Origin of the sequence: Corynebacterium wankanglinii, from assembly GCF_013601005.1 — a bacterium.
GTDB lineage: Bacteria > Actinomycetota > Actinomycetes > Mycobacteriales > Mycobacteriaceae > Corynebacterium > Corynebacterium wankanglinii.
Map to the genome: position 1 here is coordinate 452671 of NZ_JABFED010000001.1, position 54372 is coordinate 507042.

Below are 54372 nucleotides of genomic sequence, written 5' to 3' on the forward strand. Positions count from 1 at the left end.
TCGGCGCCTGCGCGACCCCGGGTCGCGTGTTCAAGGGCACCCGCATGGCAGGCCGCATGGGCGGTAACCGCGTTACTACCCAGAACCTGAAGATCCAACGCATCGACGGCGACAACAACCTCATCCTGATCAAGGGCGCCATCCCGGGCGCAAAGGGTTCCGTTGTTACCGTCAAGACCGCAGTGAAGGGCGGTGCTCACGCATGACGAACCTGACGCTTGACGTCCACACCGCTGACGGGGCCACCAAGGGCTCTGTCGAACTCCCGGCTGAGTACTTCGACCGCGAGGCCTCCGTGGCGCTGATGCACCAGGTTGTGAACGCACAGCTTGCTGCAGCACGCCAGGGCACCCACGCGACGAAGACCCGTGGCATGGTATCCGGCGGCGGCAAGAAGCCGTTCCGTCAGAAGGGCACCGGTCGCGCACGCCAGGGTTCCATCCGTGCGCCGCACTACACCGGCGGTGGCACTGTGCACGGCCCGCAGCCGCGTTCCTACGCACAGCGCACCCCGAAGAAGATGATCAAGGCCGCCCTCGCAGGTGCCTTGACCAACCGCGTGCAGAACGAGCGCATCCACGTCGTGGAGGACCTGGTTCCGGGCCAGACCCCGTCGACCAAGTCTGCACGCGCTTTCATCGAGCGCCTCACGGACCGCAAGTCGGTTCTGCTGGTGATCGGCCGTGATGACCAGAACTCCCGCCTTTCCGCAAGGAACCTGCCGGGCGTCCACGTCATTGAGCCGGCTCAGCTGAACGCATACGACGTGCTGAACGCAGACGATGTCGTGTTCTCGGTCGAGGCGCTGCACACCTTCATCAACCGCGGCAACGCCGTGGCTGTAGCTGCCGGCGCGGTAGCGACGGCTGAGGAGGAGAAGTAAATGGCTAAGATCGCGAATCCGCGCGACATCATCATCGCGCCTGTGCTTTCCGAGAAGAGCTACGGCCTGATGGAGCAGAACACCTACACGTTCTTTGTGAATCCGTCGGCCAACAAGACCCAGATCAAGATTGCCGTGGAAGAGATCTTCGGCGTCGACGTCGCTTCGGTGAACACCGTCAACCGCGAGGGCAAGCGCAAGCGCTCCCGCACCGGTTACGGCCAGCGCAAGGACACCAAGCGCGCCTACGTCACTCTCCGCGAGGGCAGCGACTCCATCGACATCTTCGGAGGCGCGACGGCCTAACGGCTATCGCGCAGCGAAGAGGACGATAGAAAAGGAACAACTATGGCTATTCGTAAATACAAGCCGACAACTCCGGGTCGCCGTGCCAGCTCCGTTTCCGCGTTCGACGAGATCACTCGCTCGACCCCGGAAAAGGCGCTGCTGCGCCCGCTCCCGAAGAAGGGCGGCCGTAACACCCACGGCCACATCACCACCCGTCACCGCGGCGGTGGCCACAAGCGTCGTTACCGCGTGATTGACTTCCGCCGCTCCGACAAGGACGGCGTGCTGGCGAAGGTCGCGCACATCGAGTACGACCCGAACCGCACCGCCAACATTGCACTGCTGCACTACTACGACGGCGAGAAGCGATACATCATCGCGCCGAAGGGCCTGAAGCAGGGTGCCATCGTCGAGGCTGGCGCGAACGCGGACATCAAGGTTGGCAACAACCTGCCGCTGCGCAACATCCCGACTGGTACGACGATCCACGCTGTGGAGCTGAAGCCGGGCGCGGGTGCGAAGCTGGCCCGCTCCGCTGGTACGTCCATCCAGCTGCTGGGTAAGGAAGGCAACTACGCGGTGCTGCGTATGCCGTCTTCCGAAATCCGCCGCGTGGACATCCGTTGCCGCGCGACCGTTGGCGAGGTCGGCAACGCCGACCAGATCAACATCCGCTGGGGTAAGGCCGGCCGCATGCGCTGGAAGGGCTGGCGCCCGACCGTGCGTGGTGTGGTTATGAACCCGGTCGATCACCCGCACGGTGGTGGTGAAGGCAAGACCTCGGGTGGCCGTCACCCGGTGTCGCCGTGGGGCCAGAAGGAAGGCCGCACCCGCAACCCGAACCGTTATTCCAACAACATGATCGTGCGGCGCCGCCGCTCGAAGAAGCGCTAAGAGGAGGTAAACAGACATGCCACGTAGCCTGAAGAAAGGCCCGTTCGTCGACGAGCACCTCCTCAACAAGGTGGACGCTCAGAACGAGGCTGGCACCAAGCAGGTCATCAAGACCTGGTCGCGCCGTTCGACCATTCTCCCCGATTTCATCGGCCACACCTTCGCCGTCCATGACGGCCGGAAGCACGTCCCGGTGTTTGTCGACGAGTCCATGGTCGGTCACAAGCTCGGCGAGTTTGCACCCACCAAGACCTTTAAGGGTCACGTCAAGGCAGAGAAGGGACGTCGATAAGCAATGGCTGACACAATCACCACTGCATCCGCGACTGCCAAGTTCGTTCGCGTCTCCCCGATGAAGGCCCGCCGCGTGCTCGCCCTCATCCGCAACAAGTCTGTTGCTGAGGCACTCGCCATCCTGAAGTACGCCCCGCAGGGTGCGTCGAAGGACGTCGCGAAGGTTGTTGCATCCGCAGCAGCGAACGCCGAGAACAACTTCGGCCTGGACCCGCGCACACTCGTCATCTCCGAGTGCTACGCAAACGAGGGTCCGACCATGCGCCGTTACCAGCCGCGCGCCCAGGGCCGCGCCTTCCAGATCCGGAAGCGCACGTCCCACATCACCGTTGTTGTCGAGTCCACCAATGAGTCCAAGGAAGGGGCCAAGTAATGGGCCAGAAGATTCACCCGCACGGCTTGCGCCTGGGTATCACTTCCGACTGGAAGTCCCACTGGTACGCCGACAAGAACTACGCCGATTACGTCGCCGAGGACATCAAGGTCCGCGAGTACCTCGAGAAGAACCTCGAGCGTGCCGGTATCTCTGACGTCGTCATCGAGCGCACCCGGGACCGCGTACGCGTGGACATCCACACCGCACGCCCGGGCATCGTCATCGGCCGTCGTGGTGCCGAGGCTGACCGCATCCGCCGTGAGCTGGAGAAGCTCACCGGCAAGATGGTCGCGCTGAACATCATCGAGGTCAAGAACATCGATGCGGACGCAACGCTGGTCGCTCAGTCCATCGCCGAGCAGCTGGTCAACCGTGTCGCGTTCCGCCGCGCCATGCGCAAGGCCATCCAGTCCGCGATGCGCAACCCGCAGGTCAAGGGCATCAAGGTTATGACGTCCGGCCGTCTCGGCGGCGCGGAAATGTCCCGTGTCGAGCGCTACCACGAGGGTCGCGTCCCGCTGCACACGCTGCGCGCGGAGATTGACTACGGCACGGCAGAAGCACACACCACCTTCGGCGTCATCGGCGTCAAGGTGTGGATCTACAAGGGCGACGTCGTGGGCGGTGTCCGCGAGTCCGAGCTGAACGCTCCGAAGAACGATCGTGGTGGCCGTGGCGACCGCGACCGTCGCCCGCGCCGCGGCGGCCAGCGTCGCCAGCGTGCAGAGCAGAAGAAGGAGGGCTAATTCATGCTCATCCCTAAGCGCGTGAAGTACCGCCGCCAGCACCGCCCGCACCGCTCGGGTGTGTCCAAGGGTGGCAACAAGATCACCTTCGGCGACTACGGTCTGCAGGCGCTCGAGCCGGCGTACATCACCAACCGCCAGATCGAGTCCGCACGTATCGCCATCAACCGCCACGTCAAGCGTGGCGGCAAGGTGTGGATCAACATCTTCCCGGACCGTCCGTTGACTCAGAAGCCGCTCGGCGTGCGTATGGGTTCCGGTAAGGGCCCGGTGGAGAAGTGGGTGGCCAACGTCAAGCCTGGCCGCATCATGTTCGAAATGTCCTACCCGAACGAGGAAGTTGCACTTGAGGCTCTGCGCCGCGCTGGCGCGAAGCTGCCGTGCAAGGTCCGCGTGATCAAGAAGGAGGACCAGTTCTAATGGCAACCGGTACCCCCGCATCTGAGTTCCGTGAGCTGAGCGACGACGAGCTGCGCACCCGCCTGACCGAGGCGAAGGAAGAGCTGTTTAACCTGCGCTTCCAGCTTGCAACTGGCCAGCTGACCAACAACCGCCGCATCTCCACCGTGAAGCGCGACATCGCTCGCATCTACACGGTGCTGCGCGAGCGTGAGCTTGGCCTGTCCGTCGTCCCGGAGTCCACGGGAGCTGAGGCATAACCATGAGTGAGGCAAACGTGACTGAGAAGACCGCTGGTGAGAAGCACACCCCGGCTCAGCCGAAAGAGAAGGGCCTGCAGAAGCGCCGTCGTGGCTACGTCGTGTCCGACAAGATGGACAAGACGATCGTTGTAGAGGTCGAGGACCGCAAGTCCCACGCCCTCTACGGCAAGATCGTGCGTACCACCACGCGCGTGAAGGCACACGACGAGGAGAACAGCGCCGGAGTCGGCGACCTCGTGCGCATCGAGGAGACGCGTCCGCTGTCCAAGGACAAGCACTTCCGTCTCGTCGAGATCATTGAGAAGGCTCGCTAAAAGCGCGTAGCTTCTCGACGACGTACCCGCCCGACCTGTGTCGGGCGGGTACTTTTGTTTTCGGCTGGGATGTTCGGCCAGAGTTCACCTGGAATTGATGGGGACTTCGACGGCACCGGCAAGTGGATCCCGTTGCTCACCGCGCACCCTGACGGTACCGCCGAGTCCCACGTGGACGCTTCACCGGCGAAAAGCTTGCAATCTACACCAGGCGCGCCGCGGATGAGGCCGGCGCCACCGGCGAGGACGCGAAAAAGAACCAGGAGGACGTCACCGAGTACGCCCCGGTCCGCGAGAACAAGAACGGCCAGAAGATCGGTGTGGAGAAGGCGTAGGGCGCCGATGGCCTAAAACGTACCCCGCTCCCGGCCCGTGGATGGGTCGGCAGCGGGGGTTTCGTGTTTGCACTTTTTACAGTAGTGAAAGCGCGGGTACGATTTTCTCTCATGTGTGGAATCGTTGGATACGTCGGCGCCGGAGCAGCTGAGCGCGACGCCAAGAATGTCATTGTCGAGGGCCTTCGCCGTCTCGAATACCGCGGCTACGATTCGGCCGGTGTGGCCGTAGCCAACAACGGGGTGATCGAGTGCCGCAAGAAGGCGGGAAAGGTCGCTGACTTGGAGGCGGAGATCGCCGATAACCCCATCCCGGCCTCCAAGCTGGGTATCGGCCACACCCGCTGGGCCACGCACGGCGGCCCGACCGATGCGAACGCCCACCCGCACGTGGTCGGCGGCGGCCGCATGGCCGTGGTCCACAATGGCATCATCGAGAACTTTGCGGGGTTGAAAGCGGAGCTCGTCGATAAGGGCTACAGCTTCGTCTCCGAAACTGATACTGAGGTGGCCGGCACGTTGCTGCTGGACATCTACGATAATGAGGCAGACGGCGACCTCACCCGTGCGATGCAGCTGACCGCGCAGCGCCTCGAGGGCGCGTTTACGTTGCTGGCGATCCACGCGGATCACCCGGACCGCATTGTCGCGGCGCGTTGGAACTCGCCGTTGGTGATCGGTGTGGGCGAGGGCGAGAACTTCCTCAGCTCCGACGTCGCCGGCTTCATCGAGTTCACCCGCGACGCCGTGGAGATGGACAACGGCCAGATTGTCACGCTGACCGCCGACGGCTACGACGTCTGCGACTTCGGGGGCAACCCGGCCCACGCCAAGCCGTTTACCGTCGAGTGGGACGTCACCGCAGCAGAGAAGGGCGGCTACAACTCCTTCATGGAAAAGGAGATCCATGATCAGCCTTCCGCAGTGCGCGACACCCTCTATGGCCGCTTCGACGAAGACGGCAAGCTCACGTTAGACGAGCTGCGTATCGACGAGTCGGTGCTGCGCTCCATCAACAAGATCATCATCGTCGCTTGCGGTACCGCCTCCTACGCGGGGCAGGTCGCGCGCTACGCCATCGAGCACTGGTGCCGCATTCCGACGGAGGTGGAGCTCGCGCACGAGTTCCGCTACCGCGACCCGATTGTCAACGAGCGCACGCTTGTGGTGGCCGTGTCCCAGTCCGGAGAGACCATGGACACGTTGATGGCTGTGCGCCATGCCCGCGAGCAGGGCGCGAAGGTGATTGCCATCTGCAACACGGTCGGATCTTCCATCCCTCGCGAGGCGGACGCCTCCCTGTACACCTACGCCGGCCCCGAGATCGCAGTGGCGTCGACGAAGGCGTTTATCTCCCAGATTGTGGCCGCGTACCTGCTGGCCCTCTACCTGGCGCAGGTGCGGGGCGACAAGTACGCCGACGAAATCCGCCAGATTGTGGACGAGCTGCAGGAGATGCCGGACAAGATTCAGCGCGTGCTGGACAACGAGGACCAGGTGAAGCAGCTGGGCCAGGACATGGCCGACGCCAAATCCGTGTTGTTCCTGGGCCGGCACGTTGGCTTCCCGGTAGCCCTCGAAGGCGCGCTGAAGCTCAAGGAGGTCGCCTACCTGCACTCCGAGGGATTCGCCGCCGGCGAGCTCAAGCACGGCCCGATCGCGCTCGTGGAGGAGGGGCAGCCGGTGTTCATCATCGTGCCGTCCAAGCGCTCCCGCAACAACCTGCACGCCAAGGTCGTCTCCAACATCCAGGAAGTTCGCGCCCGCGGTGCGGTCACCATCGTCATCGCGGAGGAGGGCGATACCGACGTGGAGGCGTACGCGGACCACATCATCCGCATCCCGCAGTCCGCGGGGCTCATGCAGCCGCTGTTGTCCACCGTTCCGCTGCAGATCTTCGCCTGCGCGGTGGCGGAGGCTCGGGGCCTGAACGTGGACCAGCCGCGCAACTTGGCGAAGTCGGTGACGGTGGAGTAACACACACGGGGCTTACCCGGCGCCCAGCTCCCGCAGGTACGGGGGCTGGGCGCCGGTGCGGGCGACAGTGATGGCGGCAGCGCGGGCCGCGAAGTCGAGGATCTCGCGCCAGTCCTCTTCGCCCAGCGCGGCGACTCCGTTGCGGTCAAGCCCTCGTGCTGCCAGCTGGTACACCAGTGCGGCCATGACGGTGTCGCCGGCGCCGATGGTGTCAGCGACTTTTACGGCGGGCGCGGCCACTTCGACGGTGCCGAACGGGGCGCGCACGCCAATGCCGTTGCCGCCCAGCGTGGTCACTACCACCGGTACGTGCGAGGTGTCGCCGAGGAACTCTATTTCCTCGTCGGACAGCTTCAGCAGCGTCACAGATTCCAGCATTCCGCGGAGAAACAGACGGTGTTTCTCGGATGCGAAGGCGGGGCGGATGTTCGGGTCCAGGCACACCACCGCGCCGGCTTCTGCAGATCGGCGTGCCGCGGCGGCGTAGCGCAGCGACGCCGGTTCCAAGGCCAAGGACAAAGTGCCGAAGACGGCGAACCCTTCCGTGATCGGCTCGGGTTCGGCCAGCCTGTCGGCGGTGCCCTCGACGTAGAAGGTGTAGGCCGCAGCACCGTTCGGGTCGAGCGACGCGACTGCCAGCGTGGTCGGCTCCGGTCCTTGGCCGCAGTGGGAGAGGTCCACGCCGTCGGCGGCGAGGGATTCGCGGAGGGCGCGCCCGAAGGCGTCGTCAGACAGGCGTGATTGGAACGCGACGTCAGCGCCGAGGCGGCCGAGTGCACGCGCTACGTTGAACGGCCCGCCGCCGAGCGCGGGAGTCAGCGGCGCGAGCGGTTCGGCGGCGGCAGGGACCAGGTCGACGAGCGCCTCGCCGTACACGGTGATGCGAGCGGTGGGGGAGGTCATGCACCGTAGACTACGGAATTATGACGTACCGGCCGAAGCACCACCTCACTGCGCCGCAAGGGCGTTTGAATGACCCGAACGGGCTGACCCTTGTCGGGGATCAGCTACACGTGTTCTACCAGCACGATCCTTCGTTTCCGCTGCAGCCGAAGCGCACTGGCTGGGGCCACGCGGTGACAACGCTGGGCAGCGGCGAGTGGCGCCATTTCCCCATGGCGCTGTACCCGGACCATCCTTACGACCTCAACGGCTGCTACTCGGGGTCGGCGGTCCTCGACGGCGATTCGCTGCGCCTGTTTTACACCGGCAACCTCAAGCGCGACGGGCAGCGTTTGACCAGCCAGAACATCGTGGATGTTCATGACATTGCGGGGCCGATGGGCGGTACGTACCGACGCCGCGCAAACAATCCTGTCATCGACGGCGCGCCGGAGGGGTTCACCGCGCACTTCCGCGACCCTCACGTCTCCAGGAGCGCCGACGGCACATGGCGCATGGTCATAGGCGCGCAGCGCACCAACCATACGGGCGCGGTGGTGCTTTACACTTCCGCGGATCTGGATCAATGGGAGCTGGCCGGGGCGCTGGAATTTTCGGGCTTGAATTACAACACCGCCTCGGCCTACATGTGGGAGTGTCCGAACCTGCTGCGCATGACAGACCAGGCGACTGGCGAGGAGCTCGAGGTACTCGTGTTCTGCCCGCAGTATCCGGATTCGGACGAGTGCGGTTATGTCGTCGGCACGCTGGATGGCACCCGCTTTAACGTCCGCACCGACTTCACCCCGCTGGATTACGGCCATCAGTTCTATGCCCCGCAGCTGCTCCCCCATGGTGCGGGTGCGCTGGCGCTCGGTTGGATGGGGCTGCCGGCGCGCGATGACACCCCGTCGCTCGCGGAGGAGGGGTGGGTGCACTCGCTGACGCTGGTGCGCGAGCTTGTGCTTATCGACGGCTACCTTCGGACCTCCCTCGCCATCCCGAAGCAACCGGACATGCTTGTCGCCACACACGAACTTGCAGGAGCGCCGTGGTCTGCGGAGCTCGTGAACGTTGACGGCGCGGTGGGCGCGGAGTTGGCGTGGCAGCCGCAGGTGGGCGGGCGGGGTGTGATCACTTTGACGGTCGACGGGATCGCGCGGTGGGCGGAGTGCGCTGCGGGCCAGCTCGTGGTGTGCGCGGACGGGGCTGCGGTGGAGTGCACAGCTGGCGGGGGAGAGGTGGCCTTTTCCTCCGCCGTGTTCTCCCCGGGCGCGGCACCGTGGGGTGAGCTGCGGGTGCGTTAAAGGTCACAGTAAACGCTTTGGGCGAGCGCGCGGGCGCAGCAGGTTCGACCGCGGTCTAAGGCCGCCCCTACACCCCGCCCGCCAGCCGGTACAGGCGGTGGAAGTGGTGCACGGGCCCGTGGCCCCGGCCCACGTTGAGCTCGTCTGCGTGCGCGATCGCCTCATGGAGCCACTGAGAGGCCCAGGTGACGGCGACGGGGGCGCTGTCTACAACCATGCGGGTGGCCAGCGCCGAGGACAGCGAGCACCCGGTGCCGTGGGTGTTTCTCGTGTCCACGCGCGCGACCTCGACGGTGTGGACCGCGCCGTTGGGGGCGACGAGCGCGTTGGATGCGTGCCCGCCTTCGAGGTGGCCGCCCTTGACTAGCACCTGCACGCCCGCCTCGGCCGCGTATGCCCGCCCGGCATCGATCGCGGCGTCGAAGGTATCAGGCACCGGCTGGCCGGTCAGCACCGCGAGCTCCGGAATATTGGGCGTGACCACGTCGGCGTGGTCACGGATAAGTTGGCGCAACGCTTCCTCGGCGTCCTCGGTGAGGAGGCGATCGCCGGAGGTGGCGACCATCACCGGGTCCACTACCACAACCGGCACGGGGTGGGCGGCCAGATAGTCGGAGACGGTGCGGGTCGTCGCCACGTCCCCCAACATGCCGATCTTCACCGAGTCGACCTGCACGTCGTCGAAGACCGCGTCGAGCTGCGCGTGCAAGAACGCCTGCGGGGGCGTGTGGATTTCGCGCACACCCTGGGTGTTCTGCGCCACCAAGGCCGTGATCACGTTCATGCCGAAGCCGCCGGCGGCTGCAATGGCCTTCAGGTCGGCCTGCGCGCCGGCGCCGCCTGTGGGGTCGGTGCCGGCGATGGATAGGACTCTCGGGATGCGTGTCATGACCGCCGACCGTACCGGGAAACTACCCCGCGGCGACGGCGATGCGCTCCGCGAAGCGGGAGTAGTCCTCCCGGATGGCCAGGAGCGGATCCACTACCGCGGTCTGGGAGACCTCGGCGACTTGCTTCTGCACCGCCGCACGCGTCCTGCGTTTCACTCCGGAGCCCAGCATGCCGCCGAAGACTGCGCTGGTCAGGCCGATGATTAGGCCGGTGAGCAGGCCCGCCATGATCAGCAGCGTCGGGATCGGCCACCCCTCTACATCGGGCACGAGATCCCCGCCCAGCAGCGGAGTGAGCACGCCGGGAACGAACGCGACCAAGAGATACCACAGCACGCCCACCAGCGCGGCGAGCAGCGCGAGCCACTGAAACACGGTCAGTACCGACCAGCCTTTCGACGGCTCCGCAGGCAGAGAGGCACGCGCGACCGCACGGTCTAGCTCCGCGGGCAGGCCGGCGGAGACCTCCTCGGCGTGGTCCGCAACGGCGGCGGACCACTCCTGAGGCAGCCCATCCGCCACCTTGGTGGCGTAGTCGCGCACACCCCGGTTGGCCACGGCCTTGGACGCCGCGTCGAGTTCCGGCATGGATGTACGGTGCACGCCGAGTTCGTCGGGCGTCTCCCGCAGGCCCAACCGGCGCAGCGGGTCGGGTTTGAAGCGGGTGATCCAGGAGGTCATAAGCCAGCCGGTGCGCTCCCGCAGCCGCTTGCGGTAGGCGGCTGCGGTGGTCTCCGCGATGCGGTCCGCACCGGCTGCTTGCGCCAGCACGGCGTCCATGTCGCGCTTTGCATGCTTATCGACGCCTCCGGCACCCCTCACCCCGGCATACCCCTGGGCTACGGAGCGGATGTCCGCCTCGATGCGGGCGGTCTGCGCCGTGTGGGCTTTCGCCACCCGGGCAATGGCCCCGCGCAGGTCGTCGATTCCCGCGCCGGTGATCGTGGAGGTGGGCACGACCTGGACGTTGGACAGGCCGTCGTTACGCAAAAGCCCCGCGTACGAGTCCGCGACCGTGCCCACGTCGCCTGCGGCAAGCAGGTCGGCTTTGTTGAGCACGGCGAGTGTGACCGCGGAGTGGTTGGCGTGGGGGCGGATGAACTGGTCGTGGATGACGCTGTCGGCGTACTTCTCCGGATCGGAGACCCACACCAGCACGTCCACCTGCCCGGCCAGACGCTCCGCGATCGCGCGGTTGGAGGCCTCCACGGAATCAAAGTCCGGCAGATCCAGCAGGATCAACGGACCCGCACCCCGCGCGAACTCGCCTTGGCGCACGCGGCGGTCCTCCACACCCAGCCAATCCAACAACTCCTCGGAGCCGTCCGCCTCCCAGATGGCGGCGAGAGGGGAAGACGTCGTCGGACGGCGTGCGGCGGCTTTGCCCAGGTCTTCGCCGACGACTGCGTTAAACAGCGACGTCTTGCCAGAGCCGGTGGCGCCGAAGAACCCGACGACGGTGTGCTCCGCGGATAGCGCGCGCCGCTCCGCACCGGCCCGCGCCACCCGCTCAAGGCCCTCGCGGTGGGCAGGGGAGAGGTATGGCGCGCCGATGTGCGCAGCTTCCTCTAACGCCGCGAGGCGCTCACCGAGGCCAGCCTTTTTCTTAAACATCGTTGTCACCCTTGCCAAAGGTGCCGCGCAGCTGGTCGAACAGCCCGCGCAGGGTGCCACGCTCGAAGCTATCCTCCACATCTTCCTGCACCGCGGGAAGCTGCGGTTTTTCCTCAATACCGAGGAGCCTCACGTCCACCGCGCGCTTCGCCTGCCGGGTAGCCTCACGGAGCTGGTCCGCGGTGGCGCCCTCAAGCAGTGGGTCGGTGAGTTCGTGGTAGCGGTCGCGTTCCGCGGCAAACAGCTCCCCGAGGCGCTGGTTCAAGTCCTCACGGGCCTCGACGACCATGCGGCGCACGGTGTCTTCGCCGAAGATGGTCTCCAGGAGTTTCTGGCCGACCACCGCGGAGCCGCCCGCGATGGCCACCTCGCCGCCGGTGATACCAGCAGTGGATGCGAACACCGCGAGCATGAGCGCGACGGTGACCACGTTGAGGCCGAAGGACATGATGCGGGCGCGCTGGCGCTTGTCGCCCGCAGTATCTTGGATCCGCTGCACCATCGCCTGCTGCCAGTCGCGGACTAGTTGGGCGGCTTGCGCGGAGATATCGGTGCTGGCGCGGGCAAGCGCCGGGTCCGCGTCCGCACGCAGATCAGGGGCGATCGCGCCGGTGTGGGACCAGGCGCGGCCAGCGGCCGTCTCAGCTGCATCCACAATGACCGCGTGCAGGCCAGTTTCGATCTCGGTCTCCACCTCGCGCAGGGGAGCGGGCTCGCCCGTGAAGAAGCTGCCCAACTTGTCCACCGCGCTGGAGAACCAGCGCTCGAAGCCGCGGAACACGTCGGAGGTGCCGATGACGTCTTGCCAGCGGTCCATCACCTCGGAGCGCAGCAGCTTGCCGTCGGAGGTGGCGTCTATGACATGGCGATTGGCGGCGGTGTACAGCTCGTGGATCGCTTCATCCAGCTGGTTGGCAAAGTTCTCTTGGCGCTCGCGGCGGCCCACCAAGGCCTCCACACGGGCTAGCACCGATTCAACTGCGCCAGCCACGGTCTTGCCCGCAACGTCGCGCCGGGCAACAGTGTCCTGGGCGAGCGCGGTGAGGTAGTCGCGCAGGGGAGCTACCAGCTCCTCTCCCAGAAATTCGCCGACCTGTTCGCCGCCGAGGTCTGCGACGAACGGGACGGTGAACACGGTGGATCGAGACAGTCCCGCGTCATTCATCATGCGGCGCAAATCATCCGGCACCGTTTCGGCGGCCTTGTCGTCGAGACGGTTGAGCACCACGGCCACCTCGATGCCGCGGCCGGCGGCGTCGTGAAGGAAGTTCCACACCAGCTGGTCCGCGTAACGGGCCGGCGTGGTGACGAAGATCCACAGGTCTGCAGCCGCGAGCAGCTGAGACGCCAAAGCCCGGTTCTGGTCGTCGATGGAGTCGAAGTCCGGTGCATCGAGCAGCGCGAGCCCCTCCGGGATTCGGTGCGTCTCAACAACGCGCAGGGTGGTCGACTGTTCGTCTCCCGCGCCGTGGGAGCGGGCTAGCCCCGGCAACACCTGCGGGGAGTTGAACCAATCCGCGTCGCCGGGGTTTGCCACCAGCACTGGCTGACGGGTGGTGGGGCGGATCACGCCCGGGTGAGATACCCGCTCGCGCAGCAGCGCATTGACCAGGGTGGATTTGCCGGAGCCCGTGGATCCGCCAATCACCGCGAGCAGCGGGGCATCGAGATTTGCCAAGCGGGGCAGCACATAATCGTCCAGCTGGTTAACAATGGCGCGGGCTTCGGGCGCGACGTCGACAGGCAACGCGGTGTCTGCGACCGCATTGCGCACGCCGCGCACTGCCTCGAGGACATCTGGAGTTTGGGTAGTCACCCACTCCATTTTGGCAGAGAGACGGGTCGCCGGGGTGGTTAGTCCTTGTAGTTCGTCTTGGTCATGTTGAGCCAGCCGTAGAGCCCGCCCATGATCAACCCGCCGCCGACAAAGTTGCCCAGCCAGACAATGGTCCAGTTGCGGATCACGTTCCAGAACGTGAACCCCTCAATCTGCTCTGGGCCCAGCGTAAAGCCGGACAGGGAAGTGAGCACGAAGTTGGCGATGGAGTGCTCGTAGCTCATGGTTGCGAAGGCCGGCACGATGAGGATCACGCTGAGCAGCTTCGCGGTGTAGTCGTTGCCCGCCTGCACCGTCAGCATAAAAGCGATGCAAACCACCATGTTGGCCAAGATCGCTTCAACGAAGAGGATGCCGCTAGGTTTTTCCAGCTTCGACACCATGAGGTTTTCCAGGAAGTCGCCCGGAGCGATACTTGAGCCGATGGTGGTGTTGGAAATCAGCCACGTGATAAAGACGGCACCGAAGAGGTTGAAAAACGTCACGATCAGGACGACGAAGATGCCGTGGGGTATGTTGTTCTTGCCATGGACGGCCCCGTACGTCATAAAGAGCATATCGCCGGTAGCGAGCTCAGCCTGCAGGACGACAATGATGTAAAGGGTGCAGGCGAAGATCATGCCGAACGCGTATTTGCCCCAGCCCGCGGCTACGGGCTCGAGCAGGGTGGCGGTGGCGGAGGCAAACGCGGTCATAATTCCGAGGTACATGCCCGCGAGCATGGAACGGACCGCAAAGCGAGGGGGTTCGTGCTCGAAGAGATCGAGCTTGTTTTTAATTGAATTGAGGGCTGAATCGTGAAAGCTCACACTGAAGAACTTACTGCAGCACAAGTTAATGGTGCTACCTGACGGCCTATGTGTCTCACAGGTGAAAGGCGGGTCGCTGCGAATGCACATCCAGTTTTTCACAATGTGCGGTCAATCTCACGAGTGATCCTCGAGGGGCGTGCTTCTTATTGCTCGCCTACAGGGATTTGGGGGATCGGCCCAGGTCGTGGTTGAATACTCCAGTTGTCTACTGCTGGTCGGTTGCAACGCGCGTTTCCGAGCTGCGCAGCCGAGACCCTTCGACCACGTTGCGCTCGCCTCTCGTGCGAGGGACGAGCGCGAGAGGTTCGTCGATAAGCAATGGGCACGAATAAGCATTGACCACGTGCGTGCAGGACGGAAATCTGGCGCACATTGATCCAGGTCAGGAGACCAACTGTGATTCAGAAAGAATCGCGTCTGAAGGTCGCCGACAACACTGGTGCACGCGAGATTCTGTGCATCAACGTTCTCGGCGGTTCTGTTCGACGCTTCGCCGGCATCGGCGACACGATTGTCGCCACCGTGAAGGAAGCTGCCCCGGGCGGCAACGTCAAGGAGGGTGAGGTTGTCAAGGCCGTCATCGTCCGCGCGAAGAAGGAAACCCGTCGTCCGGACGGCTCCTACATCGCCTTCGACGAGAACGCTGCCGTCATCATCAAGAACGACACCGAGCCGCGCGGTACCCGCATCTTCGGCCCGGTCGCACGTGAGCTGCGCGACAAGCGCTTCATGAAGATCGTGTCTCTCGCACCGGAGGTGATCTAATTTATGAAGATCAAGAAGGGCGATATGGTCCAGGTCATCGCTGGCAAGGACAAGGGCGCTCAGGGCCGCGTCATCGAGGCGTACCCGAAGCGTGAGAAGGTCCTGGTCGAGGGCGTGAACCGCATCAAGAAGCACGTCGCGAACTCCTACAACGAGCGTGGCGCCGAGTCCGGCGGCATTGTCACCCAGGAAGCCCCGATCCACGTCTCCAACGTGATGATCCTGGATTCCGATGGCAAGCCGACCCGCGTCGGCTACCGCTTCGACGAGGACGGCAAGAAGGTCCGCGTGGCCAAGTCGAACGGGAAGGACATCTAAGATGACTGAAGCAACTCAGTACACCCCCCGCCTGAAGACGCGTTACCAGGACGAGATCCGCACCAAGCTGAACGATCAGTTCGCTTACGACAACGTCATGCAGATCCCGGGCCTGACCAAGATCGTCGTGAACATGGGTGTGGGCGACGCTGCCCGCGACTCCAAGGTGATCAACGGCGCGCTTGAGGACCTCACCGCGATCACCGGCCAGAAGCCGCAGCTGCGTCGCGCGAAGAAGTCCATCGCGAACTTCAAGCTCCGTGAAGGCATGCCGATTGGCGCGAAGGTTACCCTGCGCGGCGACCGCATGTGGGAGTTCCTGGACCGCTTGCTGACTGTCGCGCTGCCGCGTATCCGCGACTTCCGCGGCCTCAACGACCAGCAGTTCGACGGCAACGGCAACTACACCTTCGGCCTGTCCGAGCAGACCATGTTCTACGAGATCGACATCGACAAGATCGATCGCGTCCGCGGCATGGACATCACGCTCGTGACCACCGCCACGAACGACGACGAGGGTCGCGCCCTACTGACGCACCTCGGCTTCCCGTTCGCTGACAAGGACGGCAAGATGAAGCGCGCATAAGCGCTCGCGTATCGACGACCTCCGACTCACCTCGAGCCGGAGGTTTTCTGCATTCCTGGGCCGGTCTTCACGGCGATGTGCTCTTTGCGGTTGTTTGCGCTGGCCGGGCATGGGTTATTATGCCGAGCGAATTTAATGCAACCTCGCAAGGTGGGTTCCCATGTCATACTTCTCCCGCGCTGCCATCATCGCGCCAAAGCAGTTCAACCGGTGGCTCATCGTCCCAGCAGCGCTGGCCATCCACCTGTCCATCGGCCAGGTGTACGGGTTTTCCGTGTTTAAGAAACCGATGATGGAACACTTCGGCGTGGGTGAGGTGGCCGTCGGCTGGATCTTTTCTCTGGCCATCGGCATGCTCGGGATCTCTTCTGCCCTGTTCGGCTCCTGGGTCGAGCGGGTGGGGCCCCGGGTGTCGATGACGGTTTCGGGTGTGTTGTGGGTGGCGGGGTTCCTCATCGCCGCGGCCGGTATCGCAACTGGTCACCTGGGGTTGGTGTACTTCGGCTACGGCTTCGTCGGCGGCATTGGGCTGGGCATCGGCTACATATCCCCGGTATCCACCTTGATGAAGTGGTTCCCCGACCGCCCAGGTTTGGCTACAGGGCTGGCAATCATGGGCTTCGGTGGGGGAGCCCTGATCGCCTCCCCGGCGTCGAACCGCCTCATGGAAGCGTTTGGCGGTGGCGTTGAGATTGCGGATCGCGCTGTGGGGCTGCAACCCACGTTCCTCACCCTGGCGGCGGTGTATCTGGTGGTCATAGCCATGGGTGCCTTCTGCATCCGGCTGCCGCACCCGGACTGGGCCCCGTCCGGTGCGCCCCGCGTGGGCAAGAAACCGTCCAAGGTCGCTATCGTCGGGGCGAACGTGAGTGCCGCCAACGCGATCCGCACACCGCAATTCTGGTGCCTGTGGGTGATCCTGTTCTGCAATATCACCGCGGGCATTGGCATCCTCGAGAACGCTGCACCCATGGTGCAGGACTACTTCCCGTCATTGAGTGCTGCGGCCGCCGCCGGATTCGTCGGGCTGCTGTCACTGTCAAACATGGGCGGGCGCTTCATCTGGTCTTCCGCATCCGATGTCATCGGGCGTAAGAACATTTACATGGTCTACCTGGGTGCAGGGCTCATTTTCTATTTCCTCCTGGCATCAGCCGGGCACACCAGCCTCGCGCTGTTCGTGGTGAGCGCGCTCATCCTGCTCACCTTCTACGGCGGCGGCTTTGCCACTATCCCGGCGTACTTGCGGGACCTGTTCGGTGTCTACCAGGTCGGTGCGATCCACGGCCGGTTGCTCACCGCCTGGTCCGCCGCAGGTGTGGTGGGCCCGCTGATTATCAACATGGTGGTGGAGCGCCAGGCAAGCCGCGGCCACGAGGGACCGCAGCTTTACCAGCTGTCCCTCTACATCATGTGCGTCCTGCTCGCCGTCGGCCTGGTGGCCAACGTCTTGGTAAGGCCAGTAGACCGCAAGTGGTTCGAAGATCCGGCCACGGTGCAGGCCAAGGTGGATGCGGATCGCGTCTCGGCGGTGGGGACGCAGACCGCCTCGCCTGCCCGCAGTGAGGGTGCTGCGCACGCTGTTGCCGCGGCGATTCTAGCCGCCGTCATCGTGGCGCTGCTTGTCTACGGGCTGTGGGAGACCGCAGTGAAAGCCTCCCAGATGTTCGCGGGATAGATCTTTTAGGCCCCGGAGTAGACGCTGAATCGCTCGGCGGTGATTTCGCCGATCAGCACTGTGTTGGTGGCGCGAGCCAGCTCCACGGCCATCGACGTGACACCGGCGGTGGTGGCCACAGCACTAAACCCTGCGGCAGCGGCAGCACGGACGATTTCAAAGCCGACTCGTGCGTCGACCGCGAGGGGGAAGGTGGGGGACGGGACGCCGTCGAGAAGCATGTGCCCGGCTACCTTATGCACCGCATTCACAGGGTTAAGGTCTTGACGGCCCACGTCACCTGCGACGGCGGTTGACAGCTCACGGGCGCGGTGCCGGGAGAGCAGTGCGGGGAGCGCGAAGATCGCGGACGGCTCGAATCCCGCGAACTCAGGGCGCACGTTGAGGCTCGATGCGAGTTCTCTCACGCGCTGCTCGGCGGAGATGCCGCAGGCGTCGCCGGGGATCGGGTCGATGAACTGCGGGATGACGGGCTGAGCGAGTTGAATGTCCAACAGGTTGTAGGTGTTTTCGCCGCCGATCGTGCCTTCGCAATAGCGGGCGGTAACCACGTCCTCGATGCGGGCGATCAGGCCTTGCGCTTGCAAGAGTCCGTGCGCGAGCTCGATGTCGTGGCCCGGGGTGCGCGTAAGCGTGGCTACAGATGCGCCGCCGGCCCGGATCTCCAGTGGCTCTTCCACCTCGACGCGGCCAGCACGGGTGTCGCTGGTGCCGTCGGAGGCGACCTTGGTCACTGCGAAACTGCGTTTGGTCCTGCTCATTGCCTCGATGTTAGTGCGTGCCGGCTTCACTGAAGTGCTCGCCGGCAGCGTCCCACATCGTGTCGGGCGCGGAGTTCTCGCCGACGATACGCATCACCGCGTCTGGTTTCGGTATTCGACTTTGCACGCGATGTAGCTGCGCAAATAGGAGTTATCCACAGGGGCTCGATCGCAAATTTCACAGGGTCGAGCACACGCCTCTTGCCAACCCGCTAGAACTACACCCACACATCCGAAACCAGGGAAGGGGTGGGTGCGTCCGATGCGTACCGAGGACAAGATCAAACAACGAGTGCAAAAATTGCTGAACCAGGCGCGTGACCGGGAGGGCACGCCCGAGGGGGACGTGTTTTACGCCCGCGCGTTCGAGCTCATGGCGCAATACGGCTACGAGCAGCGGGATATCGACGGCCCTGAACCGTCCGAGGTAGGCCAGCGCGCCTACGAATTCGCGGGCTCGTACACCGAAATGCAGGCGAACCTCCTGCTCACCATCGCGGCCGCACTGCACTGCACCGGATTTTCGCAGCGCGTGTACAACTCCACGCGGATGAAAGATGCGGTCATTTTTGGGTGCGCGCGCCACCTCGAGCGGGTGGATATGCTCTACGCGCTGCTGCTGCCCGTGATGCTTGCGGATGCGCAGAAAGTACGCGCGACCAGCTGGGGCGAATCGGCGGTCGTGCGCCGCCGCAGCTTCATGTCCGGCTTCGCAGCCAGCATCGGCGCGCGCCTCGCCGAGGCGGAAAAGACCGTGGAGGAATCGGACGGGGAGTACGGGCTCGTGCTTGTCAGCGACTTCCAAAAAGCCACCGAAGCCCGCGACACATTCGCCGCAGAAATGGGCTTCTCTTTAGGTAGCTTCTCGTCCAAGCGCTCCTTCGACGCGGACGCCTTCGACCAGGGTCACGAGGCGGGGCAGCGCTCCGACATCGGGCAGACGCGGGTGCGTGCGCGCCCGGCGCTGCCGTTCTAGTGGGGGCTAATTGCCATCCACCAGCCACGCGGCCGCCGCGACGATCATGGCTTCGGCCGCGCGGTCGAGCGTGGGCTGCAGGTCGGGCGCGAATGTCGGGGAGTGATTGCTCGGGGCATTTTCCCAGTCCGCAAAACCGCCCAGGCCCCAGTAGGTGTAAGGCACCCCCAGCGCGTCGGGGATGATGGAGAAATCCTCTGAGGCCGGCACCTGGCCTAGCTCCACCGATTCGTCACCGAAGTACGCGTCGAAAGCGTCGCGCACGCGCGAGGTGATCACGGGGTTGTTGTCCGTGAGCGGGTACTCGTCGTAGAACGTGATCTCCGGCTCGCGGGGGCTGCCCGCCGCCACGCACTCGCCGCGGACGATGCGGATAATCGCGCTGCGCAACCGGTCGCTGACCTCGCGGGTGTACGCCCGGGTGTCCACCAACAGCTGTGCGGTTTCCGGGATCACATTCGCTTTGACACCGGAGTGGACCGCACCGACGGTGAGCACTGCGGTCTCCTTTGCCTCGATCTCACGGGAGACCACGGTGTGCAGCCGGGTGACAATGTTGGAGGCCAACAGGATCGGGTCCACGCCCTTGTCCGGCATGGAGCCGTGGCTGCCTTTGCCCCAGACCTCGATCTGGGCGGAAAAGGACTGGGACATAAACGGCCCCGGGTGCGTGCCCACGCTCCCGCCGGGCAGCATGGGCAGCACGTGCTGGCCCAAATACACGTCGGGGGTGGGCATCGCCTCGCGGATGCCGTTGGCCAGCATCACCCGGGAGCCGGTGTAGGCCTCCTCGGCCGGCTGGAACACCGCCACCAGCGTGCCGCTCCAGCTGTCGCGGTTGGCGGCGTATGCATGCAGCGCCCCGAGCACGCCCATGATGTGGATGTCGTGCCCGCAGGCGTGGGCGACGTGTTCCTGGTGGCCGCTGACGGCATCAACCTGCGTAGCGGTGGAGGCGTAGGGCTTGCCGGAGCGCTCCTGCACCGGCAGGCCGTCGATGTCTGCGCGGATGGCCACCACCGGGCCGGGGCCGTTTTCTAGCACGCATACCGTGCCCGTCTCCCCTACCTGCATGTGCGGGAGTTGCATGGCATCCAGGCGGGAACGGATCTTCGAGGCTGTCTGCAACTCTTGCAGTGACAGCTCAGGGTGCTGGTGGAACCACACGTAGAGGGCCTCGCGCGCCTCACGCGTCGCGTCCAGCGTTCCAATGAGCTGAGCAAGAGCAGGTTCCATAGGAATGCAGTCTATGGGTTCGCGCGGGAAGCGAGGATCGGTGGGGTGCTAGAGGGTGCCGTCGCCAAGCGATTTGCCCATCGCCCCAGGAAAGAGGTAAGTTACCCGCTCGGACTTGCGCGCCGATGCTTCGGCGTGCGCGATCCGAAGAACATTTGAACATCCAACTTTGTTGCAGGCCCCCCGCCAAGATGCGGACCGCGTGCAAGGGAGGCGGCGAGCGGCCCGTGCTACTGAGTGCGGGCAGCGGGAGTAGCCCCCGACAGATCACGCGGAAAACGCGACCAGCAGTGCCACGCGCTGCAGGCCACGCGGTGGATGGGAACCGCAACGAGAAAGGTAACGGTCACCACAATGACCATGACTGACCCGATCGCGGACATGCTGTCGCGCGTGCGCAACGCAGCACATGCGCAGCACGACGCCGTGTCCATGCCTTCGTCCAAGATCAAGGTGAACATCGCCGAGATCTTGAAGCAGGAAGGCTACATCGAAGATTACAAAGTTGAGGACGAGAAAGTTGGCAAGTCGCTGACGCTCAACCTCAAGTACGGCCCGACCCGCGAGTCTTCCATCGCGGGCCTGCGCCGCGTGTCGAAGCCGGGCCTGCGCGTGTACGCGAAGTCCAACGACCTGCCTCAGGTGCTCGGCGGCCTGGGCGTGGCAATCATCTCCACGTCCCACGGCCTGCTCACCGACCGCCAGGCACAAGAGAAGGGTGTAGGCGGGGAAGTCCTCGCTTACGTCTGGTAAAGGGAGGTTGAAAGACTTATGTCGCGTGTAGGTAATGCACCCATCGCAGTCCCGAACAACGTCGAGGTGAAGATCGACGGCCAGCACGTTGAGGTCAAGGGCCCGAAGGGCACCATGGACCTGGATATGCCGGCTCCGATCACCGCTTCCGTTGAGGACAACCAGATCGTGGTGGCCCGTCCGGACGACCACCGCAACAACCGTGCGCTGCACGGCCTGACCCGCTCCCTGATCAACAACCTGGTCGTGGGCGTGACTGAGGGCTACAAGATCAACATGGAGATCTTCGGCGTCGGCTACCGCGTGCAGCAGAAGGGCAAGGACCTCGAGTTCTCCCTCGGCTACTCGCACCCGATTCTGATTGAGGCGCCGGAAGGCGTCACGTTCTCCGTCGACGGCAACACCAAGTTAGCCATCGAAGGCACCGATAAGCAGCAGGTTGGCCAGATTGCGGCAAACATCCGCCGTCTGCGTAAGGATGACCCGTACAAGGGCAAGGGCATCCGTTACGCCGGCGAGCAGGTCCGCCGCAAGGTCGGAAAGACGGGTAAGTAATCATGAGCAATTCTGCAGAGAACACCAAGCGCACTCCGGTTGGCAAGGACATCTCGTCCCGCCGCCGCGAGGCTCGCGCACGTCGCCACAACCGCATCCGCAAGACGCTGCGCGGTACCCCGGAGACCCCGCGTCTCGTCGTTCACCGCTCCTCGCGTCACATCCACGTCCAGGTCATCGACGACCTTGCGGGCCACACCCTGGTTTCCGCATCCTCCATCGAGCCGGACGTGCGCAATCTGGAGGGCGACAAGAAGGACAAGGCCGCCAAGGTTGGCCAGCTCGTCGCAGAGCGTGCCAAGGCCGCAGGGATCGAGGAGATCGTCTTCGACCGTGGCGGCTACAAGTACCACGGCCGCGTCGCGGCCCTGGCCGAAGCAGCTCGTGAAGGTGGTCTGAAGTTCTAATGATCACCGCAATCATCACCATCAACGGAAGGATCGCGTAATGGCCGAACGTGAACGGCGTGACGGCGGGCGCTCCGCCGACAACCAGAACAACAACGACCGCAACGAGCGCGGGAACCGTGGTGGCCGTGGCGGCCGCCGCGACGACCGCCGCAACAACCAGAATGACGAGCGCGATAAGTACATCGAGCGCGTCATCACCATCAACCGTGTTGCCAAGACCGTAAAGGGCGGCCGCAACATGTCCTTCACCGCACTCGTCGTCGTCGGCGACGGTGAGGGCATGGTCGGCGTCGGCTACGGCAAGGCCAAGGAAGTTCCCGCCGCAATCCAGAAGGGTGCAGAGGAAGCTCGCAAGAACTTCTTCCGCGTCCCGATGATCGGCGGCACCATCCCGCACCCGGTCCAGGCAGAAGAGGCTGCAGGCATCGTTATGCTCCGCCCGGCTGCCCCTGGTACCGGTGTGATCGCCGGTGGCGCTGTCCGCCCGGTGCTCGAGTGCGCTGGTATCCAGGACATCCTGGCTAAGTCCCTCGGCTCCGACAACGCGCTCAACGTGGTCCAGGCAACTGTCGCCGGCCTGAAGCAGCTTGTCCGCCCCGAAGAGGTGGCTGCCAAGCGTGGCAAGTCCGTCGAGGAAGTTGCACCGGCTCGCATGCTGCGCGCACGCGCAGGACAGGAGGCCTAAGCACCATGGCACTGAAGATTACGTTGCACCACGGCAAGATCGGCGAGAAGCCGGTCACCCGTAAGAACCTCGAGGCTCTCGGTCTGCGCAAGATCGGCCAGTCCGTGGTGAAGAAGGACAACGCTGCGACCCGCGGCCAGATCCTCAAGGTGCGTCACCTCGTCACCGTTGAAGAAGTTGCAGGGGAGTAGATAACACATGGCTGACATCATCAAGCTCCATGATCTGCGCCCGGCAGAGGGCGCAAACAAGGCCAAAACCCGCGTCGGTCGCGGTGAGGCCTCCAAGGGTAAGACCGCCGGCCGCGGTACCAAGGGCACCAAGGCTCGCAAGCAGGTTTCCGCTGCTTTCGAGGGTGGCCAGATGCCGCTGCACATGCGTCTGCCGAAGCTGAAGGGCTTCAAGAACCCGAACCGCGTCGAGTACCAGGTGGTCAATGTCGGGGATCTGGCAGAGGCCTTCCCGCAAGGTGGCGACATCGCCATCGCCGACATCGTTGCCAAGGGCCTCGTGCGCCCGAAGCAGCCGGTGAAGGTGCTGGCAGAGGGTGACATCAACGTCGCACTCAACGTCACCGCAAACAAGTTCTCCAAGTCCGCCGAGGAGAAGATTAAGGCTGCTGGCGGTTCCGCCACCACCGTTGAGTTCTCCAAGCGTGCCGCGAAGAACCAGGGCCCGGTTGCATCCGCAGCTGGCGAGACGTCCCCGGCTCCGGAGGCAAACTCCGGCGCAAAGGGTGTCCTCGACTCCGACCCGCTACAGGGCGGCTCCACCGCGGTGGACGCTGACCCAGAGGCGTAAGCACTCAGCTTCTACGCGCAGCCCCCGTCCCGGACGATTCACGTCCTAGACGGGGGTTCGTCGTTTTCAAAACAAACTACGGGTTAGTAAAGCCTCGACGCTGGCTGCGGGATTGCTGGCAGAGTGGGTGCTGGTGAACCTGAAATATCAACTTTCCCGGCTTGGCTGTTAGTGTAGTGGGGTCAAAAGACAGCCCCGCCGGTTTTCGCATGCCCGAGAACCCGACGCGAGCAGTCGAATGTCCGCTACCTCCCGCCCGTGGCGCGGCGGGGGCCAGGAGGCTTTGTGTCCGCTATTGCTCAAGCGTTCAAGGATCCGGATCTTCGGAAGAAGATTCTGATCACCCTTGCGCTGATGTTCCTCTACCGCGTCGGCTGCCAGATCCCGACCCCGGGCGTGGACTACGCCCTGATTAACTCCCGCCTGGAAGAGATCTCCCGCGGCGACCAGGCGACGATGTTCTCCATTATCGGCCTGTTCTCGGGCGGGGCGCTGCTGCAGCTTTCCATCTTCGCCATCGGCATCATGCCGTACATTACGGCCTCGATTATCGTCCAGCTCCTCACCGTGGTTATTCCCAAGTTCGAGGAGCTGAAGAAAGAGGGCCAGTCCGGCCAGGCGAAGATGACGCAGTACACCCGCTACCTCACCGTGGCGCTCGCGCTGCTGCAGTCTGCGGGCATCGTCGCCCTCGCTGACCGCGAGCAGCTGCTCGGCCAGGGGATGCCTGTGCTTGTCGAGGACCGCAACGTCTGGACCCTACTGATGATGATCATCGTCATGACGTCAGGTGCTGTGCTGATCATGTGGCTCGGCGAAATCATCACTGAAAAGGGGGTGGGCAACGGTATGTCCCTGCTCATCTTCGCCGGCATCGCCACCCAGATCCCGTCGGAGGGTGCGTTCATCCTGCAGAACTCCGGCGGTGTAACCCTCACCTTGGTCGTTCTCGCCTTGGTGGCGCTGGTCGTGGGCATCGTGTTCATCGAGCAGGGGCAGCGCCGCATCCCGGTGCAGTACGCAAAGCGCATGGTGGGACGCCGCCAGTACGGTGGGTCTTCGACCTACCTGCCACTGAAGGTGAACCAGGCTGGTGTGATCCCGGTGATCTTCGCGTCGTCGCTGATGTACGTGCCGGTGCTCATCACGCAGATTGTCACCATGAACAACCCGACCCCGCCCGACAACTGGTGGATGAACCACGTGATGGCCTGGTTGCAGAACCCGGGTTCGTGGCAGTACATCTTGACTTACGTGGTGCTGATTATCTTCTTCTCCTACTTCTACGTGTCCGTTCAGTACGACCCGGTGGACCAGGCGGAGAACATGAAGAAGTACGGTGGCTTTATCCCAGGCATCCGTCCGGGCCGCCCGACAGCGGAATACCTGGCGTTTGTGATGAACCGTCTGCTGGTTGTAGGCGCCGTCTACCTCGCGCTGATTGCTGTGCTGCCGAACTTGGCTATGGACGCCGGTATTACCGGTTCCGGCAAGATGGGCATGAGCGCGTTCGGTGGCACCGCGATCCTCATTATGGTTTCCGTGGCTTTGACCACGGTGAAGCAAATTGAATCCCAACTCCTGCAATCCAACTACGAAGGACTTTTGCGATAATGCGTCTCGTTCTCCTTGGCCCTCCCGGCGCCGGTAAGGGCACCCAAGCCGCCATCCTCTCCGAGAAGCTTGGCGTCCCGCACATCTCTACAGGCGACCTGTTCCGCGCCAACATAGGCGAGGGCACCCCGCTCGGCGTCGAGGCGAAGAGCTACATCGACGCGGGCAAGCTCGTGCCAACCGACGTCACCGCGCGCATGGTGGAAGACCGACTCAACCAGGACGATGCCAAGGACGGCTTCCTCCTGGACGGTTTCCCGCGCACCGTCGAGCAGGCTGAGATCCTCACTGGCCTGCTTGCTAAGCACGGCCAGAAGCTCGACGGGGTGCTCAACTTCGTGGTGGACGAGGACGTCGTAGTCGAGCGGATGCTCGCACGCGGCCGCGCGGACGACAACGAGGAGACCATCCGTACCCGTCTCGGCGTGTACCGCGACGAGACGGCGCCGCTGATCCAGCACTACGGCGACGACATCATTTCCATCGACGCTGTGGGCGACGTGGACGACATCAACCAGCGCGCCATGGAGGCCCTGGGCAAGTAGCCAAACGCATGGGAAGGCCGGTGTTCGCACCGGCCTTTCGCATGTGCCTATCGACGAACCGAAGGGGACCCCGCATGGTGTTCAGAAAACGAAAGATCGCGGCCAAATCGCCGGCGGAGCTCGATGCCATGGAGGCGGCGGGGCGCGTCGTGGGGATCGCCCTGCAGGAAGTCAGGGCTGCCGCCGTGCCCGGGGCAACCACACGGGAACTGGATAGGGTCGCCGAGCAGGTCATCCGGGATCACGGCGCTGTGCCAACGTTCCTCGGTTACAACGGCTTCACCGGCTCCATTTGTGCGTCGGTGAATGAGGTCGTGGTCCACGGGATACCGTCGTCAAGCGTCGTGCTCAAAGAGGGCGACCTCATTTCAATTGATTGCGGGGCGACGCTGGATGGCTGGGTGGGCGACAGCGCATGGTCCTTCGGTATCGGCGAACTAGCGGCGGACGTGGACGCCCTCAACCGTGCTACGGAGTGGGTGCTGGCGCAGGGGCTGCAGGCGATGGTTCCCGGGAACAAGCTCACCGACGTGTCGCACGCCTTGGAGAAAGCGACCTATGCCGCGGAAGAGCGCTTCGGCGTGGAGCTGGGCATCGTGGACGGCTACGGCGGTCACGGCATCGGCCACACCATGCACGAGGAACCCTATTTGGCCAACGAAGGCAAACCGCACCGCGGCCCGGTGATCCAGGAGGGGTCCGTGCTGGCCATCGAGCCGATGCTGATCCTCGGCGGCGAAGTGGACACTGAGGTGCTTCAGGATGAGTGGACCGTCGTGTCCGTCGACGGCATGCCTGCGGCCCACTGGGAGCACACAGTTGCCGCTACTGCCCACGGGCCGAGAATACTTACACCCCGCGTGTAAATCTCTGGCGCGCCGCAGTGCGTTTGCTTGCCGGAGGGTTATACTTCCGCCATGTCTTACCGCCCCCGCCACGCTAAGCCGTCGCCGCTGAAGCGGCGCGCCACCACATTCGCCGCCGGCCTCGGTGTCGTCGCCTCCCTGGCCGCACCGGTTTCCGCCCAGGCGGCGCCCGCCCAGAATCCGGTTGCGATGTCCAGCCTGGATGCGCTGTCACAGCAGGCCACCTCGTCGCTGGCCAACTTGGATAAGTCCGCGCGCAACACCGCATGGGACATCCGCAACAATCTGCGCCAGCAGGCGGATGGCCTAGCAGCAATCAACCCGGAGCTGCCAGCCAAGGCAAAGCAGCGCATCGACGACATCGTTGAGACTTTCTTCCCGGGCCTGATCGCGGAGAAGACTCCGAAGCCGAAGCCGGCTCCCAAACCGGCGCCGGTGCCAGCCCCGAAGCCCGCGCCGGCGCAGCGCCCGGCGAACCCGTGCCCGGCTGACGCGAAGGCGTGCGTTGATTTGACCAACCAAAAGTCCTGGCTGCAGAACAACGGCGTTATCTACTACGGCCCGGTCCAGATCAGCTCCGGTCGCCCGGGACAGGACACGCCGAAGGGCACGCACTACGTCAACCGCAAGGTCAAAGACGAGATCTCTTACGAATTCAACAATGCCCCGATGCCGTACTCCGTGTACTTCACCAACAACGGTATCGCGTTCCACCAGGACGACCCGTACGTGCCGTCCGCTGGGTGCATCCACCTTTACCGCCAGGACGCGCAGCGCTACTTCAACGACCTGCAGGTCGGCGACAAGGTCTACGTGTTCTAACCCTGTCCGCTCCGGCCCCAGCTTCACCGCTGGGGCCTTTTGCGTTTTCGCAGGTGAAACACTACAGTGATCAAACGGTGTTGCCACAAATACGTGGTAGGCACCGTTTGTATCGGTAAAAACGTCTGCTGCCTGCACTTTCCAGGCGGCGTAGGAAGTGGAGTGTATGGCGAAAGAAGGCGCAATCGAGGTTGAGGGCCGCATTGTCGAGCCCCTGAAGAACGCGATGTTCCGGGTCGAACTGGACAACGGGCACGAGGTTCTCGCCCACATCAGTGGGAAGATGCGCCAGCACTACATCCGCATCCTCCCGGAGGACCGTGTCGTGGTGGAGCTGTCTCCCTACGACCTGGACCGCGGGCGTATTACCTACCGCTACAAGTAAGCACTTCAGCCTCCTCACCCAGATCCGCTCGAGGGCGGATCGTGCACCTCTGGCCACGGTGGCCGGAGCCGCGCGTAACCACAACCCACTCTCCGGCACGGTCCGGACAAAGCGTTGTTTGGCGTGGACGGGTGGGGAGAAAACCACCGTAACAACCCGAAAGGCACGTACCTCATGGCACGTCTAGCTGGTGTGGATCTCCCGCGCAACAAGCGCATGGAGATCGCTCTCACCTACATTTACGGCATCGGTGCAACCCGATCCAAGGAACTGCTCGAGAAGACGGGCATTTCTCCGGACCTGCGCACGGACGATCTGTCCGACGATCAGCTTGCTGCTCTGCGTGACGCGATCGAGTCCTCCTACACCGTCGAGGGCGATCTGCGCCGCGAGGTGCAGGCAGATATCCGCCGCAAGATTGAAATCGGCTCCTACCAGGGCATGCGCCACCGTCGTGGCCTGCCCGTCCGCGGCCAGCGCACCAAGACCAACGCGCGCACCCGCAAGGGCCCGAAGAAGACCATCGCAGGAAAGAAGAAGTAACCTATGGCTCCTCAGACTCGTTCCGGTGCGCGTCGCGGACGCCGCGCCGTCAAGAAGAACGTGGCCGCTGGTCACGCGTACATCAAGTCCACCTTCAACAACACCATCGTGTCCATCACGGACCCGCAGGGCAACGTGATCTCCTGGGCATCCTCCGGCCACGTCGGCTTTAAGGGCTCCCGCAAGTCCACGCCGTTCGCCGCGCAGATGGCCGCTGAGAACGCTGCCCGCAAGGCGATGGATCACGGCATGAAGAAGGTTGACGTCTTTGTCAAGGGTCCGGGCTCCGGCCGTGAGACCGCAATCCGTTCGCTCCAGGCTGCCGGCCTGGAGGTGTCCTCGATCTCCGACGTGACGCCGCAGCCGTTCAACGGCTGCCGTCCGCCGAAGCGTCGTCGCGTTTAAGGCTGAAAGGAAAAGAGGTAAAGAAACATGGCTCGTTACACCGGCCCTGCTACCCGTAAGTCCCGTCGCCTCCGCGTCGACCTCGTCGGCGGCGACATGTCCTTCGAGCGCCGTCCCTACCCCCCGGGGCAGGCTGGCCGCGCCCGTATCAAGGAGTCCGAGTACCTGCTGCAGCTGCAGGAGAAGCAGAAGGCTCGCTTCACCTACGGCGTCATGGAGAAGCAGTTCCGCCGCTACTACGAGGAAGCTAACCGCCGCCAGGGTAAGACCGGCGACAATCTGCTCATCCTCCTGGAGTCTCGTCTGGATAACGTGATCTACCGCGCTGGTCTTGCCAAGACCCGCCGTCAGGCACGTCAGCTGGTCTCCCACGGTCACTTCACCGTCAACGGCAAGAAGATCGATGTGCCGTCCTTCGCTGTGACCCAGTACGACATCATCGATGTCCGCGACAAGTCCCGCAGCATGCTCTGGTTCGAAGAGGCGCAGGACAACCTGCTTGACGCCGTCGTCCCGGCATGGCTGCAGGTCGTTCCGGATACCCTGCGCATTCTCGTGCACCAGCTGCCCGAGCGCGCTCAGATCGACGTGCCGCTGCAGGAGCAGCTCATCGTCGAGCTCTACTCGAAGTAAACTCGCCGTTTGCTTCACCCCGCGCACTGTCGACGCTGGCCACCGTCACTTCCGGCGTCAACTGGGCTCGGAATTTTCCCAACATCCATTCCTACCGGCTTCAAATAGCGGGAGCCGACAAAGGAGAAGTTCATGCTCATCTCTCAGCGTCCTGAATTGACCGAGGAGTACATCGACACCAACCGCTCGAAGTTCATCATTGAGCCGCTCGAGCCTGGTTTCGGCTACACCCTGGGCAACTCCCTTCGTCGCACGCTGCTGTCGTCCATCCCGGGCGCGGCGGTGACGTCCATCAAGATCGATGGTGTGCTTCACGAGTTCACCACGATCAACGGTGTGAAGGAGAACGTCTCGGAGATCATCCTCAACATCAAGGACTTGGTGCTGTCCTCCGACTCGGACGAGCCGGTTGTCATGCAGCTTGCTGTTGAGGGCCCAGGCGACGTGACGGCGGGCGACATCGAGCCGCCGGCCGGTGTGGAGATCCACAACCCGGATCTGCACATCGCGTCCCTGAACGAGCAGGCTCGCCTTGAGATGGAGCTCGTCGTCGAGCGCGGCCGCGGCTACGTCCCGGCCATGCCCAACTCCGGTGGTGAGGCCGGCCGTATCCCGGTCGACCAGATCTACTCGCCGGTGACCCGCGTCGCCTACAAGGTTGAGGCGACCCGTGTTGAGCAGCGCACCGACTTTGACAAGCTCATCATCGACGTAGAGACCAAGAACTCGATGACCGCGCGTGACGCGCTCGCGTCGGCCGGTTCCACCCTGGTGGAGCTCTTTGGCCTTGCCCGCGAGCTGAACACCGCGGCGGAAGGCATCGAGATCGGCCCGTCGGCGCAGGAGACCGAGTACATCGCGGCGTACTCCACGCCGATCGAGGAACTGAACTTCTCCGTTCGCTCCTACAACTGCCTGAAGCGTCAGGACATCCACACCGTCGGTGAGCTCGCAGAGTGCACCGAAAGCGACCTGCTGGATATCCGCAACTTCGGCCAGAAGTCCATCAACGAGGTGAAGATCAAGCTCGCAAGCCTTGGCCTGACCCTCAAGGATGCTCCGGAAGATTTCGATCCGACCCAGATCGAGGGCTACGACGCCGAGACTGGGGACTACGTCGACACCAGCGCGGACGAGACCGAGTAACACCACAGAGCACGCGCTCAACTAACCGCACACGAGGAGTACGAAAATGCCTACCCCGAAGAAGGGCGCCCGTCTCGGAGGCTCGGCCGGCCACCAGAAGCACATTCTGTCCAACCTGGCCCAGGCCCTGTTCGAGCACGGCGCTATCAAGACGACGGACGCGAAGGCTCGCCTGCTGCGTCCGTACGCTGAGAAGCTGATCACCAAGGCGAAGAAGGGCACCGTGGCTGACCGCCGCGCCGTGCTCGCCGAGCTGCCGAACAAGGAGGTCGTGACCTACCTGTTCAACGAGCTGGCGCCGAAGTTCGCGAACCGCGACGGCGGCTACACCCGCTCCATCAAGCTGGAGAACCGCGCCGGCGACAACGCTCCGATGACCCAGATTTCCCTGGTGCTCGAGGAGACGGTGTCCACGGAGGCAACCCGCGCCGCCCGCGCCGCCGCTTCCCGCGAGGCCCAGCAGGCCCAGGCGGAGGAGGCTCCGGCAGAGGAGACCGCTGTCGAGGAGACCACCCCGGCTGACGCTGAGGTGGAGGCTCCGGCAGAGGAGACCGCAGAGGAGAAGTAGACGCTCACTACCTCCGCTTACAGCGCCCGGCTGCACTGCTATACCAGTGCGACCGGGCGCTGTGCTGTGTCTGTCAAACCCGTCGATACAATGCGTGGCCATGGACGATACGCTGCGCCTGCGCTTGGACATCGCCTACGACGGCACTGACTTCCACGGCTGGGCGCGTCAGAAAGGGGATCTTCGCACCGTCCAGCAGACCATCGAGGACGCACTGTCCCTAGTGCTGCGGTCGCAGGTGCGGCTCACCGTCGCCGGGCGTACCGACGCGGGGGTGCACGCTTCCGGGCAGGTGGCGCACACGGACATTCCGGCCGAGGCGCTCAATCAGCGCTCGATAGAGGGGGACCCGGGGCGGTTGGTGCGTCGTTTAGCCAAACTGCTGCCTGAGGACGTCCGCGTTGTCGACGTACGCGAGGCCCCCGCAGGATTCGACGCGCGGTTTTCGGCGCTGACCAGGAGCTACCTGTACCGGGTGACCACCCACCCCGCAGGCGCGCTGCCGACCCGCGCGCGCGACACGGCTGTCTGGCCGAAGCCCGTCGAGTTGGAGGCGGTGCAGGCGTGTGCCGACGCTCTCGTCGGCCTGCACGATTTCGCGGCGTTCTGCCGCCCGAAGGAGCACGCGACCACCATCCGCGACGTGCACAGCTTCACCTGGGCGGAAGTGTCGCCCACGCTCTACGAGGCGCGCATTACCGCGGACGCGTTCTGCTGGAATATGGTCCGCGCGCTCGTGGCCACCTGCCTCACCGTGGGCGAAGGCAGGCGCGGCGCAGGGTGGCCGCAGGAGCTTTTGCTTCTCGACGCCCGCTCCGCCGAAGTCCCCCTCGCACCTGCACGCGGATTGACCTTGGTGGGGGTGGATTATCCGCCCGAGGGGGAGTTGGCGGCGCGCGCCGAAGCAACCAGAGCAAGGCGCGAGATGTAGCATGCTTGGGTCACAAGAGAGCGAGCGGCATCTGCATAGGGAGGCGCCATGAGCACAGCTGCAGCTGCGTGGTTTGCCGTCTTGTTCTTCACGCTGCCCGGCTTCTTCGTGTCGTGGGTGTCCGGGATGAAAGCCCCGGGGGCAGCTGCGACCTCGCTGCCGGTCACGTTCGGCATCATCGGCGTGGCCTCATGGTTTTGGGGGCTGACAAGTGCGCCGTTCAACCTCTGGACGTTCGGCGTCAGCGTCGTGGCCGCACTCCTCGTGGCTGGCGCGTGGCGCTACGCGTTCGCGCGGCGGGCTCGGCGCCGGGGCGCGGTGAGTTGGCGCCGTGCCCTGTTTCCTGGGATGTCGCGTGAGGGCAGTATCGCGGACCCCTACTGGGTTCTGCCAGCAGTCGGCGCCGGGGTCGGTGCATACATGGCCGCTGCGGAGAGGTTGCGCTGGCTGGAGCGGCTGCCCAACGGAGTGTCCAACATCGTGCAGGGCTGGGATGTGCAGTGGCACGCCAACCTGGTTCGCTTCATCATGGACGACGGGATCGCGTCCGCCACCCGGATGGGTGAGTTACAGAACGTGGAAAGCCAGCTGAAGCTGTTTTACCCGTCCGCCTACCACGCGGGCATTGCGCTGTTCGGTGAAGCGGCGGGGCTGGACCCCATCCCCGCGCTGAACATCGCCACCGCGGTGCTACCCGCCGTTGCGCTGTCAGTCACGCTGGCCTGCCTTGTTTTTGCGTTCATGCGTTCAACGGGGTTGACTGCGCAAATCGCGGCGGCACTGGCCGCAGTGATGGGTTACGCTGCCCCGCAGCTGCTGTGGATCCCGGACTACGTGGGCATGTGGCCCTACCTGTTTTCCGTGGCGTTGACCGGTTCGGTGGCGTGGATACTGATCACGGTGCCGCGTCGGCGGTCCAGCGCGTTGCCCGCCTCCTTCGCGTTCTTATCGGTACTGTGCGTGCATCCGGCGGCGGTGACCATCGTGGTGCTCGCGGTAGCGCTGTACTGGCTGACGTCCTCCCTCGTCGCTCCTGATCGCTCACGGGTGAGTGACACCGTGTGGATTGCCCTCCCCGCTGCCACCGGCGTGATTCTGTTCCTGCCGCAGGTGCTGGCTGGTTCGGCGCAGGCTGAGGAAGTCGCATCCTGGCGCCCGGAGGAGACGTTGAGTGCCGGTGGCGCGTGGGGCACAGCCTTCCGCATGGAAACCCGCCATGTCCTGCAGTTCTTCCCGGCCTATGATCCGACGGTGCTGCTCTGGCTCGCGGGTGCCGGGGCGCTAGTGTGCCTGCTGTGGCGGCGGCAGGTGTGGCCGGTGCTGTTTTACGCGGTCTCGCTGGCGGTTACCGCGAATGCGCTCGACCCATTCGACAACGCTTGGGGCGACCTTCTAGCGCATGTGGGCAACCTGCACTACAGCACGGGCCACCGCTTAATCATGCCGGTGGTGATGGCGGTGACAGCCGCAGCGGCCATCGCGGTGGCTGCGGGGATCAGGTTGGTGGCCGCAGCGCCCGTCGCTAAGCGGTACGCGAAAGGGCAGCGTGTCTCCGCTGTCGCTTCCATCGTCCTCGCCTGCGTCGTCGCCTCTGCGACGATCCCGATGATCCGCGAGCACACCGACCACGGGGCCGAGCGGGCATACGCCTCCGCCCGCACGACCGACCGCATGGTGGACGCCGACGACCTGGCTGCCTTCGACTGGCTGGCCACCCAGCCCGCGGCCTGGGAGGGGCTCACCGCCGGCGACCCGGCGGACGGCTACTCCTGGATGTACGCCTACAACGGCGTGCCGACCCTGAACCGCCACTACCTGTGGCCCAACGGTGGGCGCGGCACGAACACGGACATCATGTACTGGAACGCCGACTTCATCGGCGAGGGGGAGCGCAACATCGCGGACGAGGCCGTGGAGAACCTGAACGTGAAGTTCTTCCTGCTCAGCCCCGGCGCGTTCTGGAACTACCAATATCCGCCGTACGAGATGCTGCGCGACTTCTGGGTCTCCGAGGGCGTCACGCCTGTCTACCGCAAGGGCAAAACCGTGATCTTTGCGGTGAACAGCCAGTTCAGTGAGGCGGAGCTGCAGGAGATGGTCGAGGACGGCCAGGAGCACGGCTCCGACGAGCTGTTTGCGCTCGCGGAGGTGGGCGCTACCCAGTAAGCTTTGCGCCAGTTGTTCTCGGGGGAGGGGAATTGTCATGGCGAAGCTTTTGCCAACTACGCGCGCCCAAGTGTCGGGGCACAAGTTCATGCGCCGGCGGATGGAGCACGGTCTGATCTTCGGTGATATCCGCATGATTCACGATCCGCTCGCAGCTCGGCGCCGCGCGACCATTTTCGGCACGGCGGCCGTGGCCATGATCGCAGGGGTGATGGGGTTGTTCGCCTGGATGCGGCCGAACGCGGATCCGGGCGATGCCCCCATCTTCCGTGCGGCGGACGGCACGCTGTATGTGCGGGTGGGCGAGGCGGCGCACCCGGTGACCAACTTGGCGTCCGCGCGCCTGATCGCGGACGAGGCCGCGGAGCCCGCCCGCATCGGCGACGCGCGCCTCGCAGCGCTGCCGCGCGGTGTTCCGGTGGGCATTGTCACCGCACCGGGCATGTTCGCGCCCGAGGACGCGCCCGAGGCCAGCTGGTCGGTGTGCGGGGTGGACACCATCACGGTGGTCGCGGGGGAGGCGCCGGAGCCGCTGCCTGCCGACGCCGCCGTTTTGGCCGCCGACACGACCCGGGAGTGGCTGGTGACTTCGGAGGGTCGACGCCTGTTGCCGGACGCCGCCACGCCAGAGGGACGTGTCATGCGTCGCGCGCTCGGGATTGGCCCGGACACCCCGCGGTGGAGCCCGCCGCCCCAGGTCATCGGCGCGCTGAACGAGCTTCCGCCGGCGGCTCTGCCCGCGCCGCTGCCGGGAATCATCGACGCGGAGGGGCAGTCCTGGGCGCTGTTGAGCGGTCGGATTCAGCCGATTACCCCGACGCAACGTGAGATACTCCTCGACGCCGGCGCGCGCAGCTCGACAGCCGCCCGTGCAGAGTTGGCCGCGTACCCGGACGGGGCAGAGGACCTACGCCTGCCTAACGAGCGCCCGAGGTGGGTGGAGCCGCACCGCGCCTGTGTGGACCAGGGCCGCGGCGGCGCGTTCGTCGACGACCTCCCCGAAGGCATTGAGCTGTCCGGCGCGTCTGTGGCCACCCACTTCGCGGGTCTGGATAACGGCTCGGTGGGGGTGGATTCGGGCCACGGCTACCACGTGGTTTCTGCTAACGGGCTGCGCCACAGCGCCCCGGACGCCGCAGTCTTGGAGACGGTGGGCGCGACGCATGTGGAGCAGGTGCCGTGGGAGATCATCGCCTTGCTGCCGGAAGGTGCGGAGCTGACTCGCGACGCCGCCCTGACCGCCACGTACTAAGCCCCGAACTCACTGCGGTGACCAGCGCTACGAGCACCAGGGCGCTGCCGCCGAGGAAGCCCAGCCGGGACACGGCTGGGTTTGCGTTCCCGTGCACCGCGCGCACCCGTAATGCGGGCCGCGGCTCCACCTCCTGCGGGGACAGTTGCGTCAGCGCTGCCAGGGGATCGACTGCCCCGCCGCCGGGCTGGGCCGAGGCGGTGATCAGGGCGCGCACGTGGGACGGGCTGATGCCGGGGTAGCGCGACTGCAGCAGGGCCGCAGTACCGCTGACCACAGGGGTGGCGAAGCTCGTACCAGCGTAGGGGCGAACCCCGTCGTTTACCAGCGTGCCCTCGGCCCAGCCGCCGGGTGCGAGAGCGGCTGGCACCACCCCGGGCGCGGACAGCTCCGCCGCCAGGGAGTAGGGGGCAATGGTGTGGTTGTCGGCACGCGCCGCCACCGCAAGCACGGTGGGGAAGCGGGCGGGAAACACCTCGTAGCCGGGTTGGCAATCCGAGCCGGTATTCCCCGCGGCGGCCACCACGACAGCGCCTTGCGCTTCGGCGCGGGCCAGGGCGGCGGTGATGCCGGAGGCGTCGATACGCGACGCGAACGCGGGCTCCAGGCACGACACGACGGAGATATTGAGCACGCCCGCGCCCTCGTCGAGTGCGTTGTGGATGGCATCGGTGAGTGTCTCCAGGTTGCCCGTCTCGGCGTCGCGGTAGTGGGCCGAGGTCTGGCGCACGGAGAGGATCTCCGCCTCCGGCGCGATGCCGAGGGTGCGCCCGGCGATGATGCCGGCGACGGCGGTGCCGTGGTTGTCGCAGTCCTGGAGGGCGTCCGCGGCCACGAAGTCGCGGCCCGGCCGCAAGTGCGCGATCTCTGGGTGGGGTGAAACCCCGGTGTCGATGACGGCCACCCGTACCCCGGCGCCGGTGGCGAAGCGCCGCAGCTGCGCGATGTCATCGTTTGCGGGCGGCTTCTCCACGAGCGCCGGCACTGCGCACGCCACGTCCTGGGCGCGGGCGGGTGCGGGGGTCAGCGACAAGGCAAGCACGGCGAGGGCCGGTAACCAACGCATCGCTACAGCCCCCTGATCATGTCGAACACGCCTGCAAGGTGCACCGCCAGAGGGATCACCGCGATGGTGGCGGCGATCTCGGCACGTTCGAACCACACCACCGTGGTGGGTTCGAGGTCCGGTACCCGCGGTGCCCACACGACGGTGGCGGCGGCCGACAGCGCGACGAGAAGCGCCAGGGCGACGGCGGCCGGGTGGCCGAGGTGGGCGGCGGCAGCCGCGGCGGCTACCACCGCGGCCAGCGCCACTGAGGTCAAGCACACCCGGGGGAGGGCCCAGTGGTGGCGCGACGCGTAAACCACCAGGGCCCCTGCCACCGTCAGGCACAGCGCAAACGGCCACACCCCGCCTGCGCGGCCAACCCAGAGGAGGGCGGGCACGCAGCAGGTGGCGATCGCCGCGGAGATGGCGGAGGCGATCGTGGCGGCGTCCGCGCTTCGGGCATCCACGTCTGGCTGGTAGTCGTCGGAGCGGTCGAACTCCTCGCCGGCGGTGGGCACCCGCGGCACCGTCAGCCCTGCGGCGCGGGTGGCAATGCCCGGCGTCGCCATGACAGCAAGGACCCCGGCCAGCACAGTTAAGGCGGGGGCAGCCAGCGGACCGGGAAGCCACGCCCCCAGCGCGCCGACGCCGCTAAGCGCGCTCACGCCCACGACATAGGCCACCAGTGCGGGGCCAGCCAGCCGCAGCACCACACCGACCCCCGCCGCGACGACGGCAGTCAGTGCGGCCGCGAGCGCACCGAGGCCGACGCTGACCGCGCCGCCGCCCGCGCCAGCCACCCACACCCCCGCAGCGAGCCCGGCCAGCACCGGCACCGCCGCGAATCCCGGGCGCGACCGGCCCGCGGAGGCGACGGCCAGCGCGAGGAGTGCCACCGCCCCCAGCGCCAGATGCCACGGCAGGTACACCCGGGCAACGAGAACGGCCGCAGCCAGCCCGGCACACGTGGCCGCCGCGTCCAGCCCGCGCACCTGCCGCGCCGACTGCGCCACCCCGGTGAGGGAATCCGCGGCGTCGCGCACGACAGGCGGAGCGGTGGGCTCCTCGGGGTGGAGGGCGACGGAAGCGCCGTCGTGAAGCTTCAGCGCGTACAGCGGCGTGTGCATGTCGAGCGGTGCCCCGCCTGCGGTTGATGCCTGCCACGGGCGGTGCACCTCCGGCAGCTCCACCAGGCGCGCGAGCTCCGGCAACACCTCTGCCAGGGTGGATGATGTGGGCAACGTGACATCGATGTCGCGGTGGAATGCGACAACGGACACGCGGACAGTGACGCGCACAACGTGGTGCGCAGACGTGGCAACCAACGGAAAATCTCCCCCGATGTCTGGGCGCGGCCCCCATTCGCCGCGCAACGGGACACAGTATGGCCTACAATTCGCAGCACGTCCACAGTTCGGGGGAACTGCGGCGCAATTTCCAAGGGGGGAATCGCATTGCTAGGCCTTGACTACGACCAGGTGCTCGCACCGACCGTCGGCGCACCAGACATCCCGCCACCGCCGGCCGGAAGCCTGCGCGCGGAGCCCGTCCCCGCGGCGCAGAAGCAGCAGGCGCAGCCGGTGATGAAGATCCTGCTGCCGGTGGTGATGGTGGTGGCACTCGGCGCGGTGATGGTGCTCATGGCCATGTCCGGCCGGGCCGTGAGCCCCATGATGTTGATTTTCCCGCTGATGATGCTGTTTGGCCTGGCCGGAATGATCAACCCGCAGGACAAGCAGGGCGACATCGACGAGACGCGGCGCGTGTACCTGCGTCACCTGGACGCGCTGGCGAAGACCGCGCGAGCCAATGCCGCCAAGCAGCGCACGCACGCCACCACGCTGCACCCCGCGCCGGGCGAGCTGGTCGCCGCTGTGCCGGTGGAGCGGGTGTGGGAGCGCGCGGGGGCGCCGACGGTGCGGCTGGGCACCGGAGCGGGCGCGCTGTGCACACCGGTGGAGGTGGAAGACCCGGGCAGCCCTGAGGACCTGGACCCGGTGTGTGCCGTGAGCTTGCGACGCACCGTCGCGGCCGTGAGCACCGTGCCGGGCATGCCGATGCTGGTACAGCTCGACGCGTTTCCCGCCATCACCCTCGCAGGCCCCGCCGCGCGCGACGTGGCGCGCTCGATCGTCTGCCAGCTGGCGTTTTTCTACGGCCCGGAGCACGTGAGCATCGACGCGCCGTTCGCGTGGGTGAAGTGGTTGCCGCACTCGCGCTCCGAGGGGGCGTTTCGCATCTTGCTTATCGACGGCCAAAGGTCCCCCACCCCAACCGACGCCGACTGCGTGGTGACCATCCACGACGACCCGGAATTCTTCGTCGACCCGGACGCGTTCCACCTCATCTGCGGGCAGCGTTTGGAGGCGGTGACGGCCCAGGGGGTGGAGACCCTCGGCACCCCGGACCCGTTTTCGGACCCGGAAGCGGATTTTGTGGCACGGCACCTGGGCTTTTACCGCCGCCCGGAGGGCTCGGCGGAGACCGGCGGGGATTTCTTGTCGATGCTGGGTGTCCCGGACATTGACGCGTTGGATGCCCACACCATGTGGCCTGGGGTGCGAAACAAACTCACCGTGCCCATCGGCGAAACTCCGGACGGGCAGCCGGTGTACCTGGATTTGAAGGAGGCGGCACTGGGAGGGATGGGCCCGCACGGGCTGTGCATCGGTGCGACGGGCTCCGGTAAATCGGAGCTTTTGCGGACGCTTGTGGTGGCGTTGGCGGCGACGCACTCGCCGGACGAGCTGAACTTTGTGCTCGTGGACTTCAAAGGCGGCGCGACGTTTTTAGGCTGCGAGTCCCTGCCGCACACGGCCGCCGTGATTACCAACCTCGAGGACGAAGCGGTGCTGGTGGAGCGCATGTTTGACGCCATTTCGGGCGAGATGAACCGGCGCCAGGAACTGCTGCGCGCCGCCGGCAACTTCGCCAACATCACGGAGTACACCAAGGCGGGGCACACGTTGCCGTCGCTGGTGATCATCGTGGACGAGTTCACGGAGCTGCTCACCCAGCACCCGCACTTCGCAGACCTATTCGTGGCGGTGGGTAGGCTCGGCCGCTCGCTCGGCGTGCACCTGCTGCTGGCGTCGCAGCGATTGGAGGAGGGCAAGCTGCGGGGGTTGGACTCGCACCTGTCCTACCGCATCGGATTGAAAACGTTCTCGGCGGGCGAGTCACGCCAGGTACTTGGCGTGCCGGACGCGTACGAGCTGCCCGGTGAACCAGGTTCCGGCTACCTGAAGGCCGGCATGGACCTCGTGCGCTTCCGCGCCGCATACGTCTCCGGCCCGCTCACCCGCACCGTGGTCGAGCACCGGGGAGACCAGCAGGTCCGCATCTTCACCGGCACCGAGCTCGAGCTCGCCCCCACCGCCTACGTGGAGGAGGACAGCTCCACCACGCTTCTCGACGAGGTTGTGGCCAAGGCGGCGGAGGTGGCCACCGCCCGCGGGATGGGCGCCCACCAGGTGTGGCTGCCGCCGCTGCCAGAACGCATCCCGCTGTCGCAGACTGCCGGCGCGCTCGGGCTCATTGACGAGCCCTACAAACAGCGCCAAACCCCGTTTCACCTCGACCTTTCCGCCGCTGGCGGACACGTCGCCATCGCGGGTGGGCCGCAGACGGGCAAGACGATGGCGGTGCGCTCGATTGTGGCGACCCAGTTGGGCAGCGGGATTGCGGTCTACGTCATCGGCGAGTTGCCCGAGCTCGAGTCCCTTCCCCACGTCGCCGGGGTGGCAAGCATGAAAGACACCGAGCGTACGCGCCGGGTGATCGACGAGGTCACCTCGATTCTCGACGCGCCGCGGCCGACCATGCTGGTCGTCGACGGCTGGCACGCCCTCGAGGACGACCTGCGCGAGCCGCTGGCCCGCATCGCCTCCGAAGGCCCCGACGCTGGCATCCACCTGGTGGCGACCACCCAGCGCTGGAGCGCGATCCGCCCGAACGTGCGCGACCTCATCGGCACCCGCCTCGAGCTGCGGCTGACCGAGCCGATGGACTCGCTCATCGACCGCAAGCAGCAAGAGAAGCTCCCCGCCGTCCCCGGCCGCGGTGTGACCCCGGACGGCAAGACCGTGCAGCTCGCATTCACCAGCGGCGAGGACATCGCCCACCTTGCAGCGCACTCGGGCCAGGCGCCGGTGCCGAAGCTGCGGGTGCTGCCGGGGGTCGTCGATGTGCACTCGCTTCTCGACGGCCTCCGGGTCCCCCTCGGCATCGGAGGCGCCAACCTCGAGCCGGTGCACGCCTCCGAACACGTGCTGGCCATCGGCGCGGGCGGGTGCGGCAAGTCCACCTTCATCGCGAGCACCATCGTCGCGGTCGAGCACATGGGCCGTGAGCGTGCCCGCATGGTGATTTTGGACCCGCGCCGGGCGCACCTGGGCCGCGCCCGCGAGGACATGGTCGCCGCCTACGCGGCGTCTACCAACGCGATCACCGAGGCAGCGAAATCGCTGGCCGTCACCCTGCGTTCGCGGCTGCCGGGCGCGGACGTGACGCCGCAGCAGCTCAAGGAGCGCTCGTGGTGGCAGGGCCCGGAGCTGTACCTCATCATCGACGACTACGAACTGGTCGGCGAGGACCCCCTGCGCCCGCTGGCGGAGCTGTTGCCGCACGCCCGCGACATCGGCCTGCACGTGGTGGCCGCGCGCAAGTTCGGCGGGGTCTCGCGCGCCCTGTTCGGCCCCTTCCTCACGGCACTCAAAGACCTGCACCCGGACGTGCTGGTCATGGACGGCACCCGCGACGAAGGCGCGATCTTCGGCGTGCGCCCAAGCCCGCAGCAACCCGGCCGGGCCACGTGGGTCCGCGGCGAGCCGCGCGGCACGGTCCAACTCCCGGAGGCACCATGACCGACCTGCGCATCACCGCCACCGACGCGTCAACCGTGATCACGGGCGCGGCCAACGTCCACCGCTTCGACGCGCCCACCAGCCGCGAGATCGCCAGCACCGTGCGCAGCGTGCTCGGCCCCGACCCCGCCGGAGCGCAGGTGCACATCGCCGCCGACCCGCAGCGGCTGCGCGAGCTCACGCACGCGCTCGCCGACTACGACATCGAACTGACCACCGAAGAGCTCCTACTTCACGACCCGCCCACGGACACTTTCCGCGCCGTACCCGACGAACCACAGAGCCGGTCGAACGCGTGGATCATCGCCGCGGTTGTCGCCGTCGTAGCCCTGGTGTGCGCCGGGGTGATCTGGGTGCAGACGCGAGGCGACGATGCAGAACCCGCCGCGGAAGGGGCGCCTGCATCGGCGCCCGCCCCGGTTGCCGAAGACGCTCCGCCGCCGGGGGAGGCGGAGCAGACGTCGATAGGCGAAAGCCCCACCGTTCGCATCGAACAAGACGGGTTGAGCGTGGAGCTGCCCGCGGGGTTCGCGCTCGAAGCGGACGAGGGCATGTGGCGCGCAACCGGCGACGACCCGAACTTCCGGCTCCAGATCGCCGTCGAACACCTCTACCAGCTGCCGTCGCAGACGATGGCGGAGCAGCTGCTCGCCGACATTGAGGCCGACCCCGAAGTCGAACTCGTGGACACCGACGGTGTGTCCGTGACCTACCTCGAGCGCGCGGGCGACGGCTCGCAGTCACTCTGGCGCACATGGCCGGACGGTGCGGCGCAGCTGTTCGTCGGCTGCCACACACGCCACGAACCCACCGTGGTGCAACGCGCCACCTGCCGGATGGCCATGGAATCCGCCGCATACAAGGGGGCTGACGTGGGGCCGTAAAAAAATTTTTGGAACTCAGGGAACCGAATCGGCCCTACGCCAGTCAGATATACGGACAGCGAAAAGAGTTGTCCGTCCCAACACAGAAACGAGGGGGAAACATGGAGCAGTTCGCAACCGAAGCCGAAGTCATGCGCGCCGCTGCAGACCGTACCGACGACACCAACGCGGACGTCAACCGTGAAATCGACCGCGTCCAGCAGGTCGCCGAGGCCACACGCAGCTACTGGGTGGGCAACGCCCAGCGCAGCTTCGACGACTTGATGGCAAGGTACGACGACGCCCAGCGCAGGCTGTCGGAGGCGCTGAGCGCCATCGCAGTCAACATCCGCGACAACGCCAAGCACTACGAAACCACCGACGCCACCAACACCGACAGCCTCCGCCAGCTCGCCGGCGGGCTCGCACTCTAAGGGGAAGACCATGCAGATCAAGTACGACTTCGCGCAGATCGCCGGCGCAGCCGAGGACATGCGCGCCTCCGCCTCCCGCATCAACGGCGACCTGGCAGAGCTCAAGCAGATGCTCCAGCCCATGGCGCAAACCTGGGAAGGCACCGCCGCCGCGGCCTACCAGGCGCACCAGGCCAAGTGGGACCAGGCGGCTGAGGACCTCAACCAGATCCTCACCCAGATCGCGCAAACCGTTGAGGACGGCAACACCACCATGCTGGCCGTCAACAACGCCGCCGCGAACAGCTGGGGCTAGCCAACAAGACTTGCGTCGCAGGGTGCGGGGGCCGTTTTCATCGGGGGACGGGCTCGGCCACGCATCCGGCGGCGCAACAACACAGGGGGACGGGGGACGTGCCGCCGCAGGTGATGGGGGATCACCTGCGGCGGCGCTTTTTTGCTTTTAGAAGCAGGTGTCGTAGGGTGTAACCCTTGTGTGTCCCGCTGGATGCGCTGTTCGGGTCTCCACCGGCCGCCGGCATGCGCAGAGGGGCAGGCGAAGTTTGGCCGGCAGCCATCTAGACAGACTTTAAGGAGTCATGCATGTCTACTTACCACCCGAAGAGCGGTGACATCACCCGTAAGTGGTACGTCATCGACGCAACCGACGTGGTGCTGGGCAAGCTTGCTTCCACCGTTGCAGATATCCTGCGCGGAAAGCACAAGCCGCAGTACGCGCCGAACGTTGACACCGGCGACCACGTCATCGTGATCAACGCCGACAAGATCCACATCTCCTCCAACAAGCGCGACCGCGAGATGCGTTACCGCCACTCCGGTTACCCGGGTGGTCTGAAGTCCATGACCCTGGGTCGCGCACTGGACGAGCGTCCGGATCGCGTGATCGAGGAAGCTGTCAAGGGCATGATGCCGCACAACAAGCTTTCCCGTCAGTCCATCAAGAAGCTGCACGTCTTCGTCGGTGCCGAGCACCCGTACGCTGGCCAGCAGCCGGAAACCTACGAGTTTAAGCAGGTGGCACAGTAATGACCGAGCCGAACAACTTCGAGAACACCGCCGCTGAGGACCTGGGCACCGACGTCGACGCCGCAACCGCCGCGACCGAGGAGTTCAACTACACCATCGGCGACGCGATCGCCCCCGAGGTCGACGCGACTGAGGAGACCGCTGAGGTTGCCCCGCTGCACGAGGGCCCGATCCAGACCGTTGGCCGCCGTAAGCGCGCCATCGCTCGCGTGACCGTCGTCGAGGGCGAGGGCAAGATCACCGTCAACGGCCGCGAGTTCGAGGAGTACTTCCCGAACAAGCTGCACCAGCAGGACATCCTCACCCCGTTGACCCTGCTCGAGCGCGAGGGCCAGTTTGACATCAAGGCCAACATCTCCGGTGGCGGCCCGACCGGCCAGTCCGGTGCTCTGCGCCTGGCTATCGCCCGTGCGCTGAACATCTACAACCCGGCTGAGCGCCCGACCCTGAAGAAGGCAGGCTTGCTCACCCGTGACGCCCGTGCCGTGGAGCGTAAGAAGGCTGGTCTACACAAGGCCCGTCGCGCACCGCAGTACTCCAAGCGTTAATCGCTTCTGCGCGCGCGTTATTCGCCGTCGTCCGTTTTTGGGCGGCGGCGTTTGCTGTTTTTGGGGGTGTTTGCGTTAGCGGTTGGGGCCGAAGAGTTGGTTGAGTGCTCCTCGGTTGGTGTTTGTGTGGTGGTGTCCGGTTGGTGAGGCCCATATGGGTGCGCCGCGGTCCATGGTGATGCGTCCGCGTTTGCGCCGTGTTGGGTCATCATCGTTGACGCGGTTGTGGTAGCGGCATAGCGGGGCAAGATTGTCCAGGTTGGTCTCACCACCGTGTTGCCACGGTGTGACGTGGTGCGTCTGGCACGCGTATGCGCCGTGGCGGCAGCCGGGAAACGCGCACACCGGGGAAACCATCGCGGCAAGGTCGCGCTGCTTCTGGTTGGCCAAGCGTTTCGTGCGGTAGAGGTTCACCGCCCCGTGTGTGGGGTGGAACGCGGCGACTTCCAGTGCGTGACCGAACTCGTGCTGCAGGTATTCGGCCCCGGTCATGGTGGTGCCGTCGGTGAGCACCAGTTCGATCTCGTCGCCGGCACCGGCCAGGATGCGCATGTGGGCGTCGATGGGCACCATCACGATCGGCCGGGGTGCGGCAGCGACAACACCGCCGGTGTCGCCGTCGAGGATGCGCCAGAATTCTTGTTCCATTTGGGGTGCGGCCGGTGTGGTGGGGTCGAGGTTTTGGCGCAGGCGGTGTTCTAAGTCGGCGGCGTTGCTGTCGGTGGTGTCGATGGTGATGCGTGCCCGGCCGTTGCTCGGCCGGGAGAAGGCGACCTGCTTTTTCTTCGGGGTGGTATCAGCGGGGATGAGTTCGCGTGCGGCGCGTTCAATCGCGCGGTACCCGCCGCGCACCTTGAGGAGTTCCAGGCGCAGCCGCCACCGCTCGGCCGTGTCTTTGACCCCGCTGATGCGCCGTTCGATCAGTGCGAGCTCGTCGATGGAAAACCCGTGAGCTTTCTGCGCGGCGAGGGCTTGCTTGCGGGTGAATTTCGTTGTTCCGTAGTAGACGTCCTGCATCGCCGCCCATGCGCGGGCGCGCTCTGGTGCCATGCCGGCAGCCAGTGCGACAGACAGGTCGAAGTGCCGCAGTGTCTCCATGGATTCTGCGGCCATCGCCTGGATCAGTGCGTCGAACGGGTTCATACCCGGCACACTAACCACCCCGCAACCCCACCGCCGCCACCCCTGTGGAATTCGCGCACCCGCCCCTGTGGAAAACGGGTAATCTCCCAGTTAGAAAGGGGTGGCGAAGCGATCGTCGATAGGCAAGTGCATAATTGTGCGCATGACTCGATTGTTCGGAACTGACGGTGTCCGCGGCCTGGCAAATGAGGCCCTCACCGCATCGCTCGCACTCAAGCTCGGCGCCGCTGCGGCGACGGTGCTGACGAAGGATCGCGGCTCAGAAAAACGCCGCCCGATCGCGCTGATCGGCCGCGATCCGCGCGTTTCCGGCGAGATGCTTGCAGCCGCGATGGCGGCTGGTATGGCGTCGAAGGGTGTCGACGTACTGCGGGTCGGCGTCATCCCCACCCCGGGCTTGGCGTTTCTCACCGATGACTACGGTGCGGACATCGGCGTGATGATTTCGGCGTCCCACAACCCCATGCCCGATAACGGCATCAAGTTCTTCGCCGCGGGCGGCAAGAAGCTCCCGGACGATATCGAGGACGAAATCGAACGCGCCATGGCCGTGCTGGAGGAAACCGGCCCGACCGGCACCGCCATCGGACGCGTGATCGAAGAGGCACCGGACGCCCAGGAGCGCTACCTCGCGCACCTGAACGAGGCGATCGGGCAGAGCCTGAGCGGCATCAAGGTCGTGGTGGATTGCGCCAATGGTGCCGCCTCCGAGGTCGCGCCGAAGGCCTACGCTGTCGCGGGCGCCGAGGTGACGGCCATCCACAACACTCCGAACGCCTACAACATCAACGATGGCTCCGGTTCCACCCACATGGACCAGATTCAGGCCGCCGTGGTCGAGTACGGCGCGGATTTGGGGCTTGCACACGACGGCGACGCAGACCGCTGCCTGGCCGTGGACGCGCAGGGCAACATCGTCGACGGCGACCAAATCATGGCGATCCTGGCTACCGGTATGAAGGAATCCAACTCGCTGAAAGACAACACGCTGGTGGCCACTGTCATGAGTAACCTCGGTCTGAAACTCGCCATGGAGCGCGAGGGCATCGCGGTGCGAGAGACGAAGGTGGGCGACCGGTACGTGCTCGAGGAGCTCGGCCGCGGCGACTTCTCGCTCGGTGGCGAACAGTCCGGCCACATCGTCGTGCCTGCGCAGGCGACGACCGGCGACGGTGTCCTATCCGGCCTGATGCTCATGGAACGCATGGCGGAGACCGGCAAATCTCTCGCGGAGCTTGCCAGCGTGATGTCGGTGCTGCCGCAGACTCTGATCAACGTCCCGGTGTCCAACAAGGCGCTGATCCTCGACGACGCTTCGGTCAAGGACGCCATCGCCGAGGCCGAGGCTGAGTTGGGCGATTCCGGCCGCGTGCTGCTGCGCCCCTCGGGTACGGAGGAGCTGTTCCGCGTCATGGTGGAGGCTGCGGAGGAGGAGCAGGCGCGCAAGGTCGCCGGCCGCCTCGCGGCGGTGGTCGCGGCCGTGTAGGTTTGCTCACGGAAAAGTTTTTTGCCCCGGTGGGGAACCGCCGGGGTGTTGGGGGAGTCTAAGTAAAGGTAAGACAGTTCAACTGCGAACCTTTCGGGGGTGGGCATATGACACATGCTGGGGCGCTAGACATCGACATCGATGCCGTGCGCGAGCGTTACTCTGCAGCCATAGCGGCGTACCGCGACACTTCGTTGGTTTTGGAGCGGCAGCGCCTGGACGTGGCCGCCTCCGCCTTTGGTGCGGGTTTCGAGCGCGAGGGCCAGCGGATCACGGACGCGTTGGAGGCGCTGCACGAGACGTCCAAGCGTTTCCTCGCGGCGCGCGGGCAGAACTGGGAGCAGGTGCTCCTGCTTAGCGACGCCACGGTGGCCGCCGATCAACTCTCCGCCGACTATCTGGGTGGCGTCCGCGGCGAGGCCGGTGGGGTGATGGGCGCATGATGACCGCGGTGAGAGACGACGTCAGGTCGCTGGTGGACGCTGTCGAATTAGCGCCGGACGTAGGTCCGGGGCAGCGCGCCGCGGTGCACGGATTGGCTGGTGAGCTGCTTGAGCAGGTTGCGCAGACGGAAGGGCTGGATCTCAGTGCTTTCCTGCGCGTCGGTGCGCGTTTGTCCGCCGGGTGCGACCGGCCGGACACACCCGCGAGGACCTGCTCGTGCGACGACAGTGCCTGGTTCGACGAGGTAGGCATCCGCGAGCGGGAGCGCCGCGACGAAGCCCGCGAGTCCGAGCATTTCGAGCGCACGCGGGAAGTTGGCGAGAGTATCGGGCAATGCGGCGAGGCGATTACGGAGGTAGTGTCCACTGCAGAAACGGCCCTGCGTGAACTGCTCGCACCGGCTAAACGCATGTTGGACATCGTGTTGAACTGCGGGATTAGCCAACTCGTTCAGTCCGCGGTGGACGTGGTAATTGAGGCGTTGCGCTGCGCCCGCGAGACCGCCAGCGACCGCAACTGCGTCATCCGCGAGTGTTTGGGCGAGGTTGCGACGCGGGTCGACGCTGCCGCGGCTAGCCAGCCTGCTGAACCAGTGGACTTTGGGGAAAAGGGGCGCTCGCTTTGCGACGTCGCTACGCGCCCAGCCGCCACCTCCACAACCGCCGGCACCGGGCTGGGGCTCGACCTGACGCTGGAGGCGAAGCTGCGCATCGAGCCGTGCACGCTGGTCGGCACATTGGGTGCGGCCGGGGCCGGCGCGGCAATTGGGGCGCTGGAGTGCATCACTTCTGTCCAGCAGGAGTGCCCGCCGCCGGAACCGCCGGAGCGAGAGCCAGAACCAGAACCCGAGCCAGAACCGGAGCCTGAGCCCGAGCCTGGGCCGCCACCGCCGCCACCGCCGCCACCGCCGACCCCGGTCGAAAATGGCGTGATTGCGCCGCCTCCAGAGCTGTCGCAGGTGGAGGAACCCGCGCCGCCGCCGAAGAAGCTTGAGCACCTGGGAACCCAGCCAGCGCAGGTTGGCGGGGACTCCGCCGGCGGGGGAGCAGCCGAACCGTGGGCAATGAAGAAATCAGGGGAGTGGTAGAGATGGATTTCGAAGAGTTTGTCGTCCAGTACCAGCGGCGCACCGCGAAGCGCATGGCGGACTTCGAGGCGCTCATGAAAGAGACGCAGCAAAAAATGGAGATGACGGCGAAACACCATGCGCGAGCCCGGGAGACGTTGCCGCGGCAGCCGGTGACGGTGCCGCGTGGGGATTACAGCATGCCGCGTCCGCGTCGTAGCGCCGCGCAGAAAGCCCACAAGCAACAGCAGATCCAGGCAGTGCTGCGCGCGATCGGCCCGAACGGGGAGAACCCAGTCGCCTAAGAGGCGGGCGGCGTGCTTGCCGTTTAGAACAGGGAGAAGCTGGCGTTGTCGCGAGCCAGGCCAGCGGCCTCGGAGAGCTTCTCGCCGGTTAAAGACTCCACGCCGGAGCCTTCCGCCTCCGCCTCGGAGTAGGCGGAGTAGGACTTGTCACCGTCGAGCTGGTGGAGCAGATACCCCACGAGCAGGCCGCGCACGGTTTCCTGCAGGCTACGGTCGGACTTGCCCAGGCCGAGGATCCGCTTGACCATTGTGTCCTCGGAGAAGCTTTGCTGGTCGCCCTTCTTCGGCGCGCGGTACACCACCTCGCCGGCCCAGTTATAGGCCAACTTGGCGGGGTTGCCTGGGTCGAAGAGGGAATCGCCGTCCTTGCCCGGGCCGATCACCATGCCGGGGATGAAGAGATTGCGGGCGGCCTCCACCGCAGACGGTGCCACGTTTGCCGGGTACACCGCTGCGACGGCTTTGGCCTTAGAGTTGTCAACCGCTGCCAGCACTGCGGCGCCGCCGCCCATGCCGTGGCCCACAATGCCCAGCTTGCCGGGGGAGATGGAGATGTTGCCGTTGCCCAGTCGCACGCCCGCGAGGATCTGCATGGCGGTTTCCAGATCCGCGGCGAGTCCGCGGTGGTCGGGCTTGAAGCCGGTCTCGGTGTCCGGTGCCGCTACCGCGATGCCCCAGCTTGCAAGGTGGCGCAGGGTGTCCTCGTAGGCGTCGATGCCCCGCAACCAATCGTGGCCGAACGCCACACCCGGCAAGTTCTTGCCTTCGGCGGGGGTGTACACCTTGCCGGGCAACCCGGTATAGCCCAGGTCGCCCTCCATGACGCGGTGCGGGCCACGCTTGGATAGGTCGGAGAGTTTCTTCAGCTTCGCAGACACGCGGGCAATCTTACTGCAATACCGCGTGGGCTAGTGTGAGTCCGACATCGCAACCCGAAGCCGCGAGGAGGACAGATGCTCGGAGCGCTGCAGCTGGCGTTCATCGATTCGGTGAATCTGCTCCTCATCGGGGTCATCGTCGCTGTCGGGATCGCCGCGCGCCAGCACTACGCCAAAACTACGGCGCTGCTTATCGCCGGCGACTGGTGCGGGGTGGCGGGCTTGGCTCTGCTCATGCTGGTCATTTTCGACGGTCTTGGGCCGGTGGTGCAGCGCTTTGTGGAGGGCCCCGTTTTTGGCGTCCTCCTCATCGCCACTGGTGTCCTCACTGCGGTGCTGGCTATGCGCGGCGGCGATAACGCATCGCTGACGCAAAGGATCATGCGCCCGCTTGCCACGCCGGGTCCGGCCACGGTGCTCACCGGGGTGGTGCTCGGTCTGATCCAGTCCGCCACCTCCGTTCCGTTCTATGGCGGGTTGGCGCTGCTCTCGGCTGCCGGGATTGACGCCCAGGTGCGTTATGCCACGATTCCTCTCTACGCCACGGTCGCCTTGTCCCTTCCCACGCTGACGGCGCTGGCCGTGGGCTGGGTCCGGGCCAAACCGGGCAGTGCTGCCGCCCGCGGTTTTGCCTGGGCTCGTGCTCATCCCGAGCCGGTCACTGCTGGGGCGACGTGGGCTGTCGCCGTCCTGCTCGTCGTGCTCGGCGTGACCCACATGATGTAATAGCCCCGTGCTCACATCAACCATCGACCTTGACGCCATCGCGCACAACACCCGCATGCTGCGCGCGCACACGGAAGCGCAACTGATGTGCGTGGTGAAGGCAGACGCTTACAACCACGGTGTGGAGCGCTGCGTGCCGGTGATGGAGGACAACGGCGCCGATGCGTTTGGGGTGGCTACGTTCGCTGAGGCGCGCCGGGTGCGCGGGCTCACCAGCAAGCCGGTGCTGGCCTGGTTGTGGGACGTGGGCGAGGACATCCCGGAGGGCGTCGACGTCGGTGTCCCTTCGGTCGCGCACTTGCGCTCGCTTATCGACGCCCCTTCGGCCCCCACCATCTACCTCAAAGTCGACACGGGGATGCACCGTTCCGGCATTGACGAAAAGCGCTGGGGGGAGGCGTACGCGCTCGCCGCGTCGGCGGAGCGGCAGGGCAAATGCACCGTTGCGGGGTTGATGACGCACCTGTCGTGCGCGGACGACCCCTCCGACCCGTACACGGACGTGCAGGCCGCCGCTTTTCGCCGCGCTATTGCGCAGGCTCGCCAGGAAGGGCTCGCCGTGGAGCGCAACCATATGGCTAACTCGCCGGCGACCTGGACCCGACCCGACCTGCACTTCGACATGGTGCGCCCGGGGTTGAGCCTGTATGGCCTGGAGCCGGTGGATGGTCTCGACCACGGGCTGAAACCGGCCATGACCTGGTCGGCGCCAGTTGTAACGGTCAAGCCCATGCGCAAAGGCGAGGCCACCAGCTACGCCCGGACTTGGGTGGCTCCAGAGGACGGGTTTAGCGCAGTCGTGCCGGCCGGCTACGCGGACGGGGTGCAGCGCGCCTGGCAGGGCGCGCTCGAGGTTGCTATCGGTGGGCGCGCGTATCCGCAGGTCGGACGCGTCTCCATGGACCAGATCGTCGTCTGGCTCGGCGACAACGCGGCGCACGTGGCACCCGGCGACGAGGCGGTGCTGTTCGGCGACGCCTCCGCCTTGGCAAAGCGGGCCGGCACCATCAATTACGAGGTGGTGTGCGCGCCGCGCGGCCGCACCACGCGGACCTATATCGGTGAGGGGCAGTAGATGAGGAACAGTTTTCCAGCCCGGGGTGAGCGGGTGTGTGGCGGAGCCGTCGATACGCAGGCGCTCGGCGAAGAGATGGGTGCGGCGCTCGAGGCCGGGGACCTTGTTGTCCTCGAGGGCCCGCTCGGCGCGGGCAAGACCACCTTCACGCAGGGCATTGCGAAGGGGATGGGCGTCAAGGGCAGGGTGACGTCGCCGACGTTTGTGATTGCGCGTCAGCATGCGTCGCTAAGCGGTGGCCCCGCGCTCGTCCATGTGGACGCGTACCGGCTCGGCAGCGACCTCGGCGAGCTCGACGCCCTCGACCTAGACACAGACCTCGAAGACGCGGTCGTGGTTGCCGAATGGGGCGGCGGGCTGGTGGAGCAGCTCGCCGACAGCTACATCCACGTTTCGTTGGATCGCCACACCCACTCGGCGACGGAGGCGCGCATTATCTCCTGGCGTGTCGTGGGCGGGATGTAGGCTTACTTTCATGCTGAAGACGACAAGCCAGTCCCGCCGCTGGATCGGGCTCGCAGCCGTGCTGTGGCTCGTGATTTTGGCCGGAATCATCTTTATCCCCCAGTCCCGCTCCGACGAGGTGGCCCAGGTGGCGCCGACCAACTCCCTGTCCCGCTCGCTGCAGCAGACCCGCCCCGGTGGCGACGTAGTCACCGCGCAGCTGGTGGATCCGTCCCGTATCTACGATCCCGAGCGCTACCTCGGCTACACCACCCTGTGCCCGGGTGAGCCGCAGGAGCTCGTCGATGCGAAGCTGGAGGCGTTCGGCCTCAACGCCGACGACCTCGATCTGGGCGGGGACCTCGGCTACGTCCTGCTCATCCCGGCCAATGAAGGCGATCAGCCGAAGGTGGACGGTGTCGAGCTGAACAAGGTGGACATCTGCACTGTGCCGCAGTCCGAGTCCTTCCCGCTCAACACTGCGATGCCGTTCCACATGAACCAGGGCCGCTGGACCCTCGGGATGGGCCAGTAATGCTCGTGCTCGCCCTCGACACGGCGACGACGGATCTGGTCGCCGGTGTCGTGGACGGGCAGCGGGTGCTCGCACAGACGTGTGTTGCTACCCGCGCCCACAACGAGCGCCTCATGCCGGAAATTCGCAGGCTCCTCGGTGAAGCAGGGGTGGAGTTCGCGGATCTGGGCGCCATTGTGGTCGGCTGCGGGCCCGGGCCGTTTACCGGTCTGCGCGTGGGCATGGCCACCGCGTCCGCTCTCGGCCAAGCCCTTGGCATCCCGGTGCATGGGGTGTGCACCCACGACGCGGTGGCCGCCGAGCTGGCCGGTGACGCGCTGGTGGTCACAGACGCTCGCCGCCGAGAGGTCTACTGGGCGCGCTACTCCGGCGGCGAGCGCGTCGCGGGGCCGGACGTGTGCAAGCCTGCAGATCTGTCGTCGCCTGCCGTGGATGTGATCAGTGTGCCTGGCACGCTAGCTGCGCAGTTGCCTATCGACGCACCTTCGGTCACCTACCAACCCCCGACACCTGCCGGCCTGGTGGCGGCCGCCGATTTCAGCGCGCCTCCCGCACCCCTGGTGCCGTTGTACCTGCGCCGTCCCGATGCGGTGCCCCCGAAGCAGGCGCCGAAGTCCCCGGCTTTGCCATGACGGCAGCGGAATTCCGCGAGCTCACGGTGGCGGATGCGGCAGCGGCGGCCGAGCTTGAGGCCGTCCTGTTCGCCGGCGACAACCCGTGGTCCGAGGCGGCGTTTCGCTCCGAGATCGCCGCGCCACATACCTTCTATCTCGGCGCCTTCGATGGCGCCACCATGACCGGGTACGCGGGACTGGCCATGCTGGGCCCACGCGAGGACCCGGAGTTTGAGGTCCACACCATCGGTGTCGACCCCAGCCGGCAAGGCCGAGGCGTCGGCCGGGCGCTGATGGACCAGATGATGCACACCGTGGATCTGCTCGATGGCCCTTGCTTTCTGGAGGTCCGGGTCGACAACACCGCCGCGATCAGGCTGTACGAAAGCTTCGGCTTTTTCACCGCGGGGGTGCGCAAGAACTACTATCAGGCCTCCGGCATGGACGCGTACACCATGACGCGGCCGAAGATCAGCGAAAGGCGGGACCAATGATCGTTCTGGGCATCGAGTCCTCGTGCGACGAGACGGGCGTGGGCATCGTAGACCTGCACCCAGACGGCACGATGGACATCCTCGCCGACGTGGTCGCTTCCTCGATGGAGCAGCACGCCCGCTTCGGCGGCGTCGTTCCGGAGATCGCTTCGCGCGCGCACCTTGAGGCGATGCCGCAGGTGATGGAAAAGGCGCTGGCGGATGCGGGCATTGCCAAACCAGATGCCGTGGCTGCCACCGTGGGCCCAGGCCTGGCGGGTGCGCTGCTGGTCGGCGCGTCGGCGGCGAAGGCGTACGCGGCGGCCTGGGGGGTGCCGTTCTACGGAGTGAACCACTTGGGCGGCCATGTCGCCGTGGCCAACCTGGACGGCGAGCCGCTGCCGCACGCGATTGCGCTGTTGGTCTCTGGCGGCCACACCCAGCTGCTCGAGGTTGAAGCCGTGGGCAAGCCGATGCGCGAGCTGGGCACCACGCTTGACGACGCCGCTGGGGAGGCCTACGACAAAGTCGCCCGGCTGCTGGGGTTGGGGTATCCGGGCGGGCCAGTCGTGGACACGCTCGCTGCGTCCGGCGACCCGCACGCGGTGAAGTTCCCGCGCGCGCTGTCGCGTGCGGAGGATCTGCGCGGCGAGCATCGCTACAACTTTTCTTTCTCTGGCCTGAAAACCGCGGTTGCGCGCCATGTGGAGGCTGCGGAGCGCGACGGCCGGGTGATCTCGCTGGAGGATGTGTGCGCCTCGTTCCAGGAAGCTGTCTGCGACGTGCTCACCGCCAAAGCGGTGATGGCCTGTGAGGACACGGGCGCGCGCACGCTCCTTCTCGGCGGCGGTGTTGCGGCGAACCGGAGGCTTCGCGAGTTGGCGGAGC

At 65.7% G+C, this 54372-nt stretch carries 62 protein-coding genes and 2 pseudogenes (2 of these 64 cut by a window edge); 53 read left to right on the forward strand and 11 right to left on the reverse strand.

Annotated elements, in window-relative coordinates:
• The 11 genes from rplC to glmS form a co-directional block, all read left to right on the forward strand.
• Window positions 1-206: the 3' end of a 50S ribosomal protein L3 gene (rplC, locus tag HMA55_RS02205; RefSeq protein WP_181191432.1), read on the forward strand. It extends 451 nt beyond the left edge of the window; only the last 206 of its 657 coding nucleotides appear in the window; the start codon falls outside the window, past its left edge; its stop codon occupies window positions 204-206.
• Window positions 203-883 (forward strand): 50S ribosomal protein L4, encoded by a 681-nt coding sequence (gene rplD, locus HMA55_RS02210; RefSeq protein WP_181191433.1) that lies wholly within the window; start codon window positions 203-205, stop codon window positions 881-883. The genes rplC and rplD overlap by 4 nt, the downstream gene beginning before the upstream one ends.
• On the forward strand, window positions 884-1189 hold the full coding sequence (gene rplW, locus HMA55_RS02215) for a 50S ribosomal protein L23 (RefSeq protein ID WP_181191434.1): 306 nt from the start codon (window positions 884-886) through the stop codon (window positions 1187-1189).
• A 42-nt stretch (window positions 1190-1231) separates the two neighbouring features.
• Window positions 1232-2065, forward strand: a complete 834-nt coding sequence (gene rplB / locus HMA55_RS02220) for a 50S ribosomal protein L2 (RefSeq protein ID WP_181191435.1) — start codon at window positions 1232-1234, stop codon at window positions 2063-2065.
• A 16-nt stretch (window positions 2066-2081) separates the two neighbouring features.
• The gene (rpsS, locus tag HMA55_RS02225) at window positions 2082-2357 is read left to right on the forward strand and encodes a 30S ribosomal protein S19 (RefSeq protein ID WP_038588258.1); all 276 of its coding nucleotides are present in this window, start codon (window positions 2082-2084) and stop codon (window positions 2355-2357) included.
• A gap of 3 nt (window positions 2358-2360) precedes the next feature.
• Entirely contained in the window at window positions 2361-2732 is a 372-nt protein-coding gene (gene rplV / locus HMA55_RS02230) for a 50S ribosomal protein L22 (RefSeq protein WP_181191436.1), read from the forward strand.
• Window positions 2732-3481 carry a 30S ribosomal protein S3 gene (rpsC, locus tag HMA55_RS02235; protein ID WP_181191437.1) on the forward strand — a complete coding sequence of 250 codons (750 nt, stop codon included), beginning with the start codon at window positions 2732-2734 and terminating at the stop codon, window positions 3479-3481. The genes rplV and rpsC overlap by 1 nt, the downstream gene beginning before the upstream one ends.
• A gap of 3 nt (window positions 3482-3484) precedes the next feature.
• Window positions 3485-3901: a 50S ribosomal protein L16 gene (gene rplP, locus HMA55_RS02240; RefSeq protein WP_181191438.1), complete on the forward strand. Its 417-nt coding sequence runs from the start codon at window positions 3485-3487 to the stop codon at window positions 3899-3901.
• A complete protein-coding gene (gene rpmC, locus HMA55_RS02245) occupies window positions 3901-4140 on the forward strand; it encodes a 50S ribosomal protein L29 (RefSeq protein ID WP_070474999.1) in 240 nt (79 codons plus the stop codon). Before rplP ends, rpmC begins: the two co-directional genes overlap by 1 nt.
• 2 nt (window positions 4141-4142) lie before the next feature.
• Window positions 4143-4457 (forward strand): 30S ribosomal protein S17, encoded by a 315-nt coding sequence (gene rpsQ, locus HMA55_RS02250; RefSeq protein ID WP_181191439.1) that lies wholly within the window; start codon window positions 4143-4145, stop codon window positions 4455-4457.
• Window positions 4458-4903: 446 nt separating this feature from the next.
• Window positions 4904-6769: a glutamine--fructose-6-phosphate transaminase (isomerizing) gene (glmS, locus tag HMA55_RS02255; RefSeq protein ID WP_181191440.1), complete on the forward strand. Its 1866-nt coding sequence runs from the start codon at window positions 4904-4906 to the stop codon at window positions 6767-6769.
• Between the two features lie 12 nt (window positions 6770-6781).
• On the opposite strand, the gene HMA55_RS02260 is transcribed toward glmS, so the two are convergent.
• The gene (locus HMA55_RS02260; protein WP_181191441.1) at window positions 6782-7672 is read right to left on the reverse strand and encodes a carbohydrate kinase family protein; all 891 of its coding nucleotides are present in this window, start codon (window positions 7670-7672) and stop codon (window positions 6782-6784) included.
• Between the two features lie 20 nt (window positions 7673-7692).
• Here HMA55_RS02260 and HMA55_RS02265 point away from each other — a divergent pair, with 20 nt between their 5' ends.
• Window positions 7693-8958, forward strand: coding sequence for a glycoside hydrolase family 32 protein (locus HMA55_RS02265; RefSeq protein WP_181191442.1), 1266 nt, complete (start codon window positions 7693-7695; stop codon window positions 8956-8958).
• A 79-nt stretch (window positions 8959-9037) separates the two neighbouring features.
• Here HMA55_RS02265 and thiD read toward each other — a convergent pair.
• The 4 genes and pseudogenes from thiD to HMA55_RS02285 all read right to left on the reverse strand — a co-directional run.
• Window positions 9038-9847, reverse strand: a pseudogene (gene thiD / locus HMA55_RS02270) (bifunctional hydroxymethylpyrimidine kinase/phosphomethylpyrimidine kinase); the annotation flags it as partial.
• A 22-nt stretch (window positions 9848-9869) separates the two neighbouring features.
• Entirely contained in the window at window positions 9870-11462 is a 1593-nt protein-coding gene (locus tag HMA55_RS02275) for a GTPase (RefSeq protein WP_181191444.1), read from the reverse strand.
• Entirely contained in the window at window positions 11455-13278 is a 1824-nt protein-coding gene (locus HMA55_RS02280) for a GTPase family protein (RefSeq protein WP_308239996.1), read from the reverse strand. The genes HMA55_RS02275 and HMA55_RS02280 overlap by 8 nt, the downstream gene beginning before the upstream one ends.
• Before the next feature lie 38 nt (window positions 13279-13316).
• Entirely contained in the window at window positions 13317-14198 is an 882-nt protein-coding gene (locus tag HMA55_RS02285) for a formate/nitrite transporter family protein (RefSeq protein ID WP_257802578.1), read from the reverse strand.
• A gap of 309 nt (window positions 14199-14507) precedes the next feature.
• Between HMA55_RS02285 and rplN the strand changes: the two genes are divergently transcribed.
• The 4 genes from rplN (at window position 14508) to HMA55_RS02305 (ending at window position 17458) form a co-directional block, all read left to right on the forward strand.
• Window positions 14508-14876, forward strand: coding sequence for a 50S ribosomal protein L14 (gene rplN, locus HMA55_RS02290; protein ID WP_181191447.1), 369 nt, complete (start codon window positions 14508-14510; stop codon window positions 14874-14876).
• Between the two features lie 3 nt (window positions 14877-14879).
• Window positions 14880-15194, forward strand: coding sequence for a 50S ribosomal protein L24 (gene rplX, locus HMA55_RS02295; RefSeq protein WP_181191448.1), 315 nt, complete (start codon window positions 14880-14882; stop codon window positions 15192-15194).
• Window position 15195: 1 nt separating this feature from the next.
• Window positions 15196-15780 (forward strand): 50S ribosomal protein L5, encoded by a 585-nt coding sequence (gene rplE / locus HMA55_RS02300; RefSeq protein ID WP_181191449.1) that lies wholly within the window; start codon window positions 15196-15198, stop codon window positions 15778-15780.
• Window positions 15781-15940: 160 nt separating this feature from the next.
• A complete protein-coding gene (locus tag HMA55_RS02305; RefSeq protein WP_181191450.1) occupies window positions 15941-17458 on the forward strand; it encodes an OFA family MFS transporter in 1518 nt (505 codons plus the stop codon).
• Between the two features lie 5 nt (window positions 17459-17463).
• Here HMA55_RS02305 and HMA55_RS02310 read toward each other — a convergent pair whose 3' ends face one another.
• Complete coding sequence (locus tag HMA55_RS02310) at window positions 17464-18219, reverse strand: formate dehydrogenase accessory sulfurtransferase FdhD (protein ID WP_181191451.1); 756 nt, start codon at window positions 18217-18219, stop codon at window positions 17464-17466.
• A gap of 262 nt (window positions 18220-18481) precedes the next feature.
• Between HMA55_RS02310 and HMA55_RS02315 the strand changes: the two genes are divergently transcribed.
• Complete coding sequence (locus tag HMA55_RS02315) at window positions 18482-19195, forward strand: DUF2786 domain-containing protein (RefSeq protein WP_181191452.1); 714 nt, start codon at window positions 18482-18484, stop codon at window positions 19193-19195.
• 6 nt (window positions 19196-19201) lie between these two features.
• Here the strand turns inward: HMA55_RS02315 and HMA55_RS02320 are convergent, their stop codons facing one another.
• Window positions 19202-20431 carry an amidohydrolase gene (locus tag HMA55_RS02320; protein WP_181191453.1) on the reverse strand — a complete coding sequence of 410 codons (1230 nt, stop codon included), beginning with the start codon at window positions 20429-20431 and terminating at the stop codon, window positions 19202-19204.
• Between the two features lie 354 nt (window positions 20432-20785).
• Here HMA55_RS02320 and rpsH point away from each other — a divergent pair, with 354 nt between their 5' ends.
• The 19 genes and pseudogenes from rpsH to eccB all read left to right on the forward strand — a co-directional run bounded on the left by rpsH (window position 20786) and on the right by eccB (window position 35511).
• The gene (gene rpsH, locus HMA55_RS02325; protein ID WP_038609685.1) at window positions 20786-21184 is read left to right on the forward strand and encodes a 30S ribosomal protein S8; all 399 of its coding nucleotides are present in this window, start codon (window positions 20786-20788) and stop codon (window positions 21182-21184) included.
• An 18-nt stretch (window positions 21185-21202) separates the two neighbouring features.
• On the forward strand, window positions 21203-21739 hold the full coding sequence (gene rplF / locus HMA55_RS02330; protein ID WP_181191454.1) for a 50S ribosomal protein L6: 537 nt from the start codon (window positions 21203-21205) through the stop codon (window positions 21737-21739).
• 2 nt (window positions 21740-21741) lie between these two features.
• On the forward strand, window positions 21742-22146 hold the full coding sequence (gene rplR / locus HMA55_RS02335) for a 50S ribosomal protein L18 (protein ID WP_181191455.1): 405 nt from the start codon (window positions 21742-21744) through the stop codon (window positions 22144-22146).
• A 40-nt stretch (window positions 22147-22186) separates the two neighbouring features.
• Window positions 22187-22834, forward strand: a complete 648-nt coding sequence (gene rpsE / locus HMA55_RS02340; RefSeq protein WP_181191456.1) for a 30S ribosomal protein S5 — start codon at window positions 22187-22189, stop codon at window positions 22832-22834.
• A 5-nt stretch (window positions 22835-22839) separates the two neighbouring features.
• Window positions 22840-23025: a 50S ribosomal protein L30 gene (gene rpmD, locus HMA55_RS02345; RefSeq protein ID WP_034997282.1), complete on the forward strand. Its 186-nt coding sequence runs from the start codon at window positions 22840-22842 to the stop codon at window positions 23023-23025.
• Between the two features lie 7 nt (window positions 23026-23032).
• A pseudogene (gene rplO, locus HMA55_RS02350) lies at window positions 23033-23479 on the forward strand (50S ribosomal protein L15); the annotation flags it as partial.
• A gap of 441 nt (window positions 23480-23920) precedes the next feature.
• Entirely contained in the window at window positions 23921-25249 is a 1329-nt protein-coding gene (gene secY, locus HMA55_RS02355) for a preprotein translocase subunit SecY (protein WP_181191458.1), read from the forward strand.
• On the forward strand, window positions 25249-25794 hold the full coding sequence (locus HMA55_RS02360; protein ID WP_181191459.1) for an adenylate kinase: 546 nt from the start codon (window positions 25249-25251) through the stop codon (window positions 25792-25794). Before secY ends, HMA55_RS02360 begins: the two co-directional genes overlap by 1 nt.
• Window positions 25795-25868: 74 nt before the next feature.
• Window positions 25869-26660, forward strand: coding sequence for a type I methionyl aminopeptidase (gene map / locus HMA55_RS02365; protein ID WP_181191460.1), 792 nt, complete (start codon window positions 25869-25871; stop codon window positions 26658-26660).
• A 51-nt stretch (window positions 26661-26711) separates the two neighbouring features.
• Window positions 26712-27482 (forward strand): L,D-transpeptidase, encoded by a 771-nt coding sequence (locus tag HMA55_RS02370; RefSeq protein WP_181191461.1) that lies wholly within the window; start codon window positions 26712-26714, stop codon window positions 27480-27482.
• Between the two features lie 166 nt (window positions 27483-27648).
• Window positions 27649-27867 carry a translation initiation factor IF-1 gene (gene infA / locus HMA55_RS02375; protein WP_019193979.1) on the forward strand — a complete coding sequence of 73 codons (219 nt, stop codon included), beginning with the start codon at window positions 27649-27651 and terminating at the stop codon, window positions 27865-27867.
• A 174-nt stretch (window positions 27868-28041) separates the two neighbouring features.
• Window positions 28042-28410, forward strand: coding sequence for a 30S ribosomal protein S13 (gene rpsM / locus HMA55_RS02380; protein ID WP_038613680.1), 369 nt, complete (start codon window positions 28042-28044; stop codon window positions 28408-28410).
• A 3-nt stretch (window positions 28411-28413) separates the two neighbouring features.
• Window positions 28414-28815, forward strand: coding sequence for a 30S ribosomal protein S11 (rpsK, locus tag HMA55_RS02385; protein WP_181191462.1), 402 nt, complete (start codon window positions 28414-28416; stop codon window positions 28813-28815).
• Window positions 28816-28842: 27 nt separating this feature from the next.
• Complete coding sequence (gene rpsD / locus HMA55_RS02390; protein ID WP_181191463.1) at window positions 28843-29448, forward strand: 30S ribosomal protein S4; 606 nt, start codon at window positions 28843-28845, stop codon at window positions 29446-29448.
• A 132-nt stretch (window positions 29449-29580) separates the two neighbouring features.
• The gene (locus HMA55_RS02395; protein WP_181191464.1) at window positions 29581-30594 is read left to right on the forward strand and encodes a DNA-directed RNA polymerase subunit alpha; all 1014 of its coding nucleotides are present in this window, start codon (window positions 29581-29583) and stop codon (window positions 30592-30594) included.
• 46 nt (window positions 30595-30640) lie between these two features.
• The gene (rplQ, locus tag HMA55_RS02400) at window positions 30641-31162 is read left to right on the forward strand and encodes a 50S ribosomal protein L17 (RefSeq protein ID WP_181191465.1); all 522 of its coding nucleotides are present in this window, start codon (window positions 30641-30643) and stop codon (window positions 31160-31162) included.
• Between the two features lie 100 nt (window positions 31163-31262).
• Entirely contained in the window at window positions 31263-32093 is an 831-nt protein-coding gene (gene truA / locus HMA55_RS02405; protein WP_181191466.1) for a tRNA pseudouridine(38-40) synthase TruA, read from the forward strand.
• A 48-nt stretch (window positions 32094-32141) separates the two neighbouring features.
• Window positions 32142-34259 (forward strand): DUF6541 family protein, encoded by a 2118-nt coding sequence (locus HMA55_RS02410; RefSeq protein ID WP_181191467.1) that lies wholly within the window; start codon window positions 32142-32144, stop codon window positions 34257-34259.
• Window positions 34260-34296: 37 nt separating this feature from the next.
• Window positions 34297-35511 (forward strand): type VII secretion protein EccB, encoded by a 1215-nt coding sequence (eccB, locus tag HMA55_RS02415; RefSeq protein ID WP_181191468.1) that lies wholly within the window; start codon window positions 34297-34299, stop codon window positions 35509-35511.
• Here eccB and HMA55_RS02420 read toward each other — a convergent pair.
• Together HMA55_RS02420 and eccD are read right to left on the reverse strand one after the other, a co-directional pair.
• Window positions 35447-36577: a S8 family serine peptidase gene (locus HMA55_RS02420; RefSeq protein ID WP_181191469.1), complete on the reverse strand. Its 1131-nt coding sequence runs from the start codon at window positions 36575-36577 to the stop codon at window positions 35447-35449. The two genes, eccB and HMA55_RS02420, sit on opposite strands and share 65 nt — an antisense overlap.
• A gap of 2 nt (window positions 36578-36579) precedes the next feature.
• The gene (gene eccD / locus HMA55_RS02425; RefSeq protein ID WP_181191470.1) at window positions 36580-37884 is read right to left on the reverse strand and encodes a type VII secretion integral membrane protein EccD; all 1305 of its coding nucleotides are present in this window, start codon (window positions 37882-37884) and stop codon (window positions 36580-36582) included.
• Window positions 37885-38013: 129 nt separating this feature from the next.
• Between eccD and eccCb the strand changes: the two genes are divergently transcribed.
• The 6 genes from eccCb to rpsI all read left to right on the forward strand — a co-directional run bounded on the left by eccCb (window position 38014) and on the right by rpsI (window position 44295).
• Window positions 38014-41424 (forward strand): type VII secretion protein EccCb, encoded by a 3411-nt coding sequence (gene eccCb / locus HMA55_RS02430; protein ID WP_181191471.1) that lies wholly within the window; start codon window positions 38014-38016, stop codon window positions 41422-41424.
• Window positions 41421-42308 (forward strand): type VII secretion-associated protein, encoded by an 888-nt coding sequence (locus HMA55_RS02435; protein WP_181191472.1) that lies wholly within the window; start codon window positions 41421-41423, stop codon window positions 42306-42308. Before eccCb ends, HMA55_RS02435 begins: the two co-directional genes overlap by 4 nt.
• Window positions 42309-42409: 101 nt before the next feature.
• Complete coding sequence (locus HMA55_RS02440) at window positions 42410-42721, forward strand: WXG100 family type VII secretion target (protein WP_181191473.1); 312 nt, start codon at window positions 42410-42412, stop codon at window positions 42719-42721.
• A 10-nt stretch (window positions 42722-42731) separates the two neighbouring features.
• Window positions 42732-43016, forward strand: coding sequence for a WXG100 family type VII secretion target (locus HMA55_RS02445; RefSeq protein ID WP_181191474.1), 285 nt, complete (start codon window positions 42732-42734; stop codon window positions 43014-43016).
• A 287-nt stretch (window positions 43017-43303) separates the two neighbouring features.
• Entirely contained in the window at window positions 43304-43747 is a 444-nt protein-coding gene (rplM, locus tag HMA55_RS02450) for a 50S ribosomal protein L13 (protein WP_181191475.1), read from the forward strand.
• On the forward strand, window positions 43747-44295 hold the full coding sequence (gene rpsI / locus HMA55_RS02455) for a 30S ribosomal protein S9 (RefSeq protein WP_181191476.1): 549 nt from the start codon (window positions 43747-43749) through the stop codon (window positions 44293-44295). Before rplM ends, rpsI begins: the two co-directional genes overlap by 1 nt.
• A 75-nt stretch (window positions 44296-44370) precedes the next feature.
• Here rpsI and HMA55_RS02460 read toward each other — a convergent pair whose 3' ends face one another.
• Window positions 44371-45438, reverse strand: coding sequence for an HNH endonuclease signature motif containing protein (locus tag HMA55_RS02460; RefSeq protein ID WP_181191477.1), 1068 nt, complete (start codon window positions 45436-45438; stop codon window positions 44371-44373).
• Between the two features lie 142 nt (window positions 45439-45580).
• On the opposite strand from HMA55_RS02460, the gene glmM reads away from it, so the two are divergent.
• The 4 genes from glmM to HMA55_RS02480 all read left to right on the forward strand — a co-directional run bounded on the left by glmM (window position 45581) and on the right by HMA55_RS02480 (window position 48739).
• Entirely contained in the window at window positions 45581-46924 is a 1344-nt protein-coding gene (gene glmM / locus HMA55_RS02465; RefSeq protein WP_181191478.1) for a phosphoglucosamine mutase, read from the forward strand.
• Window positions 46925-47031: 107 nt separating this feature from the next.
• A complete protein-coding gene (locus HMA55_RS02470) occupies window positions 47032-47367 on the forward strand; it encodes a hypothetical protein (RefSeq protein WP_181191479.1) in 336 nt (111 codons plus the stop codon).
• A gap of 8 nt (window positions 47368-47375) precedes the next feature.
• Window positions 47376-48455 (forward strand): hypothetical protein, encoded by a 1080-nt coding sequence (locus tag HMA55_RS02475; RefSeq protein ID WP_181191480.1) that lies wholly within the window; start codon window positions 47376-47378, stop codon window positions 48453-48455.
• Entirely contained in the window at window positions 48425-48739 is a 315-nt protein-coding gene (locus tag HMA55_RS02480; RefSeq protein WP_181191481.1) for a hypothetical protein, read from the forward strand. Before HMA55_RS02475 ends, HMA55_RS02480 begins: the two co-directional genes overlap by 31 nt.
• Window positions 48740-48762: 23 nt before the next feature.
• Here the strand turns inward: HMA55_RS02480 and HMA55_RS02485 are convergent, their stop codons facing one another.
• Window positions 48763-49617, reverse strand: coding sequence for a dienelactone hydrolase family protein (locus HMA55_RS02485; protein ID WP_181191482.1), 855 nt, complete (start codon window positions 49615-49617; stop codon window positions 48763-48765).
• Between the two features lie 75 nt (window positions 49618-49692).
• Between HMA55_RS02485 and HMA55_RS02490 the strand changes: the two genes are divergently transcribed.
• The 7 genes in view from HMA55_RS02490 to tsaD are tightly spaced (at most 10 nt apart) and all read left to right on the forward strand, a layout consistent with a single transcriptional unit that may run on beyond the window.
• The gene (locus tag HMA55_RS02490; protein WP_181191483.1) at window positions 49693-50343 is read left to right on the forward strand and encodes a hypothetical protein; all 651 of its coding nucleotides are present in this window, start codon (window positions 49693-49695) and stop codon (window positions 50341-50343) included.
• Window positions 50344-50350: 7 nt separating this feature from the next.
• Window positions 50351-51418 carry an alanine racemase gene (gene alr / locus HMA55_RS02495; RefSeq protein ID WP_181191484.1) on the forward strand — a complete coding sequence of 356 codons (1068 nt, stop codon included), beginning with the start codon at window positions 50351-50353 and terminating at the stop codon, window positions 51416-51418.
• Entirely contained in the window at window positions 51419-51883 is a 465-nt protein-coding gene (tsaE, locus tag HMA55_RS02500) for a tRNA (adenosine(37)-N6)-threonylcarbamoyltransferase complex ATPase subunit type 1 TsaE (protein ID WP_181191485.1), read from the forward strand.
• 10 nt (window positions 51884-51893) lie between these two features.
• Entirely contained in the window at window positions 51894-52397 is a 504-nt protein-coding gene (locus HMA55_RS02505) for a hypothetical protein (RefSeq protein WP_181191486.1), read from the forward strand.
• A complete protein-coding gene (gene tsaB, locus HMA55_RS02510) occupies window positions 52397-53029 on the forward strand; it encodes a tRNA (adenosine(37)-N6)-threonylcarbamoyltransferase complex dimerization subunit type 1 TsaB (protein WP_181191487.1) in 633 nt (210 codons plus the stop codon). The genes HMA55_RS02505 and tsaB overlap by 1 nt, the downstream gene beginning before the upstream one ends.
• Window positions 53026-53505, forward strand: coding sequence for a ribosomal protein S18-alanine N-acetyltransferase (rimI, locus tag HMA55_RS02515; protein ID WP_181191488.1), 480 nt, complete (start codon window positions 53026-53028; stop codon window positions 53503-53505). Before tsaB ends, rimI begins: the two co-directional genes overlap by 4 nt.
• Window positions 53502-54372, forward strand: partial view of a tRNA (adenosine(37)-N6)-threonylcarbamoyltransferase complex transferase subunit TsaD gene (gene tsaD, locus HMA55_RS02520; RefSeq protein ID WP_181191489.1) — the 5' portion only. The gene runs 179 nt beyond the window's last position; only the first 871 of its 1050 coding nucleotides appear in the window; the start codon lies at window positions 53502-53504; its stop codon lies beyond the right edge, outside the window. Before rimI ends, tsaD begins: the two co-directional genes overlap by 4 nt.

Coding starts and splice junctions, on each gene's coding strand:
- rplD (WP_181191433.1), top strand. CDS start 203: ATGACGAACCTGACGCTTGACGTCCACACCGCTGACGGGGCCACCAAG.
- rplW (WP_181191434.1), top strand. CDS start 884: ATGGCTAAGATCGCGAATCCGCGCGACATCATCATCGCGCCTGTGCTT.
- rplB (WP_181191435.1), top strand. CDS start 1,232: ATGGCTATTCGTAAATACAAGCCGACAACTCCGGGTCGCCGTGCCAGC.
- rpsS (WP_038588258.1), top strand. CDS start 2,082: ATGCCACGTAGCCTGAAGAAAGGCCCGTTCGTCGACGAGCACCTCCTC.
- rplV (WP_181191436.1), top strand. CDS start 2,361: ATGGCTGACACAATCACCACTGCATCCGCGACTGCCAAGTTCGTTCGC.
- rpsC (WP_181191437.1), top strand. CDS start 2,732: ATGGGCCAGAAGATTCACCCGCACGGCTTGCGCCTGGGTATCACTTCC.
- rplP (WP_181191438.1), top strand. CDS start 3,485: ATGCTCATCCCTAAGCGCGTGAAGTACCGCCGCCAGCACCGCCCGCAC.
- rpmC (WP_070474999.1), top strand. CDS start 3,901: ATGGCAACCGGTACCCCCGCATCTGAGTTCCGTGAGCTGAGCGACGAC.
- rpsQ (WP_181191439.1), top strand. CDS start 4,143: ATGAGTGAGGCAAACGTGACTGAGAAGACCGCTGGTGAGAAGCACACC.
- glmS (WP_181191440.1), top strand. CDS start 4,904: ATGTGTGGAATCGTTGGATACGTCGGCGCCGGAGCAGCTGAGCGCGAC.
- HMA55_RS02260 (WP_181191441.1), bottom strand. CDS start 7,672: ATGACCTCCCCCACCGCTCGCATCACCGTGTACGGCGAGGCGCTCGTC.
- HMA55_RS02265 (WP_181191442.1), top strand. CDS start 7,693: ATGACGTACCGGCCGAAGCACCACCTCACTGCGCCGCAAGGGCGTTTG.
- HMA55_RS02275 (WP_181191444.1), bottom strand. CDS start 11,462: ATGTTTAAGAAAAAGGCTGGCCTCGGTGAGCGCCTCGCGGCGTTAGAG.
- HMA55_RS02285 (WP_257802578.1), bottom strand. CDS start 14,198: ATGTGCATTCGCAGCGACCCGCCTTTCACCTGTGAGACACATAGGCCG.
- rplX (WP_181191448.1), top strand. CDS start 14,880: ATGAAGATCAAGAAGGGCGATATGGTCCAGGTCATCGCTGGCAAGGAC.
- rplE (WP_181191449.1), top strand. CDS start 15,196: ATGACTGAAGCAACTCAGTACACCCCCCGCCTGAAGACGCGTTACCAG.
- HMA55_RS02305 (WP_181191450.1), top strand. CDS start 15,941: ATGTCATACTTCTCCCGCGCTGCCATCATCGCGCCAAAGCAGTTCAAC.
- HMA55_RS02310 (WP_181191451.1), bottom strand. CDS start 18,219: ATGAGCAGGACCAAACGCAGTTTCGCAGTGACCAAGGTCGCCTCCGAC.
- HMA55_RS02315 (WP_181191452.1), top strand. CDS start 18,482: ATGCGTACCGAGGACAAGATCAAACAACGAGTGCAAAAATTGCTGAAC.
- HMA55_RS02320 (WP_181191453.1), bottom strand. CDS start 20,431: ATGGAACCTGCTCTTGCTCAGCTCATTGGAACGCTGGACGCGACGCGT.
- rpsH (WP_038609685.1), top strand. CDS start 20,786: ATGACCATGACTGACCCGATCGCGGACATGCTGTCGCGCGTGCGCAAC.
- rplF (WP_181191454.1), top strand. CDS start 21,203: ATGTCGCGTGTAGGTAATGCACCCATCGCAGTCCCGAACAACGTCGAG.
- rplR (WP_181191455.1), top strand. CDS start 21,742: ATGAGCAATTCTGCAGAGAACACCAAGCGCACTCCGGTTGGCAAGGAC.
- rpsE (WP_181191456.1), top strand. CDS start 22,187: ATGGCCGAACGTGAACGGCGTGACGGCGGGCGCTCCGCCGACAACCAG.
- rpmD (WP_034997282.1), top strand. CDS start 22,840: ATGGCACTGAAGATTACGTTGCACCACGGCAAGATCGGCGAGAAGCCG.
- HMA55_RS02360 (WP_181191459.1), top strand. CDS start 25,249: ATGCGTCTCGTTCTCCTTGGCCCTCCCGGCGCCGGTAAGGGCACCCAA.
- map (WP_181191460.1), top strand. CDS start 25,869: ATGGTGTTCAGAAAACGAAAGATCGCGGCCAAATCGCCGGCGGAGCTC.
- HMA55_RS02370 (WP_181191461.1), top strand. CDS start 26,712: ATGTCTTACCGCCCCCGCCACGCTAAGCCGTCGCCGCTGAAGCGGCGC.
- infA (WP_019193979.1), top strand. CDS start 27,649: ATGGCGAAAGAAGGCGCAATCGAGGTTGAGGGCCGCATTGTCGAGCCC.
- rpsM (WP_038613680.1), top strand. CDS start 28,042: ATGGCACGTCTAGCTGGTGTGGATCTCCCGCGCAACAAGCGCATGGAG.
- rpsK (WP_181191462.1), top strand. CDS start 28,414: ATGGCTCCTCAGACTCGTTCCGGTGCGCGTCGCGGACGCCGCGCCGTC.
- rpsD (WP_181191463.1), top strand. CDS start 28,843: ATGGCTCGTTACACCGGCCCTGCTACCCGTAAGTCCCGTCGCCTCCGC.
- HMA55_RS02395 (WP_181191464.1), top strand. CDS start 29,581: ATGCTCATCTCTCAGCGTCCTGAATTGACCGAGGAGTACATCGACACC.
- rplQ (WP_181191465.1), top strand. CDS start 30,641: ATGCCTACCCCGAAGAAGGGCGCCCGTCTCGGAGGCTCGGCCGGCCAC.
- truA (WP_181191466.1), top strand. CDS start 31,263: ATGGACGATACGCTGCGCCTGCGCTTGGACATCGCCTACGACGGCACT.
- HMA55_RS02410 (WP_181191467.1), top strand. CDS start 32,142: ATGAGCACAGCTGCAGCTGCGTGGTTTGCCGTCTTGTTCTTCACGCTG.
- eccB (WP_181191468.1), top strand. CDS start 34,297: ATGGCGAAGCTTTTGCCAACTACGCGCGCCCAAGTGTCGGGGCACAAG.
- HMA55_RS02420 (WP_181191469.1), bottom strand. CDS start 36,577: ATGCGTTGGTTACCGGCCCTCGCCGTGCTTGCCTTGTCGCTGACCCCC.
- HMA55_RS02435 (WP_181191472.1), top strand. CDS start 41,421: ATGACCGACCTGCGCATCACCGCCACCGACGCGTCAACCGTGATCACG.
- HMA55_RS02440 (WP_181191473.1), top strand. CDS start 42,410: ATGGAGCAGTTCGCAACCGAAGCCGAAGTCATGCGCGCCGCTGCAGAC.
- HMA55_RS02445 (WP_181191474.1), top strand. CDS start 42,732: ATGCAGATCAAGTACGACTTCGCGCAGATCGCCGGCGCAGCCGAGGAC.
- rplM (WP_181191475.1), top strand. CDS start 43,304: ATGTCTACTTACCACCCGAAGAGCGGTGACATCACCCGTAAGTGGTAC.
- rpsI (WP_181191476.1), top strand. CDS start 43,747: ATGACCGAGCCGAACAACTTCGAGAACACCGCCGCTGAGGACCTGGGC.
- HMA55_RS02460 (WP_181191477.1), bottom strand. CDS start 45,438: ATGAACCCGTTCGACGCACTGATCCAGGCGATGGCCGCAGAATCCATG.
- glmM (WP_181191478.1), top strand. CDS start 45,581: ATGACTCGATTGTTCGGAACTGACGGTGTCCGCGGCCTGGCAAATGAG.
- HMA55_RS02470 (WP_181191479.1), top strand. CDS start 47,032: ATGACACATGCTGGGGCGCTAGACATCGACATCGATGCCGTGCGCGAG.
- HMA55_RS02490 (WP_181191483.1), top strand. CDS start 49,693: ATGCTCGGAGCGCTGCAGCTGGCGTTCATCGATTCGGTGAATCTGCTC.
- tsaE (WP_181191485.1), top strand. CDS start 51,419: ATGAGGAACAGTTTTCCAGCCCGGGGTGAGCGGGTGTGTGGCGGAGCC.
- HMA55_RS02505 (WP_181191486.1), top strand. CDS start 51,894: ATGCTGAAGACGACAAGCCAGTCCCGCCGCTGGATCGGGCTCGCAGCC.
- tsaB (WP_181191487.1), top strand. CDS start 52,397: ATGCTCGTGCTCGCCCTCGACACGGCGACGACGGATCTGGTCGCCGGT.
- rimI (WP_181191488.1), top strand. CDS start 53,026: ATGACGGCAGCGGAATTCCGCGAGCTCACGGTGGCGGATGCGGCAGCG.